We start from the raw sequence: 57,671 nt of genomic DNA on the forward strand, positions 1-57,671 counted from the left end.
AATACCTAACAGATTGTTAAATTTGGCAATAATTCACACGCCAATACATTCTTACTGAGCCAAGTGCATAGGCATGTTATTTATTGTGTTTATTTATTGTGATTAATACTGCTTAGCAAAGCAAATTGATCACTCATTGTGCCATGGCCCTAGGTTGCGTCAACGGTGTATTTCAATATCGCTTGTTATCATTTGACGAAGCGCCCCGTGAGTTGAACTGGAGATTATGTAGCATAACTAATCTCTGTTAGGGGTTAACCACAGTGACTATTTACCCTCCTGTAGTGCTTGGGGCTTGTATTTATGAACAAAATCACCACACTGAGCGTGTTAACTTATTTTGCAGTAACAGGAACGTCAGATGATAAAACAAAAAATAGTATTAATCACAGGTGCATCTAGTGGTATCGGTGAAGCCACAGCCAAAACGTTAGTCAAAAGCGGTCACAAGGTGATACTGACTGCCCGCAGACAAGAGAAATTGGATAACTTGGTGGCCATGCTAGGGGAAGATAATGCCCTAGCCATTGCCGCCGATGCGACCCAATTTGATGCATTAGAAAAGGTCGTGACAGCTGGCATCAACAAGTTTGGCAGACTGGATGTGGCCTTCGCTAACGCAGGCACCGGGGTAACCACTTCGGGTACCGAACAGGGGGATCCAGATGAGTGGTCAAAACTTATCGATATCAACATCAAAGCCTTGTTATGGACGGCCAAGTTAACCCTGGCCCACTTACGTGAAACCAAGGGGCATTTTATTTTAACCAGCTCAGTGGCTGGGCGTACGTCACATAAAGGGTCGATTTACGGTGCCAGTAAATGGTTTGCTTATGGCTTTGGCCAGAACTTGGCCGAAGAAATGGCCCAATGGGGCGGACGCTGCACTACCATTGCTCCTGGTATGGTCAACACCCCATTTTTTGATGAGCCTAAACCCGATAAATTAGACCCGGTTGATGTAGCCGAAGCGGTACTTTTTGCTATTGAAGCAGAGCAGCGCTGCAGTGTACGTGAAATATTTTTAATGCCAACACATTAATATCGCGGCTATCACGCGCCCTGATCGAAGCGAACAGGTGTTCACTATCGGCTCAGCAAAAGACACGTTAGTGGCCATATAACCAGACCACAATAAGATGTGGCTGCAGATACAGGGCTCAATACTGTGCCCTGTTGCCCAATCGATCAGCCTAGACGCTACTCATTATTAGCCCAAGGTAACAGTTTGTGAGCCAAGGTGTTGGCTACACCTAATCTGATCGCGGCTTTATGGCGCATTATATACAAGGCTTGGTAACACAATGGCACTAAATACAAGCTAGTGACCGTTGAAAAGGTGAGACCACCAATAATGGCAATGGCCATTGGAGAATAAGGAGGCCCACCACCCCCTATTTGGGTGTCTCCTAAGGCTAATGGAACCAACCCCAGTACCGTGGTCGCGACGGTCATTAATACCGGACGTAATCGGGTTATGCACACACTTATAATCGTGTTGCTGAGCTTATCTAAATCGGGTGTCATTTGGTTGATTTGGTCTACCAGAACAATACCGTTATTGACCACTATGCCCATTAAGATGAGTATGCCAATCATTGACATCACCGACATGGGTGTACCGGTTAACCAAAGCGCCCAAAATACGCCAGTAATGGAGAACATGATTGAGGTAATAATAGCCGTCGGTAACACTAGCGACTCAAATAATGCCGCCATGACGATATAGATCATCGCAATAGCCAAAATCATATTCACAGCCATGATTGACTGGTCTTCATCTTGACGTTCAAAGCCACCGCGTAATGAGTAGCCGTAGCCATTAGGAAAATTCACCAAGTCCATCACTTGGGTAATTTCTTTTTGTGCTTCTTCGGTGGTGAGATCTTCAAGATTTGCGCCAATAGATAAAGCCGTTTGGCGGTTAAAATGACGAATAGTATCAAATCGAGGCACCACGGTTGCTTTGGCTAAGCTGTCTAGGGTATAGACTCGGTCACCTTGACGAATAATCGGTAACTGCTTAAGTTTTTCTAACGAATTTTGCCAGCTTTTATCATAGGCCAATTCGATGCGCAGTTCGCCGCTAGGATCATGACGAAATGACCGTAGCTGTGAGCCTCGCAATGCAATGGCAATATTTGTAGCGATATCGCTTAAGGTTAAATCAAGACGAGCGGCCATTTCTCGGTCAATGACCACTACTACTTCTTGTTGGGCACTATTCACTTCAGAACGCACATCCACTAAGCCTTCAATGTTGTCGAGTAATGGCACCACTTGTTCACTCAAAAGAATAAGTTCTGATGTTGAGCGTCCGGTTAAGGTTACGCGAATGCCGCTATTTTCATTACCCCAGCCAAATTGTGGCGTGGCAATCGAAAACTTAGGAAATCCTCCGCGGATCATTTTCTTTAACTCGCCCATGTCAATGGGAATGTCTTTTTGCAATAAAATGGTCGATTGTGCATCTTGTGGGGCGTAGTAACTGTAAACAGTATCAATGTAAAATGCGTCTTTGTTGCTGTATAAATACGCTTCCATGCTGTTAATCATCGCCTCGGTGACCGCTAAATTATGCCGACCTTCTAACTGATAATTAATGTATAAACGGTCATTACCTTCACCATCACCTTGATCTTGTTGCACCATACTTAACGGCAATGCAGTTGAAGCTAATATCACCAAAGCGATAACCCCAGAACGTTTTGGTCGGGTTAAAATCCACCTTAGGCTTCGCTCATAAAAACGCCCTAAGCGATTATTATCATTAGCGCTCTTCACTTCAAAATGAAAGTGATTGAGCATAAGTGGGATAAGAGTTTTGGCAACCAATAATGATGCCGCGAGCGAGATACAAATGGCCACAGCAACATGTTCTAAAAAGATGGTCAGCTGTACTTTAACGCCAAAAATATTCGGTAAAAACACAATCGCTGTGGTTAATGTACCGGCTAAAACCGCCAACGAGACTTTTTCCACGCCGGTTAACACGGCTCGTTGGTTAGCTTTTCTCTGACAGGTGTCGTCAATGTGTGCGGCTTGTTTTTCTTGTAGCACGCTTTCGGTGACCACTACCGCATTGTCAATTAACATGCCGATCGCCAATAATAACCCCATCATCGACAGAATATTCAAGCTGTAGCCTAAAAAGTACATACCCGCCAATGTCATACACAATGAAATTGGCACCGATGAAATAACCACTAAGGTCATTTTAAGGTTACGTAAAAACAGATACAGCACGCCAAATGACAATACCGCGCCCATTAATCCGGACAGCAGTAAGTCTTTCAGTGACGACTTAACGCCATAGGCTTGGTCTTCCATGATAAACAGCTTGATACCATTAAATTGCTGATCTTGCTTAACTTGCTCGATGACTTTGAGGACACGATCTGACACCTCAACTAAATTGGCGCCTGACTCTTTAAAGACATCAATACCCACGGCATATTTTTGATCTAAATGTCGGCCTTCTCTTTTTTCAGGTAGGGCATAGTTCACCTTCGCAATATCTTGCAAACGGATACCCGGCACAATAACCAGATTGTTAATATCATCAATACTGGTAAATTCGCCTTTGGGCGAGACTTGGTACACTCGAGCGTTTTCTCTGAGTGTACCAGCACTGATGACGAAGTTTTCCGCCAGTAAACGGGTGCGTAAATCGACACTGTTGAGGCTTGATGCCGCTAATTTATCGGCATCAAGTCGGATTTCAATCTGCTTTTGTTCAACTCCGTAAAGGGTGACTTTGGATACACCGTCAACCCGCTCAAGTGGCTTACGAAGTTGTTTTTCAAGCAAATCAAATGCATTAGAGAGCTCGCGATCACTTGAAATACGGATTGTCAGCACCGGCATGTCGGCGGTTGAGAATTGTTGGATCATGACGCGTTCAACATCTTTTGGTAATAAATGTCTTACCGAGTCTATTTTTTCACGTGCCTCAAGGCTTTTCATGGCCACTTCTTCACCCCATTTCATATTGAGCTGAATAAAAGCGCCGTCTTGGGTTGAATCAGAGCGCACTTCTTCAATACCGCTCATGGTGGCAAGTGATTCTTCCAGTACCTTGGTGATATCGCGTTCAACTTCTGCTGGGCTGGAGCCTTTGTAAGGCACTTGCACCACGATTTGCGGAATATCAATGCCCGGAAACATTTCCAGTGGCAACATCCGACTGGCCGCCATACCAAACAGCATAATAGCTAAGAAAAACATACAGGTGGTCACAGGGCGCTTTATCGCCAGTTGAGTGATACTCATGCTAGCGTCTCCGCAGTATTAAGCTCAAGGTCATTTTGGGTATATTGTTTACGGTCAAACAACGCATATAAGGTAGGGATCACCAATAATGTGAGTAAAGTAGACATGCTTAAGCCGAAAATTACTGTAATGGCCATCGGTGCGCGAACCTCACTGCCGTCGCCAATACCTATTGCCATCGGCAATAAACCTAAGGTGGTGGTGAGCGTGGTCATCATGATAGGGCGCAAGCGAGATTGCGCAGCTTCATTAATGGCGCTCAACTTATCCTTGCCTTCTCGGCGTAATTGATTGATACGGTCGACCAATACAATCGCATTATTGACCACAATACCTGCCAACATAATTAGGCCAATGAACACCACCACACTTAAATGGGTGCCGGTAATAAATAAGCCAATAATGCTACCTGCAACGGCCATCGGCACTGCAATCAAAATTAATAGCGGGTGTAGCAAGGATTCAAACTGGCTTGCCATCACTAAGTACACTAAGAAAATGGCCAAAACGAGGGCTATTTTCAACGATTCAAAAGATTGTTCCATTTCTTCATTTTGGCCGCCGAACCTGGCTTGAATTGAGCTAGGGAATTGCTGTTTAGCCAGTATCTGCTGGGCTTGGAGCACGGCTTCGCTTAAATCACCGTAGGCCAAGTTAGATGACACGATGGCAACGCGTTGTTGACTGATACGATTAATTGCTGAAGGACCAATTTGTAAGTCAATGGTGGCGATGGCACTTAATGGAATAGGCTGCGCGCTATTTGGGTTAATGATTAACGATTCAATGTCGCTGATTTGATCGCGTTCACTTAATTCACTACGGACTAATATATCAACTTTACGATCGCGCACCGTGAACTGGCTGGCAATAGTGCCGCCTACTCGTTGAGCAATACGGTTAGCGACAGTCGGTGCATCCATGCCTAACGCGGCTAGGCGGGCATGATCAAAGCGAATGCTGATCTCTGGCTGGCCATCACGAAGAGTGGTATTGATGTCACTAAAGCGGTCTGATTCTGACAAGGCATTAACCAGTCGGTCCGCGCTTTGTTTAAGTTGAACCAAATCATAGCCCGACAACTCAATTTCAAGTGGGGTTTTAAAGCTGAATAATTCAGGATGTTCAATCTGAGCCTCTAGCTCAGGGATATTTCTTGCGGTATTGCGCAGTACCTGACTAACCGTATTAAAGGCTAAAGGATCCGCTAACACCACTTGTAATCGGCCCCAGTTTTCACCGCCTCTGGCGGTGTCCGATGTCATTAAGCCACCGCTACCCGCTTGACTATAGGCGTGTTTAACATCGTCACGGTCTTTAATCGCTAGGGCTAACTGTTGTAATACGGCATCGGTTTCACTGACTTCAGTACCAGGAGGCAGTAAAATTTCAACATAAAATTCGCCTTGATTCATCGGTGGAATTAATTCTACACCTAACTTAGGCAGCAAACTGCTTGAAGCCAAGGTCATCACTAAAGCGATCACTAGGGTTAACACTTGGTGCCGCAGGGCATGGCGAAGTACGCGGTAATAGAACGATTCCACTATACGATATAGGACGTTAAATCCAGCACAAATGGGTTTTAGCAGCAAGCCAAACACGCTACTAACGAAACGGCTTATAACAATAGTTGCGGTTAACAAACCAGCGGGTAAATAGCTAAACAGTAACTTAAAAGGAAACAGCAACACTGCCAATAAGTAATAGGCTATTAATCCTTTACGGGTGGTCGGTTTAGGCATCGCGGTCACTTCAACCGGTTGTGGCAAGCTGGTAAAACCTTGACGTGAAGCCAACATAGGAATGGCGGTTAAGGCAACAAATAATGAGGCGAGTAGGGCAAAGGTGACGGTGAGCGCTTGATCGGCAAATAAGGCGCCTGCTATCCCGTCGACAAACACTAATGGCACAAATACCGCAAGTGTTGTCAGGGTTGAAGCAAAAATGGCGCCAGAGACTTCTTTACAGCCGGTGACGGCAGCCTCAGTTTTACTCATGCCTTGAGATTTATAACGGTCAATGTTCTCTAATACCACGATGGCATTGTCCACCAATAAACCAATGGCTAACGCAATACCGCCTAGGGACATGATGTTTAAGCTGATATCGGCAAAATACATCATATTAAAAGTGGCGATAACCGAAAAGGGGATCGAAATAGAAATTATGAGGGTGGCAATAATATCACGTAAAAACAGGTAAATAACCAGCATGGCCAGCAAGCTGCCAAATAATGCGGCTGAGGTAACTTCATTTACTGCACTTTCAATAAATTCAGATTGGTCATAAATAATTTCTAATTGATTACTTTCATCCGTTTGGTTCATTTTGTCGAGTTCGGTTCGAAGCTTGTTCGCCACTGCAACGGTATTGGCATCACCTTCTTTATAAATAGCGAGTTCAATCGATTCAACTTCGCCAATACGGGTAATATCACTGCGTTCTTTATAGGCATCGCTGATCACCGCAATATCAGACAATCTAACTAAGGTTTGGCCATTTCGATAGACAATGACTTGACCTAATTCCTCTAATGAATTGAATTGATTTAAGGTTCTGACCAAATATTCTTTATCGCCCTGGATCACTTTACCCGCAGAAAGGTTAATGTTTTCTTCGTTAATTCGGCGTTTAATGTGGTCAGCATTAAGATTGAGCTGGCTTAATCTTTGTTGATTTAATTCAATGTGAACTTCTTGCTCTAACCCTCCAGAGAGCCTCACTGCGGCAACACCAGACAAGGCTTCTAAGCGGCGTTTTAACTCTTCATCTGCAAAGGTACGCATTTGCTTTAACTGCTCCGCATCTGCATTGGGCACTGAAAATGCTAAGCGCATGATGGGATCAAGATTGGGGTTAAAACGCAATAGTAATGGTTTGTTTATGTCTAATGGCAGCTCAATGGTGTCGATTTTTTCGCGTACTTCAAGGCTTGCCATGTCCATATTGGTGCCCCACTCAAACTCGAGCACCACATCAGACATGCCTGAACGAGAAATTGAGCTAATTTTGCGTAAGCCTTTAACCACACCAACGGCTTCTTCAAGCGGTTTTGACACCAGCTGTTCAATTTCAACGGGGGCGGCACCGTCATAGGCAGTGCGTATGGTCACGCTGGGATAGCTTAAATCGGGTAATAGTTTTACCGCGAGGCGAGAAAACCCCACCATACCAAACAGCATCACAGCTAACATGAACATCCACACCGTGACGGGACGGTTAACAGAAGTATTGATTATCGACATTATCCAGCTCCGTTATCGAATAGCAGCGAAGCTAAGTGGGGTAATAATCTCTACCAATGATTGATCTTTAAGATTTTGCTGGCCGCGGATGACTATTTGTTCGCCAGCTTCAACACCAAATAAAATTTCAACAGTGTTATTTTCACGAAAGCCCAAACTGACTTCGCGTCGCTGTGCTTTAGTGTCTTTTATCACATATAACGCTTGAGTATTGTCTTGGTTGATTAATGCGTTATAAGGTACTGTAAGCACATCTAGGTGAGTGTCGTATTTCAGTTCAACACGAGTAAACATACCTGCTTTTAATTTTGCATCTTGATTTGGCACGGCTAATGTCACTTTAAAGGTGCCGCTTTGAGCATCTACAATGGGACTAATACGCAGTACTTTTGCGTCGATAATATCGGATTTAGTACCCTGATGTTGTTGAATAATACTGGCTTGTTGACCCACTCGTAAACTGGCAAGTTGTTGTTCTGGTAAGTGCAATATGCCGTGAAGTTGGTCTTGATTGACAACATAAAATAGCTCTTGGAACTCTTTGGCCATATTGCCCGTTTTAACATAACGCTCGGCAATAACGCCATTAATGGGCGAGGTGATTTGGCTTTCTTTGACTTGCAACTCGGCTAAGTCGCGCTGTGCTTTCGCCGCTTGTAGATTGAACTCGAGCTTGGCCATTTGATCTTGGCTAATAAACTCTTTGTTGTTCATTTTGTTTAAACGATTTAATTCTTGCTGAATAATTTGCACTTCGGCTTCAGAGCGATTGAAATCATAACGTTGACGCTTGGCATCAATGACCGCAAGTATTTGTCCTTTGGTAACCCGATCGCCTTCTTCAACGTTAATCTTTTCGATGATCCCAGCAATGCGGCTCATCACATGGGACTCTTCAGGTGCTTCAAGTGTAGCGGTGGTGCTGTAGAAAGAGGATACATTGCCTGTGGTGACTAAAGCGGTTTCAACCGGAATCGCAAATTTTTCATCTTCTTTTGCTTGTTCTGCTTCGCCGCTGCAACCACTCAATACTGCAATACAAAGTAAAGGAATTGCCATTTTCTTCATGCTGATGAACCTATCCATGGGGTACCTGCTAGTGTTAAAATTTGTGAATAAAGCTAAATTATAAAAATTAACTTAAGACGTAATTGTTAGAGTCTTACCTGTGTTTGTGTTTACGTCACGTTAACTTTTGTAACTAATGTTAATTTCTGGTTATAAAGCATGAAGTGTGCCATTATTTAAAGTTGTTATATAACAGAACCTTACTTAACCACTGAGTCAGAGGTGGACTTTTTAACCATCATTTGTAGTCAAAATCTGTATAAAGTAGTGTGATTGGCTAAATTGAACATCAGAGGCTAATACAGAGAGTCCTTATGGGTTGTGTTCAACTTTTTGTGACACTTCTTTAAAATAAACAATAAGAAATGACTTATGACGACGTCTACATTTGATATCAATGCAGCCATTCAAGTATTACAGAGGGATTGCTGAGTTTTTAGTAATATCGATAGGGATATGCACTTGTATTGGTGGTGAGCCCTTTGTTTAGCCCTTTGTTTAGCCCTTTGTTTAGCCATTTGTTTAGTGCTAGCTAGGTAAGACAGACTATTCTGCCTTACCGTCCCCGAACACACCTTTTAATCGTTTCACAAGCAGGGTGCGCTGGTATTGGTGTCGAGTTGTTTATTTAGGCCATTGTTTAGTCCTAGCTAGGTAGAGAAAAGTTATTCTTTCTGCTTTGGCTGCTTTGGCTTGATGGCTTTTTCTGTTTTACCGTCACCCATCACCCCTTTTAATAGTTCCATAGGCAAAGGAAATAGTATGGTCGAATTCTTTTCTCCGGCAATGTCTGTCAGAGTTTGTAGGTAACGCAGTAAGATCGCATTAGGTTCAATCGCTAAAGTCTTAGCGGCTTCGACCAATTTGGCAGACGCCTCCATCTCGCCAGACGCATGAATGACCTTGGCACGTCTGGTGCGCTCAGCTTCGGCCTGGCGCGCTATGGCTCGCACCATAGTTTCATTGAGATCTACGTGCTTTATTTCAACATTGGAGACTTTTATACCCCAGCCATCGGTGCGAGTATCTAAAATACTCTGAATGTCGGTGTTGAGCATGTCTCGGTTGGCGAGCATTTCATCGAGTTCATGTTGTCCAAGGACTGAACGCAGCGTCGTCTGAGCCAGTTGTGAGGTGGCTTGCAGGAAATCTTCCACATTAATAATGGCTTTTTGGGCATCAATAACCCGGAAATAGATCACCGCATTGACCTTAACCGAGACGTTGTCGCGACTGATCACATCCTGAGTGGGAACATCCATCACCACGGTGCGTAAATCGACCCGTACCATCTGTTGGATAAAGGGTATTACTATGATAAGTCCTGGGCCTTTGACCTTATAAAAGCGTCCTAGCATGAAAATCACGCCACGCTGATATTCTAGCAAAATTTTGAAAGTACTAAATAACACTACCAAGATGAGAAACATCAAGGCAACAAAAAAAAGGTTGCTATTATAGGCTAGATTTTCCATCTGTGTTTTCCTCTGTTTTAGGTTCAATGCTAGGCTCTGTGTCGCTTAGGGCTTTGATTATTAAGGTGAGATCATCTCTTGCTATTACCTGTACTTTCTGTGAGTCCTTTGTGGGGGTATCGCAGATTGCCGCCCAAGTTTCCCCTTCTAGTAGGACAAACCCTGTACGCTCGAAACCCGCAATAACGTGAGCTTGTGCTCCTAACATGGCGTCATCGCCGCTTACCGGTTTTTGATGTCGACTCTTCCACAGGGTCGACAGCACCCAGAGGCTAAATAGCGTAATAGTGACAGTGACCGCAGCGATAAGAGGTAAGGAAATAGTGAATTCACTCTCCGTATCCAGTAAGAATATGGAGCCAAGAGCGAACGCCAAAGCGCCGCCTAGGCCGAAGACCCCAAAGCTTGGCACCATGGACTCAGCAATTAATAATACTATCCCCAAAATCATCAGCCCCAGTCCTGCATAGTTGATAGGCAGGAGCTGAAATGCGTACAGAGCAACCAGTAAGGCAATCCCACCCGCCACTCCCGCGATGCCTATGCCTGGGTTAAAAAATTCCAGTATCAGGCCATAAATACCTATTAACATCAAAATATAGGCAATGTTAGGGTTAGTAATAGTGGCAATAAACTTGTTACGCCAATCTCTTTGATGTTCAACCAGAGTGGCTTGGTCTAGGTTCAGTGTTAAGGTCTGCCCTTCTTGCTTTAAAGGCCAGCCATTGAGTTTTGCCAGCAGACTTGGCGCATCTTTGGCTATAAGGTCTATCACCTGACTGTCTAGTGCCTCTTCTGAGGTTAGGGTGGCAGCGTCCTTGACCGCGAGTTCAGCCCAGGCTTGATTTCGCCCCCTTAACTGAGCTAATGAGCGTATATAGGCGATGGCATCGTTTAGTATTTTTCGCTCCATCGCGCTGCCATCATTTGGCTGAACTTCTGAGTTATCATCTGGTTTAGCTGGGGCCTGAGGCATGCCCATTTGCACTGGGGTTGCTGCCCCTAAGGTGGTAGCCGGCGCCATAGCCGCAATATGGCAGGCATAGAGTAAATAGGTGCCTGCACTCATGGCTCTGGCACCCGTTGGCGCAACGAGGCAAGCGATGGGAATGGTTGAAGCCAATATTGCCTGATTGATATCCCTAAGACTTGAAACCAAACCGCCAGGGGTGTCCAAAATTATCATTATCAGGGGAGGGCGCTGACGTTCAGGCCGTTGATTAGCAGCAGTGATTTCTTTGACTAAATATTCACTCACAGCAGGACCCATAGCGCCTTCAAACCTTAGAATCGGCACGTTTTGATTGCTGGCATCGGGAGATGAGGCCGTCTCATTTTGACCATAACAGAAGGTTGAAATAGTAAACAAACCGCAACAAATGATTAAGCGCACGTAGAGTGAGATCATTCTAGCTCCTTAATTTGAGTATTGGTTATATTTTAGCCTAATTATATGATCTGGAAAGGAAGGACCAATATGTTCTTTGAAATAGTGCCATTACACTCGCTCTGACAACAAACTTATTCTGCAATTAAATTATTTTTTAACGGTATTAACTTATTGTTATTATTACTTTTATTTGTATTTTTAGTGATACTTTGAGTTTATATCATGGGCCAAAGTGGGTTTGGTTTTTATTATAGAGGGCTTTAAACTAGTGCTACAGATATTAACGCCAAATAAAACTGGGTCAGCATAGCGCTGCAGTCGATTAGCTTGGAACTCATATTGGGTTAAGCTGAGTAAAAAAGTGCAAGACAGGCTACTTGCAGAGTATATGACTCAAGAAGGCATAAACATAGGTACCGGCGGTTAGCGACCAGTGGGTACTGAAAAAAAACCAATAAAAAAGGCGCCGAGGCGCCTTTTTGATCTGACAACTAAAGTCAGCTAATTAACGCTTATCAACACTCACAAATTCACGCGCAGACTCACCAGTGTATAACTGACGTGGACGGCTGATTTTGTGTCCTGGTTGATCTAACATTTCTTTCCAATGTGAAATCCAACCAACAGTACGTGACAATGCGAACAGCACTGTAAACATACTATTAGGAATACCAATGGCTTTCATGATGATACCAGAGTAGAAATCGACGTTCGGGTATAGCTTCTTAGAGATGAAGTATTCATCTTCAAGGGCAATACGCTCAAGTTCCATGGCTACGTCTAATAATGGGTCAACCACTTTCAGTTCTTTAAGGACGTCATGACAGGTATCTCGCATCACTTTAGCACGTGGGTCAAAGTTCTTATAAACACGATGACCAAAGCCCATTAGACGGAATGGATCGTTCTTGTCTTTTGCTCTCTCGATAAATTCAGGAATGCGGTCAACAGAACCGATTTCTTCTAACATGTCTAAACAAGCTTCGTTAGCACCACCATGAGCGGGGCCCCACAACGAAGCAATACCCGCCGCAATACATGCAAATGGGTTAGCACCTGAAGAACCGGCTAAACGAACGGTCGATGTAGATGCATTTTGCTCATGATCAGCATGCAGTACAAAAATACGGTCCATTGCTTGTTCAACCACAGGGTTGACTTTGTATGCTTCACAAGGCGTAGCAAACATCATCGACAGGAAGTTACCTGCATAACTTAAATCGTTTCGTGGATAAACAAAAGGTTGCCCCATTGAGTACTTGTAGCACATTGCTGCAATTGTCGGCATTTTCGACACTAAGCGATAAGCAGCAATTTCACGATGCTTTGGATTGTTCACATCAAGAGAATCTTGATAAAAAGCAGATAATGCACCTGTTACACCACAAAGCATTGCCATTGGGTGCGCGTCACGGCGGAAGCCTCTGAAAAAGAATGCAATTTGCTCATGCACCATGGTGTGATTTTTCACAGTGGAGACAAATTGTTCATAATCAGCTTTGGACGGTAATTCACCATATAAAAGCAAGTAGCATAAATCTAAGTAGTTCGATTCTGTAGCAAGTTGCTCAATTGGATACCCACGGTGTAACAAGATACCTTGCTCACCATCGATATACGTAATTGCAGACTCACAAGACGCAGTCGCTAAAAAGCCTGGATCGAAGGTGAAATACCCCTTTGTCCCAAGTGTACTGATGTCGATAACGTCAAAACCTTCAGTACCTTTCTTGATAGGTAGGTCGATTGAATCGTTTCCTGGTAACTCTAATTTGGCTATATTATCAGCCATACCCCGTTCTCCTTACTTCATTTTTCTATATGAGTGCGGCATGTTAAGCGGTCATTACTCTACAGCGGATCGGGATCACAGATCAATTTAAATAAGCGTTTAAATTTGTTAGACCATAGTATATATGCGCTGAAAACCGCTCTGTGCTTGGATTAGATTAAAAAAACATTAAAAAAACTTATTTTGCATAATGTGATGTTTGTATTTGACAATCCCCACGAGTATACTTGCCTGCGTCCCTAAGGGCGACGGGCATCACAGTTTAGGAATGATTAATTTACTAACTTAATAGTGGTTTCTCAATTGATTAGATGTTTGAGAGTAGTCTGTTTTTTGTTTAAAAAATGTTCCATCTTTTGCGAACATTAATGGTTAAGCAAAAAATAGAGACATAACAAAAATAATGCTCAATGGAGCGGAGTGAGCAGAACGTGAAAAAGCAAAGACCTGTCCATCTAGACCTGCAGACGATTCGCTTTCCTGCAACTGCGATCGCGTCAATCCTACACCGTATTTCCGGTGTCATCATGCTATTTGCTATTGGTATCCTTCTTTGGTTGTTAAATTCGACTTTAACATCAGCAGATGGTTTCGCTAGCGTACAATCCTTGTTCGATAGTTTCGTGATGAAGTTCATCATTTGGGGCATTCTAACCGCGTTGAGTTATCACTTATTAGGTGGCATTCGTCACTTGGTCATGGATACCGGCCGCTGGGAAGAATTAACTTCGGGTGTCGCATCAGCTAAGGCTACTTTTGGGTTAGCCGTAGTCTTTTCTATCATAGCGGGGATTTGGGTATGGTAACAAATGCAGCAAGTTTTGGACGCAGTGGTGTTCATGACTATATTCTATTACGCGCAAGTGCAGTGATCCTCGCTTGTTATACTATTTTTTTAGTTGGTTTTATCGCGTGTAGTGCCCCGTTAACTTTCGAAATTTGGAGTGGTTTATTTAGTTCACTTCCTATGAAAGTCTTTACCCTTATAACGCTGATTGCTTTACTTATCCATGCATGGATTGGTGTATGGCAAGTGTTGACGGATTACGTCAAACAGACTGCGTTACGTGGTGTATTACAGTTTACCTTTGTTATGATCGCATTGAGTTATTTAGCGTCAGGCATTGTAATAGTGTGGGGTGTTTAAGTGAGTATTCCAGTTCGCGAATTTGATGTGATCGTAATCGGCGCCGGTGGCGCAGGTATGCGAGCAGCATTACAGATTTCTAAAGAAGGTAAGAGCTGTGCGCTGTTATCTAAAGTATTCCCAACTCGTTCACATACCGTTTCTGCTCAAGGTGGAATCACAGTAGCATTAGGTAATGCTCATGAGGACCATTGGGAACAGCACATGTACGATACGGTTAAGGGTTCTGATTTTATCGGCGACCAAGAAGCCATTGAGTTTATGTGTCAAACGGGTCCTGAAGCGATTATCGAACTTGAGCAAATGGGTTTACCCTTCTCTCGTTTCGAAGACGGCACAATCTATCAGCGTCCTTTTGGTGGCCAATCAAGAAACTTTGGTGGCGAGCAAGCCGCTCGGACTGCAGCAGCCGCTGACCGAACGGGTCATGCACTGCTTCATTGTTTATACCAACAAAATGTTAAGCATAAAACTGACGTTTATTCTGAGTGGTATGCCTTAGATTTGGTTAAAAATAATGATGGTGTTGTGGTCGGTTGTACCGCGATTGAAATTGAAACCGGCAACATTGTTTATTTCAAAGCTAAAGCAACAATTTTAGCAACCGGTGGTGCAGGGCGTATTTATGCCTCAACCACTAATGCTCATATTAATACTGGTGACGGTGTGGGTATGGCTGCGCGTGCTGGCGTTCAATTACAAGACATGGAAATGTGGCAGTTCCACCCAACGGGTATCGCTGGCGCGGGTGTTTTGGTGACTGAAGGTTGTCGCGGTGAAGGCGGATACTTATTAAATAAAGATGGCGAACGTTTCATGGAACGTTATGCGCCAAACGCGAAAGATTTAGCCTCACGCGACGTGGTTGCACGTTCAATGATGACTGAAATTCGTGAAGGTCGTGGTTTAGACGGTCCTTTAGGCCCGCATTTGTTACTTAAGCTTGATCATTTAGGCAAAGAAACCCTTGAAGCGCGTCTTCCTGGAGTGTGTGAATTATCACGTACCTTTGCTCATATCGATCCTGCTGATGGTCCTATTCCTGTGTTACCAACGTGTCATTACATGATGGGCGGTTTACCGACTAAAGTGAGTGGTCAAGTTATTCGTCAGAATGACGATGGCACAGAGCAAGATGTATTAGGTTTATTTGCCGTAGGTGAGATTGCCTGTGTATCTGTTCACGGTGCAAACCGCTTAGGGGGTAACTCACTGCTTGATTTAGTGGTCTTCGGTCGTGCGGCAGGACAACATTTAGGCAAAGCATTAGACGACACTCCTGATCCAAAAGCGGCGACAGACGTAGAAATTGATGCATCACTTGCTCGTCTTAATCGTTGGGAAAGCAACAAAGACGGTGAAGACCCTGCGGTTATACGTAAAGATCTTCAATTGTGTATGCAGTTAAATTTCTCTGTTTTCCGCAGTGGTGAAGCCATGGCTGAAGGTTTAGAACAGCTGCAAGCAATTCAAAAGCGTCTTGAAAATGCCAAGTTATCTGACAATTCAACAGAATTTAATACTCAACGTATTGAGTGCTTAGAATTAGATAACTTAATGGCAACAGCGCTGTCAACTGCTTATGCGGCTAACTTCCGTACTGAAAGTCGTGGTGCGCATTCTCGTGAAGATTATTTAGATCGTGATGATGACAACTGGTTATGTCATAGCTTGTATGACCCAATGACTCAAGCTATGAGTAAACGTGATGTCAACATGACACCTCAATTACGTGAAGCGTTTCCACCGGTAAAACGTACCTATTAGGCAGGAGTTGCAAAGATGAAATTAACATTTGCATTGTATCGTTATAATCCTGATGTAGATAACAAGCCTTACATGAAGGATTACACCTTAGACGTGCCTGAGGGCACTGATATGATGGTGTTAGATGCGTTAATTAAACTGAAAGAACAAGACTCAACGCTTGCGTTCCGTCGTTCATGCCGTGAAGGTGTGTGTGGTTCTGACGGTGTTAACATGAATGGTAAAAATGGATTAGCGTGTATCACGCCATTATCGACCTTTAAAGGGAAGAAAATTGAAATCCGTCCTTTACCAGGCATGCCAGTAGTGCGAGATTTGGTCGTTGACCTGACTCAGTTCTACAAGCAATACGAAAAAATTAAGCCTTATCTGATCAATGATGAAAAGGCGCCGGCTCGTGAACATTTACAATCACCTGAAGAGCGTGCTCATTTAGATGGTTTATATGAATGTATTTTGTGTGCATGTTGTTCAACCTCGTGTCCATCTTTCTGGTGGAACCCGGATAAATTTATCGGCCCAGCCGGTTTATTGCATGCCTATCGTTTCTTGATTGACAGCCGCGACACTGCCACTGAGGAGCGTTTATCTGAACTAGATGATGCTTACAGTGTGTTCCGTTGCCATGGCATTATGAACTGTGTTGATGTTTGTCCTAAAGGATTAAACCCAACTAAAGCGATTGGTCATATCAAGTCAATGTTACTTAAGCGAGCTGTTTAATGCATGAAGAAGAGCAAAATAGTCTGACTTATTAGCTCTGTTAAGAGCCATCTTCAAAATTGAGGATGGCTCTTTTGTGTATTTATGCAATACCTCCTGTCATTATCTTGCTAAGATAATTTCAGTCTACGTGTGATGTAACTTACGTTACTCACTGTTATGTTTATGGCTAGTACGTGTATCAAGTTTGAAAGGAATAACAATGCACCAAGGCATCATGAAAGCCTGGCTCGAGTCGTCATATTTAAGTGGTTCGAACTCGACCTACGTAGAAGAGATGTATGAAACCTATCAAGAAGATCCGCAATCAGTGTCTGCTGATTGGCAGCTTGTTTTTGATAATCTCCCTCCGGTTAACGGTGCCTCAATAGAAGTACCCGAAACAGCCCATTCTAAAGTTCGTGACTATTTTCGGAGTTTAGCTCTACAAGGTCGTCTAAAAAACGCTACCAGCGTCAGCGATCCTGAGTTAGATGCGAAGCAAGTTAAAGTGCTGCAACTGATCAATGCCCATCGTTTCCGTGGCCATCAAAATGCCAATTTAGATCCATTAGGATTGTGGAAACGCGAGCAAGTACAAGAGTTAGATCCTGCTTACCACGGCTTAACCGTTGAAGACATGCAGCGTCAGTTTAATACGGGGTCATTCGCCTTGGGCGGTGAGACCATGAAGCTTGCTGATATTATTCATGCATTAAAGAGCACTTATTGTGGCTCGATTGGTGCTGAATACATGCATATCACTGATACCGATGAAAAGCGTTGGATCCAGCAACGTCTTGAACCCACATTAGGCAAAGCCCAGTACGATAACGATATTAAAAAACGTATTCTTGAAGGGTTAAATGCGGCAGAAGGTATCGAAAAATACCTTGGGGCTAAATTCCCTGGCGCTAAGCGTTTCTCTTTAGAAGGCGGTGATGCACTGGTTCCGATGATGCGTGAAATCATTTACCGTGCGGGTGAAGCGGGTACCAAAGAAATCGTTGTCGGTATGGCTCACCGTGGTCGCCTAAACGTGCTCGTTAATGTGTTAGGTAAGCGTCCTGCTGAACTGTTTGACGAGTTTGCAGGTAAGCATGGCGACACTCACGGTTCCGGTGACGTAAAATATCACCAAGGTTTTTCATCAGATTTTGAAACACCCGGCGGCAATGTCCATTTAGCCTTAGCTTTTAACCCATCTCATTTAGAAATTGTTAACCCAGTGGTGATTGGTTCTGTGCGCGCGCGCCAAGATCGCCGTGGCTGTAAAGACGGTTTACAGGTGATGCCCATCACCATTCATGGTGATGCTGCTATTACCGGGCAAGGGATTGTTCAAGAGACATTTAATATGTCTCAAACACGTGGTTTCAGAGTCGGTGGCTGCATTCGTATTGTCATCAATAACCAAGTTGGTTTTACGACATCTAACCACGCTGATACACGTTCAACCGAATACTGTACTGACATCGCTAAGATGGTTCAGGCGCCCATTTTTCACGTCAACTCTGATGATCCTGAAGCCGTTGCGTTTATCTCTCAACTTGCAGTGGATTATCGTAATGAGTTTAAACGTGATGTGGTTATTGATTTAGTGTGTTATCGCCGTCATGGCCATAACGAAGCGGATGAGCCTAGTGCTACACAGCCGCTCATGTACGCTAAAATCAAAAAGCACCCAACGCCACGTAAAATCTATGCAGATAAGTTAATCGCTGAAAACAGTATTCCAGCCGATGAAGTGACGGGGTTAATTAATCATTACCGTGATGCATTAGATGCCGGTGATTGTGTAGTGAAAGAATGGCGTCCAATGACGTTGAACACAGTTGACTGGACGCCTTATCTTAATCGTGAATGGGATGAAGATTACGCGGCTGCTATGTCGATGGAACGTCTACAAAACTTAGCTAATAAGTTAGTCGATATTCCTGAAAACCATACCCTTCAATCTCGTGTTGCCAAAATTTACGCCGATCGTACCGCGATGGCCAAAGGTGATAAATTACTCGATTGGGGGTTTGCTGAAACCTTAGCGTATGCCTCGATTCTTGAAGATAACAAGCGTGTGCGCATTACCGGTCAAGACACTGGTCGCGGCACATTCTTCCATCGTCATGCTATTTTACATAGCCAGAAAGACGGCACCACCTATTTACCTTTGCGTAATGTGGCTGATGAACAAGCGCCAATCGACATTATTGACTCGGTATTATCTGAAGCATCAGTGGTGGCATTTGAATACGGCTACGCGACTACTGAACCGGGTGGATTAAACATCTGGGAAGCGCAGTTTGGCGATTTCGTCAACTGTGCCCAAGTGGTGATCGATCAATTCTTATCATCTGGAGAGCAAAAGTGGGGCCGTTTATGCGGTCTGACGTTGCTGTTACCTCATGGATATGAAGGTCAAGGTCCAGAGCACTCGAGTGCCCGTTTAGAGCGTTTCTTGCAATTATGTGCTAACCACAACATGCAAGTGTGTGTGCCATCAACACCGGCGCAGGTTTATCACATGTTGCGTCGTCAGGTTGTGCGCCCAATGCGTCGTCCGTTAGTGGTTATGTCGCCTAAATCTTTACTGCGTCATCCATTAGCTGTCTCTAGCTTAGAAGAGCTTGCACAAGGCACTTTCCAAAATATTATTGGTGAGATTGATACCTTAGACGCCAGCCAAGTGGACCGCGTTGTATTTTGCAGCGGCAAAGTCTATTTCGAGTTACTTGAAAAACGTCGCAAAGAGAATGTGAACAATGTTGCCCTCATTCGTGTTGAGCAGTTGTATCCGTTTCCTGATGTGGAATTACGTGCGGCATTAGCTACATACCAACATGTTACTGATTTTGTTTGGTGTCAGGAAGAGCCACAAAACCAAGGTGCATGGTACTGTAGTCAGCATCATTTCTGGGCTAATATTCCTGCAGGCGCTCAATTAACTTATGCCGGTCGTGAAGCTTCTGCTGCGCCAGCATGTGGTTATCCAGGGTTGCACATACATCAGCAAGAATCATTAGTAAATAGCGCATTAAAACTGTCGTAATAGATAATTTATATAAGGGAAGTTTTCCATGAGTATCGAAATTAAGGTACCCGTATTACCAGAATCTGTTGCTGATGCAACTATTGCTACTTGGCATGTTAAACCTGGTGAGCAGGTGACTCGCGATCAAAACTTAGTCGATATCGAGACTGACAAAGTTGTGTTAGAAGTGGTTGCGCCAGAAGATGGTTCAATCTCTGAATTGTTATTTCAAGAAGGTGACACTGTTTTAGGTGAACAAGTGATTGCTAACTTTGTCGCTGGTGTGGTGTCAGGTCAAGAAGTGACTAAAGCTGAAGCATCAGCGCCTGTTGCCGCCGCAACTACCGCAACTGCTGCTGAGGAGTCTAATGATGCATTAAGCCCATCGGTTCGTCGTGTTATTGCTGAGCATAATCTTGATGCCAGTAAAATTAAAGGTTCTGGTGTGGGTGGACGTGTGACTAAGGACGATGTTGATGCATTCCTTAAGTCAGCACCGGCTAAAGCTGCGCCTGTTGCCCCGGTAGCACCGGTAGCACCACTAGAAGGTCGTAGTGAGAAGCGTGTTCCTATGTCACGTCTTCGCAAAACCATCGCGAAACGTCTTTTAGAAGCAAAAAATTCAACGGCAATGTTAACCACGTTTAACGAAGTTAACATGAAGCCAATCATGGATATTCGTAAACAGTACCAAGAAATCTTCGAAAAGCGCCATGGTATTCGTTTAGGCTTTATGTCTTTCTATATCAAAGCCGTAACTGAAGCATTAAAACGTTTCCCTGAAGTTAACGCGTCTATGGACGGTGATGACATTGTGTATCACAACTATTTTGATATCAGCATTGCAGTATCGACACCTCGTGGTCTGGTGACACCAGTATTACGTGATACCGATACCATGAACCTAGCTGAAATTGAGAAAGCGGTACGTGAGTTAGCGATTAAAGGCCGTGACGGTAAGTTGTCTGTTGCCGACATGACGGGCGGTAACTTCACAGTGACTAACGGTGGCGTTTTTGGTTCATTAATGTCGACGCCTATTTTGAACCTGCCACAAAGCGCAATCTTGGGCATGCATGCCATTAAAGATCGCCCAATGGCAGTCAATGGTCAGGTTGAAATCCTGCCTATGATGTACCTAGCACTCTCTTACGATCATCGTATTGTTGATGGCCGTGAGTCAGTTGGCTTCTTAGTCGCGATTAAAGACTTCTTAGAAGATCCAACTCGTCTGCTACTTGATCTATAAGTCAGTAGATAAACCCTCGTCGCTGGCTCATATTGAGCCAGTTGGATTTGATTTGAAGTATATGGATAGATCATCATGAATTTGCATGAGTATCAGGCAAAATCTTTATTTGCCGAATATGGTTTACCAGTCTCTGAAGGCTTTGCTTGTGATACTGCTCAAGAAGCAGTAGAAGCAGCAGGACACATTGGCGGAAATTTATGGGTTGTTAAGTGTCAAGTACACGCTGGCGGCCGTGGTAAAGCAGGTGGCGTTAAAGTTACCAGCAGTAAAGACGAAATCAGAGCATTCGCAGAAAACTGGTTAGGCAAGAACTTAGTTACTTACCAGACTGACGCTAAAGGTCAGCCAGTGGCTAAAATTCTCGTTGAAAGCTGCACTGACATTGCCAATGAATTGTACTTAGGTGCAGTTGTTGACCGAAGCAGCCGTCGCGTTGTGTTTATGGCGTCGACTGAAGGTGGTGTTGAAATTGAAAAAGTGGCTGAAGAAACGCCAGAACTTATTCATAAAGCTATCATTGATCCGCTAACCGGTCCTCAAGCTTATCAAGCTCGTGATCTTGGTTTCAAGTTAGGGTTAAACCCAACGCAAATGAAGCAGTTTACTAAGATCTTCATGGGTCTAGCAAACATGTTTAACGACTATGATTTCGCGTTATTAGAAATCAATCCACTTGTGATCACCTCTGAAGGTAACCTTCATTGTTTAGATGGCAAAATTGGTATCGACGGTAATGCATTATTCCGTCAACCAAAAGTCAAAGCAATGCACGATCCATCACAAGATGATGCACGTGAAGCGCACGCGGCTAAATTTGAATTAAACTATGTTGCTTTAGACGGTAACGTAGGTTGTATGGTTAACGGTGCCGGCCTAGCGATGGGTACAATGGACATCGTAAACTTACATGGCGGCAAGCCAGCTAACTTCTTAGACGTTGGCGGTGGAGCAACCAAAGAACGTGTTGCTGAAGCCTTTAAGATCATTCTTTCTGACAGCAATGTTAAAGCGGTATTAGTTAACATTTTCGGTGGTATCGTGCGTTGCGATATGATCGCTGAAGGTATTATCGGTGCGGTCAAAGAAGTTGGCGTTAAAGTGCCAGTGGTTGTTCGTCTTGAAGGTACTAACGCCCAATTAGGTCGTGAAGTATTAGCTAAGTCTGGTCTTGATATCATCGCGGCAACAAGTCTAACTGACGCGGCTGAGCAAGTTGTTAAAGCTGCGGAGGGCAAATAATGTCTGTTTTAATTAACAAAGATACCAAGGTGATCTGTCAAGGTTTCACTGGTGGTCAGGGTACTTTCCACTCTGAGCAAGCAATTGACTATGGCACACAAATGGTTGGCGGTGTTTCTCCTGGGAAAGGTGGTCAAACTCACCTAGGTCTTCCAGTATTTAATACTGTTAAAGATGCAGTCGCTCAAACAGGTGCAACGGCAACGGTTATCTATGTGCCGGCACCATTTTGTAAAGACGCTATCCTTGAAGCCATCGATGCTGGTATTGAGCTAATCGTTTGTATCACTGAAGGCATCCCTACACTTGATATGCTGCAAGTGAAAGTGAAGCTAGAAGAAACTGGCGTTCGCATGATCGGTCCTAACTGCCCAGGTGTTATCACTCCGGGTGAATGTAAGATTGGTATTATGCCTGGTCACATTCACAAGCCTGGTAAAGTCGGTATTGTTTCTCGCTCTGGTACATTAACGTACGAAGCGGTTAAGCAGACAACTGATGAAGGTTTCGGCCAATCGACTTGTGTCGGTATTGGTGGTGACCCTATTCCTGGTACTAACTTCATCGACGTATTGGAAATGTTCCAAAACGATCCACAGACAGAAGCGATTGTGATGATCGGTGAAATCGGTGGCACGGCTGAAGAAGAAGCGGCTGAATACATCAAAGCACACGTCACTAAGCCTGTTGTGTCTTACATTGCTGGTGTCACTGCACCAGAAGGTAAGCGTATGGGCCATGCTGGCGCAATAATCGCTGGCGGTAAAGGTACTGCTGCTGATAAGTTTGCGGCTTTAGAGGCTGCTGGTGTAACGACTGTTCGCTCTTTAGCTGACATCGGTAAAGCACTACGAACTAAAACAGGCTGGTAATATTTTATCTTCCTGAAAAAAGGCGCTTAGGCGCCTTTTTTGTTGCTTTTTTAACCTTGAATGATCGGTTATCTTGTTAATTCTATCTGGTTGTTAGCTGAATTTATAAGCATGCTTAATCTTAATTCTGGTTAAGAGATGGGATGAATGGCTAAAAGGCAGAATACCTCCACATATTCCAACTCAAACTTGCCATTTGTTTGCTAACAAGATGAATTTACCTGTTAATGGCTGCGTCAATAGCGAGTCTATTGCAACTCAATACAAGGAAGTTAGCTGCACAAAGAACTGTTTGATAACCGTTTATTATCCCGGGCTGAGGTTATTTATGACCATTGTTAGTATTATTTTTCCATTGATTTTTATGGTGGCTCTAGGTTATGTGTTAACGCGTGCGGGTTTTTTTAATAGAGAACACATTGCGGGGATTAGCAAATTCACTTTTTATGTCAGTATTCCGGCGTTTTTATTCATCAATATGCTGGCAGCACCGTTAGCACAAAGTATTGATCCATTTGCGTTGTTGGCTTTTTATTTACCCGTACTGTTGGTGTTTGCCATAGGCTATCGCATTAATCGCCACTTTAGCCCTGTAGCACTGCAAGGACGTGACGCCAGTGCGGTATTTGCATTAGGTGCCAGTTATTCCAATACTGTGTTGGTCGGCTTGCCGATTATTACCGCAGCATTAGGTGAAGCTATGATAGGGCAGGTATTTATGATCATTACTTTTCATAGCGCCACCTTGTTCGCGCTGACTTTTATCTTAGCTGCACGAGCACAATGCCAAGGATTTTCATGGCGACGATTCGCTCGTTCCATGGCACTGAATCCGGTGGTGATGAGTATTGGGCTAGGCATTCTAGCGAATGCCTTAAATCTTAACTTGGGGGAGCAGCTTAATGATGGCTTGGCATTATTAGCCAAACCTGCATTAGCATGTGCATTATTTGTTTTAGGCGCTAATTTAAGTTTCTATCGCATAGGTGAACATTGGCGCTTGGCGTTAATCGCAAGCAGTTTGAAAATTATTTTGTTGCCAGCGTTAGTGTATATAATGACGCATTTTGTGTTTCAGCTAGCGGTTCAGAACACCGCGATGTTGGTGTTATTGAGTGCCTCTCCGCTTGGCGTGAACGCTTATCTGATAGCTACAGAACTTAAGCAGCATGAATCAACCTTAGGTAGCACGGTGGTATTATCGACCTTGTTATCAGTGCTTAGTTTTAGTTTATGGCTAGCATTGTTGCTTTAACTTAATTTTGGAAGCTTATGATAAATGTTAACCAATAAAAAACCAGCAAATTTGCTGGTTTCTTTGCTGCCTATATATTGACTATTCGTCAGCGTGATCACATGTATCATTGGTGCAATGACCATATAGATACAAGCTATGGTGAGTCAGCTTGATATTATGACGCATGGCGATTTCGTCTTGACGACGTTCAATTACGTCGTCAGAAAACTCAATAACTTTATCACATGTTAAACATACCAAATGGTCATGGTGTTGTTGAGTTGACATTTCAAACACCGCTTTACCACTTTCAAAATGATGACGATTTAGAATGCCTGCATCATCGAACTGGTTTAATACTCTGTATACAGTAGCAAGGCCAATTTCCTCACCTATTTCGAGTAACTTTTTATATAAGTCTTCTGCACTGATGTGCTGATTTTCTGGTTCTTGCATCAGTTCTAGAATTTTAACTCGCGGCAGAGTTATTTTTAATCCGGCTTTTTTGAGCGCTTGATTTCCATCTGTCATTGCTAATCTCTTGATTGCAGAACCAATCGGTTCATCGGTGGATAATCTAATCATTATATGTCTTGAGTTTAAAAACATAAACCTCTTAAGGTGCTTTATCAACCTATATCGAGATTATTTAGTAAAACACCCACTTAAGTTGATTTTATTTGTTAAGGATCTCTCAATAAGCTTACTTATACTAAGGGATTATTGTGTCTATTTTGCTATCCGCTATTATTATGGCATCAACAAAATGAATTTTATGTGAATTTTTAGACCGTCGAATGACAACATTTTGTAACGTGAGAGCGTATTTTTGATATGGTTATTAAACGTTAATGACATTCTATGTTACACCATCACAATAAAGGACAAACAATGTACCGGCAAATTGTCGTGCTGACCGGCGCAGGTATTTCAGCTGAGTCGGGTATGAGCACATTTAGAGATCAACATGGCTTGTGGGAACAGCATCATATTGAAGATGTTGCCACCCCAGAAGGCTATGCCAGAGATATAGAGTTAGTCGAGCGGTTTTATAATACCCGTAGGCAGCAATTAAACAGTGGCGAGGTTGCGCCTAATGCTGCACATTTGGCATTAGTAAAACTTGAAGCAGAATTTACGGGTGAGCTGTTGGTGATCACCCAAAATGTTGATGATTTACATGAGCGAGCTGGGTCCAAACGATTACTGCATATGCACGGTGAATTAGCAAAAGGCCGTTGTCCACAATCATTACAAACATTTGTATTACGTGAGCCTTTTGGTGTGGACAACTGTTGCACTTGTTGTATTCCTGCTAAACGTTTACGGCCACATATTGTATGGTTTGGGGAAATGCCTTTTGGTATGGATAGAATTCACGATGCGTTAGACCACTGTGATTTATTTATTGCTATTGGCACCTCTGGTACGGTTTATCCGGCGGCAGGCTTTGTCGACAGTGCCAACCATCATGGTGCTCAAACCGCGGAAGTTAATCTAGATCCAGCAGATCGTCATAGCCAGTTTCAATATCACTTTACCGGTAAAGCGGGTGAGATTTTACCCCAGCTAGTTGAAGATATTTTAGCGGGTAAAGTGATTGGCAGTGAGTGACGTGTTGGTTGATTCGATTGCTGGAGATGCCATCCAAACCAAGTTAGTGATTATTATGCGGGGCCTACCAGGCAGTGGTAAGTCATATTGGGTTGAACAATTTATTGTTTCTCAAGGCGTTGAACAGGCGATTCATATCCATCAGTATGGCCTGTTCTCAACAGATAGCTATTTTTATCAGCAAGGGAAATATCGCTTTATTCCGCAAAAATTAGCGCAATATCATCAGGCTAATTTAACGGCATTTATTCAGGCGCTAGCGCGTAATGAGCCTATGGTTATTTGTGATAATACCAATATCGCGAAGTGGGAGTTTATGGCTTACGAGGCAGCAGCAAAAGCGTTAGGCTATCAAGTTAAAGTGGTATTGGTGGGAGAACCAGTTGACGAACAACATCAACAACTTTGTGCGCAACGAAACCAACATCAAGTGTCATTAGTGCATATTAAAAAAATGGCCAAATTGTTTGAACAATAGTGGTTTGAACGAGAGTTGTTTGAACGAGAGTTGTTGGGGCTAGGTTGTGAGGCCACAAAAATAAAAAGGCGCATAACGCGCTTTTTTATAGGTTTAAACAGACCGTTTTGCTACCGAGGCAGTGGTTAAATCAATCCTATAGATTGCAAAGCTGGCTAAAACGTCAGCGGTTTTCGGTCACTTCGCCATTTAGCCTTGTTGATTATTACTAACAAACTTGTCAGCAACATCGCTGTCTTGGGTTTCAAAACGAATGCCTAATGTAATAGTTGCATTGTCGATAGTGTTAAAATCCCAGTTATAATTAGCTGATGGGTCAACCATAGCATCATATCCGCCAATCGCATCTGATTGTGATTGCTTAGTCATATAATGTGATCATGCATTAAGTTTGGTATTTGGTAGTTCAAGCACTATGTGGTCAGAACGGGTACCAGAAAATCCTCCTAAAAAAAACGCACAGTGCTATTTGATGCCACGACAAATGATATTGTTGCTAAGTCACGTTCTTGTAAGACAGGTCACCTTGCTCTTTTTGTACCTATTAGCTTGTATCGCCTTCAACATAACGTCCTCCGGCCTTGAACTGCGCTCGTGTTATTTGAGCATTAGAGATAACTTGAGCTCTTGGGTCATCGTGTACCAAGGTTAAAAACCATTACATGCTTGCCACAACAACGCAAATAGGTTGGTTTAAGGACTCGATAGTGTTCTTGTGTTCGATTTCAACCGCGTCACGTAAGTTATCTTCAGCTTCAACGAAGGCTTATTTATTCGCATTGTCGCAGGTAGGATGTGCTTTAGTGCTTGATTTTTCATGAATCATGGTCAATTTTTCTTCAATTTGGCGTTTGACTAAGTCAATGCCTAATTCAAAATATTTACTGCTTTGTTTTTATCCGATATTCCAAAATGGATTGCAGAATTGTGATCCAGCCACGCCCATTAATTAGAGTGTTTGCACTATATCACGTTATATAATCGTGACGTTCTTATACTCGAACACTAGTCAGCTATGGCGAACAATACGTCAGACGGATAATTACAATAGGCTGACAAAGGGCAGAAGGGATTGTCTTCTGGGGTTAAATGACAAATTTAAGAGTAATGTATATGTTAAATAAGAAAGTATTAGCGGTAGTGATTTCTGCTGCACTTGGACTAACCGCTTGTAATGGTGATGACGAGATTGTTTACGTTGATAAACCGATAGATAGTGCTATTTCGTCTACGGTTGCTGAAGGTAAGACGTTATCAAATACACCCGATATCATCGTAAAAAGTGCAATTCAAGATGTTAATGAAGTGACGATTACCATCGCTGCGACATCCGATTTACACGGGCGTCTCTTTGGTTATGACTATGCTATCGATGGTGAAGACAAAGATGCAGGCCTAACTCGTATAGCCACTCTACTTAAAGAAGAAAAAGCCAAAACCAACAACATGATCTTGATTGATATCGGTGATACCGTTCAAGGTAACTCTGCACAGCTATTCAATGATCATCCAACCCATCCGGTTGTTTCAACACTTAACGCCTTAGATTATGATTTATGGGTTCCTGGCAACCACGAATTCAACTTTGAAAGAGAGTTTATTGATCGTAACCTTGCTCACTTCAACGGTGCCGTGGTATCAAGCAACATCAAGTGGGAAGAGAGCAGCACTAATTACATCCGCTCTTTTCAAGTATTTGAAGTCGACGGCGCTAAAGTGGCTATTGTAGGTCTAACACCTTCAAATATACCCAACTGGGAAGCTTCAGCTCCGGATCACTTCAAAGGTCTAAAGTTTGATGAAGAATTAGTATCAACCCAAGCGGCTGTTGATACATTAATAGCAAAGCATCACCCTGATGTTATTGTTGGTGCTTTCCATCTAGGCAGAACTTCTGGTGGCGGCACTGGCGTTTACAAAATTGCTGCTGCAATGGCAGATCAATTCGATGTTATTATCGCAGGCCACGAGCACGCAACCTATATTGAAAGCATCACTAAAAGTGAGGTTGGGGCCGATATTGTTACTCAAGATATTTCGGCAGAAGGAAAACACTCAGCGGAAGATAAAACCCTTGCGGGTGTTTATGATGAATCTAATCGCACAAACAGCGTTAAGATTATCGAACCCGGTAAATGGGGCTCTGCGTTAGCCAAAGCTGATATCAAACTTAAAAAGAACGCTGCTGGCAAGTGGGAGATGGTGGATACCACACTCGCGAATATTTCTACATATAATATTGAGCAAGATACCGATATAAGTGCTCAGTATCAATATGTCGATGATATGGCTAAAACTGACGCGCAGGAAGTGATTGGTAAAGTCGTCGGTGTGTTTACCCCTGGTGGCGGCGCTGATGAAGCGGTTCATGAGGATATCAATAACGAGGTAGGCAGACTCTATACCACTATCCATACAGCCAAAGTACAAGATACCCCGCTAATGGATTTCATCAACGCGATTCAGTTACAAGAATCAGGCGCTGATATTTCGGCAGCATCGCTATTCTCTGATGGTTCAAACCTTATTGACGATCAAGATTACGCTAAGAAAGATTCTACCCGTTTGTACAAGTACGATAACACTTTAATAGGTGTCAATATTACTGGTGAAAATCTAAAACGCTATATGGAATGGTCATACAGCTATTTCAACCCATACAAGGATGGTGACATTACGGTCTCATTCCGTAAGGGCGCGAAGTCATATAACTATGATCAGTTCGATGGCAAGATTAACTTCGTGGTCGATCTCACTGGCGATGTACTCACCATGGACGAGAATTATAAGGTCACCAATGAAGGTAGCCGCATTGATATTTCTGAAATCAATGGTGAGCCATTTGATCCTAATGCAACTTATAAATTAGCACTTAACAGTTACCGTTACGGTTCTCAAGTGAAGAAATATGGTTGGGTGTCTGACACTGGAGAAGATAAATTCTACGACTCTGTCAACGAAACTACTTACGCCATTCGTGACATGCTAACTGGATTCGTGCTAACCAATAAGGCGGTTAATGCTGGTGATTACATTAACAACAACTGGGAGTTTAAGCAGTACCAAGCCAATGGTGCCATTACACTCGCTCGTACTGATAAAGGCGCTGGTCAAGCACTTTGGACTCAGCTTGTGAACAAGGAGATCTGTGTCAAGATTGATCCAGAAAACCCTAAATATCCAGGGATTCTTCACTCAGTAAACTTCAACGATGCTTCTAGCTACTTTGCTAATCCTAACAAGGATAATGCAGATCAAGATAAAGTATATGAAGGTTGTGTAGAAGCTCCATAATCTAAAAATGCCATTTATAAAGGCCCGGCAACGGGTCTTTATCCGCTCTAGCTCCAAATAACATTCGTTTCAGAAGTTGCAGAAATATATTAACGTTTAGCAATAAGCTTTAAAGAACGCCCTTGTTAACAAAGCCTATTGCTAAATTTGAATGTAATTGAATTGATATTAACCATACTCACTTTATTGAGGCTTTTTAATGAAAGACTGCCTATGTTAAAAGACTACCGCTTTGCCATCCTAATCACCTTCATCTCAACTATGATATTTTATTTTTCCCCCAGCTTGAGTGAAAACTTTAAAGCAAAATCATCATTGCAACAGAGTTTTGTTGAAGCCAGAGTGACCGATGTTGTGAGCAACGAACTGGCACCCGATCTCAGGGTGCCTTCGATATTAACGGGTAAACAAGTCTTTAATGCGGAAATATTAGAAGGCCCAGAAACCGGTAAGATAGTCGAAATTCAAAATCCTCTTAGCCGCCAACACAACGTGCTGGTTGAGCAAGGTGATGTCTTTATCATGATGGTCCGTATTACCGGACGAGAGAAAGTCTACTGGGCTTACAACCACAAGCGCTCAACGGCCATCTATTGGATGGGATTTTCCTTTGTACTGCTACTACTCTCCTTTGGTAAAAAAGAGGGACTTCACTCAATCGTGTCACTTTACTTCACCGCGGCGCTTATTATAGGGGTGCTTATACCCAGCATCTTCGCAGGATTTAATCCGGTGCCTATCACCATTATTTTGATGGGTATCAAAATCGTGGTTAATTTTATCTTAGTTTCAGGATATAACCGCAAGAGTTTTTGCGCTATGGGTGGCACCTTGTTGGGGGTTATTGCAGCAGGCATCATGGCGCAAGTCTTCGGGGAATTTGCCCACCTGTCAGGTATATACCTAGATAAAGGCGAGGATGTTATCTATATATCCAATCAAGTACTGCAGGTGCGCTGGTTAATGTTCGTCGCCATTATGATATCGGCATTAGGTGCGGTTATGGACGTCGCCATCTCCATTGCCTCTGCTTACAACGAGCTTAGGATTACCGACCCAAAACTCTCACCAACTCAGTTGATGCGGGCCAGTATGAATATTGGTAGAGATATCATGGGCACCATGACGAATACGTTAATCTTGGCTTTTGCAGGCAGTTCTCTCACCACGATTATGATGGTTTGGGGTTTAGACATGCCTCTGACTCAGTTTATCAATACCCCGGTTATCGCATTGGCAATTATCCATGCGCTCGCGGGCAGCGTCGGTATTGTACTGACTATTCCACTCACCGCATGGTTAGCTAGGTATATGCTAAGCCCATCAAGTGTCATGCCAAAAGAGGCAGTCGCAACAGCCACTGATTCAACTGCAGCCGACGTCATCACTAACGCCATTAATCTTGAGCCATCCACGGCACTTAACCCTGCGAATAAAAACTAATGCTTACTGCATTGAAATGCTTGTGACTCATACCCGCAGATCTTTGGAGATTTCTTTATTGTCGAACTCGTTGTCATTATTCGATATATTTGTGTTTTAGTGATGGTTGATCATGGCGAGTGTATATATGGTCAGAATTAATAGGATTGTTAGAGTCATAAAATTATTATTAAGCTATTTATCTTGAGTCAAATTAATCCAACAAAGACCGAGTTGAGCTATAACTTATTTGTTCTGGTTATTTGTTCTGGTTATTTGTCATTAATGATAGCGGCTTTAGATTAATAAAAACCGCTATCATTTTTATAGGTAAATACTGAGCATTTTAGTAACCGATGGCGGCAGAACCTGAACGTCTTGGATCTGACGCCCCAAAAAGACCTTGTTCTGTCATCATTATTGATTGGGTACTGCCCATCGCATTTCCTACTTTGACTTTGTGACCTTTTGCTTCAAGTAATGAAATGGTATCGCGATTTAATGTATGTTCTACCCAAATAAAGTCGGGTAGCCATTGATGATGCATACGCGCAGCGGCTGTCGCTTCCGCAATATTCAATTTATGATCGATGACGTTCATGATCATTTGTAGGGTAATATTAATAATGCGCGAACCACCTGGGCTGCCGGTGACAATATATGGCTTACCATCTTTCATCACAATCGTTGGGCTCATTGAACTAAGAGGACGTTTATTGCCTTCTACTGCATTAGCTTCACCACCAATTAACCCATAACCATTAGGTGTACCAGGTTTAGCCGAAAAGTCATCCATTTCATTGTTTAATAACATACCCGTACCTTTAGCGACTAGGCCTGAGCCATAACTAAAGTTAAGGGTATAAGTATTAGCAACCGCATTGCCCCATTTATCGATAATCGAAAAGTGAGTGGTTTGATCGCTCTCATATGGAGCCAGTTTTCCGGGTTTAATTTCGCTGCTGGGTGTGGTTTTATTAATGGATATTTTACTGGCTATATTTTTAGCGTATTCAGGGCTTATCAATTGTTTCATGGGGACTGAGACAAAATCTGGGTCGCCTAAATACTCACTACGATCAGCATAGGCATATTTCATGGTTTCGGCCATAAGATGCAAAGTATCTGCGCTATTGTGGCCTAATTTATCAATGGGGAATTGCTCGAGTACTTTGAGCATTTCGATAATATGAATGCCGCCTGAAGAAGGTGGTGGCATAGAGACCACTTCATAACCACGGTAATGACCTCGTACAGGCTCACGTTCAACGACTTTATAGTTAGCAAGATCCGTAAGACTCATCATGCCGCCGGCATTGGTAACCGCAGTAACAATTTTTTCCGCGGTTTCGCCTTGATAAAATCCTTTACTGCCTTTTTCTGCGATTAACGATAATGAATGGGCTAATTCTGGTTGTTTAAAGATCTCATTGACTTGGTAATTACTGCCGTCAGCATGGTAGAAAATTTCTGCTGAACTTGGCCATTGGGTGATCCGTGACTTAAGGCCACTAAGAGAGTTTGATAAATCAGAGGTTACCGAAATACCGTCAATGGCTAACTTTATGGCAGGGGCAATAACCTGTTTCATGCTCATGGTGCCATATTGCGTTAACGCAAGTTCCATCCCCATCACAGTGCCAGGAACACCAACGGCTAAACCATGTTCACGACTGAGTTTATCGACGGCATTGCCTTGCTCATCAAGGAAGATATCTTTATAGGCTTTTGCCGGTGCGGTTTCACGGTAATCGATGGCAATGGTTTTATTTTGCTCCGCTATATGCACCAGCATAAAACCGCCACCACCAATATTACCCGCACGAGGTAATGTCACTGCAAGCGCGTATGCCACTGCCACAGCAGCATCAACGGCATTACCTCCTTGTTTCAAAATATCAACGCCAATTTGACTTGCTAATGCTTCTTGGCTTGAAACCATGCCATGCTTAGCATAGATTGGCTGAGCCGTTGCCATTTCACTAAAAATTGACGTTTCGTTTGCTTGGCTGTCAGCAATATGAAGCGCAGGATAACAAAGTGTCACTGTTAATGCGATGCTCAAAAAAAGCGGCGTTAATTTAGGGCGTCGAGTCACGATCAATCCTTGGTGTGTATTGAGAAGATACTGTGATAGAACATGCCACATGAGAGCAATAATTGGTATGAGTTTTTAGGCCTAGAGCATTATTAATAATAGGGACAGTGTGGGTGAAAAAAACACAAGCACGAGTTTATAAATATAAGTTTATTAACAATATTAGTGATATAGACAGTAAAGTATGGCATGACTTTTTTGGCGTGGAACATCCTTTTACACGTTATGAATATTTATCTGCACTCGAAATGAGCCGATGTGTTAGCGCCGAAACGGGCTGGACACCTATGCACCTTATAGTGATGGATGCGGATAATGTTGTGGCATTGATGCCGCTCTATCTTAAAACTCATTCTTGGGGCGAGTATGTGTTTGATTGGGCTTGGGCTGAAGCGTATGAGCGCCATAATATAGACTATTATCCAAAACTGGTGAGCAGCATTCCATTTACACCCACAACGGGTCAGCGTATAGGCTTCAATTCCGAGCTTTCAACCCTCGAGCAGCAACAGCTTATTGGCCATATTCAAACTTACTTGTCGCAAGCGGTAATTAAACACAATTGGTCATCTTGGCATTGTTTATTCACCACGCCCGTTCAACAGCAACAGTTGACACAAGCCGGGGTAATGGAACGGGTTGGTTGCCAGTTTCATTGGCACAACCAAGGTTACGTTGATTTTACGGACTTTCTTGGCACATTAACCTCTCGTAAACGTAAAAACATCCTCAAAGAGCGAACCTTAGCAAGACAACAGCTAGCGTTTCGCTTTGTTGATGGCGACAAGGCCACTAGTGAACAGTGGCAGGGTTTTGTTCGCTGTTATCAAAATACTTACTTAAAGCGTTCTGGTCACACAGGTTATTTATCGCTAGCTTTCTTTGAACAGATAGCGGCAACGATGGGAGCGTCAATACGGTTATTAATGATTGAAAATATTGAAGGACAATTAGTCGCATCGGCACTGTACTTTGTTTCGGGTACGCATTTATTTGGCCGCTATTGGGGAGCATTAACAGAATGTGATGGGGTGCATTTTGAAGCCTGTTACTACCAAGGAATAGAGTACGCCATCGCCAACAAATTAGCGGTATTTGATGCAGGTGCCCAAGGTGAACATAAGGTGGCTCGAGGATTTTTCCCGGTCAAAACCACCTCAAGCCATTTTATTGCCCATGAAGGCTTTAATGAGGCAATTGGCCATTTTTGTGAGCAAGAGCAATCACACATTGATATTTATATGCAACAAATGTGCGAACAACTGCCGTATAAGACTAATGATAAATGATAAATGGAGTCGTTCAGTATGGGTTAGCCTAGTGCTAACCAGATCCCAACAAGTACCATTAAGCTTCCCGCGATACGGTTCATTAAGCGAATGTTATCTCCCCGGCTTAGAAATAGTCGTAAGCTTTTACCGCCACTAGCATAAGCTAGCATAGAGACGCTTTCGGTTATCATAATAATACCGAGTAATACCGCCAGTTGTGGTCCTACGGCATTATCGACATTGATAAATGGCGGTAATAACGAAATCATAAACGCCCAACCTTTGGGGTTGGCAATCGCGGTAATAAATCCTTGGCTGATTAAACTGATGCGACTGGCTTTCACTTCAAGGCCAGTGATGATGGCCATTTTGCCTTTAGCGCGCCACATATTAATGCCAATGTAGCCAAGGTAAGCGCCACCCACCCATTTAAGAATATCGAACACCTGTGGGTAATTTAGCATGATGCTAGCAACCCCAAGTACTGCTGCAATGGCGACCAACGCCACGCCCACTAATTCACCTAACATCATCCATAAGGTTCTGCGTACACCAATACTCATGCCGAGTGTCATGGCTAACGTCATGCACATACCCGGAGTGATAGACACAAAAAAGAACGTTGGAATAAACACAACGAGTACGGCGTAATCTGGCATTAGAAAGGTCTTTGATTAGAATGTAGATGGCAGAGTGTAAAGGCCTAAAATGATAAAAACCAGCATTTTGCTGGTTTTTATGTTTCACTTCGTGTCTATAAAATTACAGCACGCCGCGCTTGATTTGATCGCGTTCAATGGATTCAAATAACGCTTTAAAATTACCTTCACCAAAGCCGAGGTTATTTTTACGCTGAATGATTTCAATGAAGATTGGCCCAAATAAGTTTTTGGTGAAAATTTGTAATAAATACCCATCTTCATCACCATCAACCAAAATCTGATGGTGCTTGATACGATCGTGATCTTCTGTCACCTGTGGCAACTTCTCAAAAATGGTGTCGTAATATTCAGGAATAATATCCAGTGTTTGGATTGAGGTATCTTCCATTGCATCTAATGAGGCGACAATATCACGACTTCTGAACGCCAGATGTTGAACGCCAGGGCCATTGTATTCACCCAAATATTCATCAATTTGATTTTTGTTATTGCCTTTACCTTCGTTAATTGGAATGCAGAAGCTGCCATCTGGAGAACGAAGCGCATAAGACACAAGCGATGTTTGCGCACCACTAATATCAAAATAACGTACCTCGGTAAAACCAAAAATATCTTTATAAAAGTTAGCCCACTTTTCCATGGTGCCTTTGTAGACATTGTTGGTCAAATGGTCGACCTCCATAAAGCCTTTCTCAGGCGTGATGACAGGTTGCTCTAAATCGACAAAGTCAGTTTGATAAATATTGTTTTGTTCACCAAAGGTGTCGATAAAGTAAATTAAGCTGTCACCAATACCGTAAATGGCCGAGTATGGCATGTCTTTATTGGCATCATCTGCGGGTTTTGCACCACGAGCTACCGCTTCTGTAAAGGCAAAGTTAGCATCTTCAACGCGCCAACCCATGGAACAAATTGCCGGACCATGAGATTTTGCAAATTGAGCAGAAAAGCCTGCACGGCCTTTATTCAATAAAAAGTTAATGTCGTTTTGTTTATAGTAAACAATGTCATTATCTTTGGCTTTTTTTAGCATTGAAAAACCAAAATCAATAAATACTTGGTGCATATATTCAGTATCTGGACTGGCAAATTCGGTGAATTCAATGCCTAACAGGCCCAGTGGGTTTAGTTCGCTTGCCATTTTGTCTTCCTCTATTTTATGTCAACACGTCATCACTCTTAGGTGACTTGGGGTAGAGATAAATGTGATCTTAGTTTTCTAACCAAGAGCGGTTGTAATCATCACTCATGCAATTTTTAACATGAGAGGTTAAATTTAGTGGGGCGAAGGTATCGACCATCACCGCATATTCGTAGGTGTCTTTTTTGCCGATAGAGGCTTCTGTGCGACCAGGTTGAGGCCCATGTGGCACCCCTTTTTGGTGTAAGGTCATGTAACCCGCTTCAATACCGGTGCGGCTCATAAAATCGCCGTCGACGTAATACAAGACTTCATCGCTGTCGATGTTGTTATGGTAATAAGGTGCAGGAATCGATTTAGGGTGAAAGTCATAAGGACGTGGCACAAAATTACAAATAACAAAGTTATGTGCGCTGAAGACTAAATGTTCTGACGGAGGCAAATGAATTTTACCTACTTTAGGGGCATATTCGCTAATGTTGAATGCCCATGGATACACACACCCATCCCAGCCGACTAAGTCAAATGGATGCCATTGCAGTGTCATTTCTTGGTAGCGCTCACCGAATTTACACATTAACGGAAACTCACCTTTTTCAACCACTGCATCAGTCAAGGTTGGCGTACGAATGTCTCGTTCACAATAAGGAGCAGACTCCAACATTTGGCCATATTCGTTTCTAAAATGCTTTGGCACTTCCACCATGGACGATGATTCGATAACAAATAAACGCACATTTTGATAATTGTTAAATTTCAGCTGGTAAGTTGTCCCGCGAGGAATAATTAGGTAATCCCATTTTTGGGTGTTAATCACCCCATATTCACTGAGTAGTTGTCCTTCACCCTCGTGAATAAACACCACTTCGTCAGCATAGGCATTGCGATAAAACGCATTGGTGTCTTCAGTGACTTTAGCGGTATACATCGCCACGTCATTATTGAAAAAGATTTTATTACGGGCGCTGAAAAAGTTGCCTTGGCAGTCGGCTTGGCGCGAGTCTATTTTGTAATTTTGGATCAGTGGGTCTTGCCATTGTTCACCATGAGTTAACGAGTAAGGTTGAACGTCTATCGCTTTGGTTGGCATATTGTGATGGTATTTATTCGAATAAATATTCGAAAAGCCATGAGTCGAAAATAATTCTTCACGATACAGCTCACCGTTGTCTTTTTCGAAGGCAATATGGCGTTTGGTCGGGATCTGACCTTGCTTAACATAGAATGGCATGTGGTTGTCCTATGGTGGATCTACTGTAAGTGTCGTGATGTTTGTAATACGATTGGTATTGATTGTTGTTATGGCCTAATCGCATTGGGTAAATCAATTTGTGATCTAACTAACAATTTAGTGGTAAAGATCAACAAAAAAAAGAATAATAAAAAGCTTAACTCAATCTATTTATTAGATTGTTATGTTAACTTTACATTAGTGTACGAATAACGAGACAGTGGAAATCTTATGCGAATAGATATTGATGCCTTTAATGTACTGCAAGTGCTTGTTGAAGAAGGTAGTTTTTCGAAAGCTTCTGAGCGATTACATAAAGCGCAATCGGCGGTGAGCTATCAAGTTAAAAAATTAGAGCAACATCTTGGGGTCACATTATTTAACCGCGATAATTATCGCGCCGAATTAACCCCCGAAGGCAAGGTTATTCTGGCTGAAGGGCAACGATTACTGCAGCATTTAGCCAATATTGAACATCTGGCCAGTCGTTTTAGTCAGGGGTGGGAGCCTAAGCTTGAGTTAGTGATAGACGGTGCTTTACCGATGGAACCGATCATGACCGCGCTTAAGCGCATGTCAGAACACAATATACCCACTAAAGTGCAGCTTAATATGGAGTTTTTAGGCGGCGTACAGTATCGTTTTGAGCGCGACCAAGCAGACTTAATGTTGGTCAAGGATTATCGTACTGGCCCCTCGTATCATCCTAAACCGTTACCTGCGATTACCAGCGTGCTAGTGGCGTCATCACAACATCCATTAAGTCAGTTAAAAGGCATTAGTTTGCCCGAGTTACAACAACATGTTGAGTTAACCATTGAAGATTCATCTCCTGGTAAACGTGACCGCGATGAAATGCAGTTTGGCGGCGATAAAGTCTTTTATTTGTCAGGTTTTATCATGAAAAAAAATGCCTTACTAAAAGGTCTGGGTTTTGGTTGGATGCCGGATTTTTTAATTGCTGAAGAATTACATCAAGGGCAACTGATCGAGATTGATTTTATTGGTGGTAACCGCTTTAGTTTTACACCGCAATTAGTGTCCACACTTGAACGTCCGCTGGGGCGAGCAGGGCAACTATTTACCGAGCTTATTCTGCAAGAATTTGCTCGATATCAACAGCGACAACAATCAGGGTTAAGTGGAGCCGGATTAGGGTAAACATTGGCATAATTCTATTAACTAACATAGAGATAATACAAAGTGGATCCAGTATGTTGATATATTGTTATGTTAAATCGCTGATCATTTTGTTACCTTAAATAATACGTATCGAGCAATGCCTTATCGATGTTGGGCGATTGCAAACATTAAATAAATTTTTAGGGAATGAAAATAAGCATGAAAAGTCATGAAGTAGATTATGAAATTATTGGTTCTAGCATGCAGCTGGTTGAAGTTGAATTAGACCCAAATGAGTCTGTGATTGCTGAAGCGGGTGCCATGACCTATGTCGAAGAAGATATTGGTTTTGAAGCCAAGATGGGTGATGGCTCTGAGCCAGAATCTGGGTTTTTTGGTAAATTACTTGGTGCGGGGAAACGGGTCATTTCCGGTGAAGGTATTTTTATGACCCACTTTACCAATGAAGGCCAGCAGAAACGTAAAGTGGCTTTTGCGGCGCCGTTTCCGGGCACCATTTTGGCGATAGACTTAGCTCAACATCAAGGCGAGCTTATCTGTCAAAAGGACAGTTTTTTAGCGGCAGCCTTAGGCACGCAAGTGAGCATGAAATTTAATAAGCGCTTAGGAACCGGTTTTTTTGGTGGTGAAGGATTTATCCTACAAAGCCTTAAAGGTGATGGCATGGCGTTTGTGCATGCGGGTGGGACACTGATAAAAAAAGAATTGTATGGTGAGACCTTGCGGGTCGATACGGGTTGTTTAGTTGGATTTACTCCCAGGATTGATTATGACATTCAGCGTGCGGGCTCTTTAAAGTCGATGGTGTTTGGCGGTGAAGGCTTGTTTCTTGCCACTTTAAAAGGTCATGGGACTGTGTGGTTACAAAGCTTACCGTTTTCTCGTATGGCTGACAGAATTATTGCTCATGCGCCTTCAAATGGCGGTAAAGATCAAGGTGAAGGTTCAGTACTCGGTGGAATAGGGCGGATGATTAACTAATCGGGATATTAGCATTGAGTGCTCAGACGATTATAAGTCATCGCGCCGATTTAGTCTGAGCTGTCCTTAAAGGGATTGAATAATTTTTGTGTGCCCAAAATGCGTCAATGGCAATTAAAGGTTGTCGATGCTATTAGGCAAATAAAAACCGATAGCATTAGGCTATCGGTAATTAAGAATAGCGGCTGTTCACATGTCATTAATAAGTGGGTTTAGCGATAATAGTTTGCCCGATAGGGGTTAAACTTAACAAGGCCAACTTAATGTGTTGTATCGCAAAAGGGATCCCAATAATGGTGATAAAACAGGCTAATGCATGCACTAAATGACCAATAGCGAGCCAAATCCCAAAACATAAAAACCATAGCACATTACCCACTAAGCCTAGTGTGCCAGTACCAATATCTTCTTGGCCAGAAATGTGTTTGCGGTTAACAGTTTCTTGTCCAAATGGCCAAAAAGCTAATTCGCCAATAACAAAACAGGCTCTGCCAAAAGGGATGCCAATGATACTGATAAAGCACAGTACCCCCACAAGCCACCAAGCAAGGCCCATCACAAAACCACCCATTAAAAACCAAGCAATATTAAAGATTAAGCGTAAAAGTGACATTTTCATTCCTATCAAGAGTCAATATTAATTACTATATAGCGATAACTAGCGATAATCATGCCATTATTATAAGCTTATGATTCTAATTGTTTAAATGTTATTTTCGACATTGAGTGTCTGTTAGGCCTGACAATTAATACAAATGAATCGATGAGAATTATCATTTTTTAGTTAAAATACCCATATTACAGTTGATTGAGATAAGACATGTTTTCGATAAGCCCAGTAGAGTCGATGAACTTTGACGGCCACACCCTCTACATTAAGCGGGATGATTTACTGCATACTGATTTCAGTGGCAATAAAGCACGTAAGTTTTATCATTTTTTGCATCATGATTATTCATATGTGACCCGCCTAGTCGGGGCCGGTTCTGCACAAGCTAACTCTTTGTATTCATTATCTGTGCTGGCTAAGCAGCAGGGCTGGCAATTTGACTATTACGTTAGCCATATCAGCAATTTTTTACTACAACACCCCCAAGGCAATTACGCTGCCGCGATTCAAAATGGGGCTAATATTATTAATGTTGCTGAGTTGCCATATGCCGATAACATAGCCGGCATGCATTTAGATGATGTTGTGCAATACATTCTGTTATCAACCCCGACTTACGCCGATAAACAACATCTACTGTGTATTCCTGAAGGTGGGCGCTGTGAATACGCAGAAACGGGTATTGCGCAGCTTGCTAGTGAAATTATTGAGTGGGCTCAGATTAGACAACAAATTAAGTTCATGGTTTTTTTACCTTCTGGTACCGGCACCACGGCAGCTTATTTAAATAAGCAACTAATACAACAGCTCGCTCAACTGCAATTAACACCAGTACTTACTATTGAGGTATTAACCTGCAGCACGGTTGGCGGTGATGATTACTTACGCCAGCAATTTTCACAATTAATTGATGAAGTTTATTATCCTCACATTGTTAGTGATGGGCATAAATATCATTTTGGAAAATTATCGCGGCGTTGTTTTGATATGTGGCAAACCGTATGTCAGTCTGGAATTGAATTTGAGTTGTTGTATGACCCTGTCGGATTTTTAGTATTACAACATTATTTGAAGACTAATACGTTGACTAATACTGATATTTTATATGTACATCAAGGTGGGATATTAGGAAATAAAACGATGTTGCCAAGGTATCTACGAAAGTTTTCAAATTCGATTAACGCTTCATGACAACGAAAACGTAGTCACGCTCACATTTTCGTCAGATTTACGACGATTAAGAAAATTAACTCATTGATAAAATGGGTTTTGTGTGAGTTTCGTTAGGTTTTTTGTTCTTATTCGACTGAGGTTTGAACTGGAGTAGTCGTAAAGGAGTAATTCATTTTGCTCTGTTTTAATAAACATCGGTAATTGAGAGGAGAATACCGAGAAATGAGTTTATTAAATACCAGAGCAAATGATTAACGCTTAGCGTTAGGGGGATTACTTATTTGCAGAGATTAACCATTTCATGAAGTTCATTGCTTCAATGCGCTTTGAAAAGGTCTTTTTGTTTTTACCTAAGCTGTCGGTAAAAGCAATTGAGTTTTTGTTTGACGAAATAGAATTAACCGGGAAGCTAACTGAGATTTCGTGTCCATTCATGTTGTATGACATTGGTCACACTCCTTTTTATATATTCACCATTAGGTGAGACAATTGTTCAATAAAATATCCTTGGCATTTTTTAGTGTTGCGAAAGATTAATGTTTCGAGATTTAACTTACCCTATCTTTTACTCACTAATCAAGTGTTGTTATGTCAATAGTTGATTAAGGTCTACTTTGTGTCAGCAACATTGATGTTGTGACATAACCTTAAGGCACTTGATACAAATGGCACTTAATTTTGTAAGTTGAACATAGTTTTATGACAGCAAGATTACGTGGATAGAAATTATCGTATCAACATAGATCAATTGAAAATCAAAAACGATGAACATAAGCTTGTCTTGGGTTTATTTACGAAGTGAAGTTGAGCAGACTTACAGGTAGGTAACCAAAATTAACAAGAAAACTAAATCTGCATGGATAATATACCGAGTGTTTGCATATGGCAATAGTCTTTTTCAAATTTTAATCAAATTAAAGCTCATTTCGATTAAAAAATAAGCAATGGGCCAGCTGAGCGGTTGTTTATACTTAAAATAGCCTGTGATGCGGGCATTTTGTAAAAATAGATGATGAGCATGCTCACTACTTATGCTCTACCTTACGGTGTTAACAACGTAAGCCCAGCTATGCACTAATCATGTTTAAACCACCCTAGCTTAACTTTGTTTACTGAAACAAATTAAGCTAAGGAACTTCAAAACGGGATAATAAACGTTTATTAAACAGCACCTACGACTCTAACTGCGTAGCATTGGCCCAGAACTTCAGCAATTGATGATTCAATATACCTTGCTAGCAAAACAAAGGCTAAGTTCACTGTTAATAACCTGAAGATAGACTGAATTTATCCGTTTATCCCATTTGATATTACGATTTTAAATTAATAAACCAATGATTAATAAAGTAAATCGCCAATTGGATTTAATAACTTACTTATGCCTTTAGTAAAATATAAAGGGGCATCAACAATGGTATAACACAAACAGCCTTCAAGTGTTTTAGGAGAATGTTGATGTTCTTTGTCGAGCAACATAAAATCACCAGGTTTATAAGTGTTGTAACAGTCGCTGAACTCTCCTGCGAGTAGTAAGGTCAGTTCTGCACCTTTATGAGTATGCTCAGGGATCTCACCATTAGCAGCGATGTGTAACAAGCTTGCTCTTGCTTGCGGCTCACCGGTATCGAGTCGTAAACGACTGACTTTGCCAATACCTTGCCAAGAAGCGTTAATTTTTTTACGAAAAACTCTTGGCAGTGGGTAATGATGACCTTTAATGCTGACACTGTTATTTTCAATGCTATTGTCGGTATTAGGTTGCGCAGCTTCTAAGGTATCTAAGGTTGAATTCAAAAACTGGGCAAGCAATGCATCTAGCTGATTATTATCAGTGCTATCAACCGATTGAGGTGCCGCAGTTGTATTAAATTGCTGGTCAGACAAGGTAATCGTCATTTGATCGAGTTGCTGTTGGCAATGTTGGCAAAATTCGGCGTGAGCAGAGATTGCCATCGACATAGACAGTGGAAGTTCGCCTTTAGCATGGAGAGACAGTAAATGTGGGTCTGGGTGGTAATTAATCATAGTGTTTCTCCATAAAACTTTTTAATTTTTCCAATCCTAGTCGAAGCCGAGATTTAACGGTGCCGATTGGAATATTAAGTTTGTCTGCTAACTCTTGCTGAGTAAGCTCTTGCATATAGATGCCTTGGACTACTTGACGCTGCAGAGGAGGTAATTCTTCCACGTGCTGTAATAATGTTGCCGATAACAAAAAATCTTCATCATTATGTTCAGCGTCATCGGATTCAAATAAAGGCCAAATATCATCACCGAATGAATCTTCACGGTTATGTTGTACTTTACGAAGCATATCAAAACATTGATTGCGCATAATGGTAAACACCCAAGTACTTACCGCTGCTTTATCAACGTTGTAAAGATGAGCTTTGGTCCACACTCTAGTCATGGTTTCTTGTACTAAGTCCATGGCTAAGCCTTGTGTGCTTAAACGTTGAACCCCAAAAGAATTAATTTTTGGGGAAAAATGTGAAAAAAGCTTAGCAAAAGAGGTTTTGCATCGATTGTTAGCTACTTTCATCATTAATGCAGCGAGTTCATCTGCTATTGGATTGGGTTCGTCTTTTTTCATAGCACCATTTCGATTAATTAAGGGTCTTTGTACAAGAGACCTCTTATCATAACCAATTTGTACGCTTTGTGATTGAACATTTTCCATTATTTTCACTCGCATCCAATAAATAAGTCATTAAGCTTAAGCATTTACTTTATCTATGCCTTAGCTCGTTCAAACTGAACAAACCATAATTCAAAAATTATACGCTGCGTAGTAGAGTTCAGATCACTCGTTGAGATTATTTTATAATATCGAGTAGGAATGATTTAGCTAATCTATGGTCATGACTATTAATACACTGATATTTTTCTTTTGAACTCAGAGGGATAATTTCAAGCCAACGTTGACATACCCAAGCGATATCATTAAATTTTTCTTCCGAATAATGAGCAAGATGCTGAGGATATTCCTGCAAAATCTGCTTCAAAGTACTACTGAGCAGCTTATCTTTTTTACGATCTATCTGATGAATGTGTGGTTGTGCATTTTGTTGTTCAATAATATCGCTCGGCCAAGAATCAATTAAGCTCACATCTGCTCGCTTTAAACCGTCATCATCAACGCTGATTTGGTTAATTGTAAATGTTTTTTGCCCTTGAATACTGATACCCAGTAAGCCGTCTTCAAGCATTTCGAAGTCGATTATCTTGGTCAATGTACCGATAGGTAAGATGGATTTGTTATCATCAGCCAACATGCATAAGCCAAAACCTAAACCACTTTTAAGGGATTCGGAGACTAAGCGTTTATATCTCGGTTCAAAAATGCGCAATTGGGTATACCCCTGCGGTAATAAGCAAATAGTTAATGGGAAAATAGGGATTATCATAGCTGCCTCCATATGAAACTTAGTCGGTAATTTGATCTGTCATACGCTTCTATATGGGTTAACGATCATCTTTCTCTGGGGTATGATCAACCCAAATCAGATTATTGGGATCAATCGTTAAAGCGGATAACTTCATCATAAAGCGTTGTTTAATAATGGCATCAATGCTGGGTGTTCTTGATAAAATCCACGCATACTTGTCATTAGGGCCAATGACGAGGGCATCTGTGTAACGACCATTTTGGGCTTGAACGATGTCGTGGATTTGGTATGCACCATAGAATGGTCCGAAAAAAGAGACTGTTAGCAATCCTTGATTAGCGCCATTAATGAAATATGCTTTGCCTGTTGCCTGATCCCAGCGTTGCTTATCTTGTTTATATCCTCGATTAATAACCACAAGCTTGTCACCTTGCGGGTTATACTGCGCGGTCACATTTGACATGTTGCGCTCAAATGAGTGATCAAGGCGGGCAATTTCATACCAAGTTCCTATGTATTGCTCAATTTCAAAAGGTTTGACGACATCAACTGGTTTGTCAATCAGTGTACATGCTGATAAACCCAGTAAAGAAATACTGATGCTAAAAGTGCTTATTATTTTGGAAAATAATGTCATGTTGAAGCCTTAACTGAATGGTTAATACAATGGGAATTTATTGACCCAGAAAATAGAGTACGTATTGAGGTTGGTTATTGATCTTGTTTAATAAATTTTTTCATTTTCGGTCACATAAATCTAGGTCTAACAACGATTATTGGTATTTTTTAAGTATAATTATTATTAATATTTGAAGTTGTATATTTAGGTGGAAGTCGTTCATGAAAAAAGTGCTTGATACGGTTGATCAACGAACTAAGTTAGTGGGCGAAAATCGTTTAGAATTATTGTTATTTCGCATTAGTTCAAGTCAATTATTTGCTATTAATGTATTTAAAGTCAAAGAGGTAGTTAACTTACCTCCGTTAAATACAGTGCCTGGTAGCAATCCTAATATTTATGGTGTGGCTAACATCAGAGGGATCTCGATCCCGGTGATTAATTTACGTGAAGCGATTGGTTTTTCACCCATGCCGGTAACCGAAGATAGCAAATTGATTATTACTGAATATAACCGCAGTGTGCAGGGCTTTTTAGTGGGTAATGTCGAGAACATTATTAATATGACGTGGAGTGATATTATGCCGCCACCCAAAACCGCTGGCGGGGATAACTACTTAACGGCGATAACAAGAATTGAAGATCAAGGGCAAGTGCGTTTGGTGTCTATTATTGATGTTGAAAAAGTGTTGGCTGAGATCATCGATTACGATGTGAAATTAACCGATGGGGTGCTCGACGAAACGTTAGCGACGCAAATGCTTGGCCGTAAGGTATTCATCGTTGATGACTCATCTACTGCACGTAAGCAAGTAAGAGATACATTAAGTCAGCTAGGCCTTGAGATTGTTGAGGCGTCAGATGGACTTCAAGCGTTGCAATTACTGCAATCGTGGGCGGATGAAGGTCGTGATGTTGCAAATGAATTATTAATGATGATTACCGATGCAGAAATGCCAGAAATGGATGGCTATAAGTTGACCTTCGAAGTTCGTAATGATCCCAGAATGACATCGTTATTTATTACACTCAATACTTCTCTGAGTGGCAGTTTTAATCAAGCTATGGTGGAAAAAGTCGGCTGTAATGAATTTATCTCTAAATTTCAACCCGATTTATTAGTGCGCGTGGTCCAAGATCGTTTGCGTACTATTATTGGCTAGATATTAACGAGAGACTGGCTAGTCGTTAGGTCGTTTATTGGTCCATATCTTCGATTAACTCATCAAGAATAAGACGTTGATGTCTGGGGGTAACACCAATATTAAGTCGAGCGATTTTAACCGCATGACCAAATTGGGCTTTACCAAGCAGGGTAATGAGCTGCTGTAAAAAGCCACTGTCTAAAGACAAGGTTTGGCTATAGTGGCTAATGGCTTTGGTTAATGAGGTAAATACAATATCGTCAAACTCAAAACCGGTTTGATATTGACTACTATTACCGGCGATTTCCCCCTCGAGTAATACACCGTCAAGACTTAATGGCCAACCCCGAGCATTAATACGACCTTGGGCGATTTGATACATCATCCAAGCACTTTTCTTAAAGCCACCAAAAATCATACAATCAAATTCAGATTCTTTGAGTTCTTGCTCTGTCCAGTTAATGCCAATGGCTAAGTCTTTGCGATATAGGTGCATTAAATTATCTTTTACCGCATCACGACAATCCCAAATAGAGGTCAGCAGATTTTTCTTGGCTAACATATGGCATTCTTTGCAAGCGGGAATGGCTAGAGAGGGATGGGGAGTATGAGTCATTCTATAGTAATCAAAGGTATGGTTACTTGGCTCGTAGCAAAACCAACAAGTGTGTCGTTTGTCAAAAGGAACATCAATCAGAGTAGGCATGGGCACAGTATTATCAATAGGCTGTTCAATGACTCACAGCCTAGGTAGTAAGATTAAATTAACGTCGATTATTCTTGTTCAAAATCAACTAATTCTTTAGCCAGTACGATGGGGTCGATTTCTAGGCATTCTTGCTCTGCTTCCCAGTCAACACCAATTAATACGCCATCATCATTTAAGTCACTTACCCAGTATTCTAAAAATTCAGCTAGAGTGATGGTCACTGCATTGTAGTCAGCCCATTCGTCAGTGCAGTGACTTTTTGCCGCAGTTTCACTTGACCAAAGTGGCATAACATCAGTTTCTTCAAATTCTGATGAGTCACATACAACCCAACCCTCACCGGTTTCATCTTGTAAGCCCCATAAGACTTGATGTTGTTTTACGCTTTCGATAAAGCCTGTTAATGCTGCTGTCTGTTCTGTCATGATAAATCGCTTAAATGAGTGAGAATTAAAGTCATTATACGGACTCAATGAATAAGGAAAAGGCTTAATTAATGAAAATTTTATTATGTGAATTCTCGGTGGATATTTAGAGAGTAAATTCACTTCTTATCTGTTCACTTAACTGGAATGTTGCGCAACACTGGCCAATAGCATGACTGACGGTATCGTTGCTGCATTTCTTATCTTCAGGCAACGTTATGTCACATCATACTCGGCTAAATAGCATACTGAAGCCTGTCTTTGGGGCGAGACTCAGGTATTCAAGTTGTTTAATATCTTAATTTATAATTGTGTCAACATGATACCGCGAACTGAAAAGCTTGAGTGGCACTGAGTGAACATATAATGATTGCTATTGTTATGACCCGTTTTTTTGTTTGTTAATTAAATTTTGCATAAATAAACAGGCTTTAATGATGACAGCTCTTGTTTCCTGATGGGCAATCAGTCACGATATTCATTATTCATTTTGTGCTAATTAAGTGTTGTTTCATGACGAAAAAAAGCCGGGTTCCTGTGTTTGTTGCTTCAATCATTTTATCTTGTACTGTGCTCAGTGCCTGTACGGCTTCGGCAACACCAAAGGTCAGTAATACGGTTGAGCCTGCTGATGACTTTGCCCAATGTGTGGTCAGATTACAGCAAAAAGCCAAGGATGCTGGAATTTCACAAGATATAATTGATACCACTGTGGCTCAGTTAACGTATGTGCCACGAGTGATTGAATTAGACAATCAACAACCAGAATTCACCACGACATTTGGTGATTATTTTGATAAGCGTGTGACCCCTTGGCGAGTTGAGCAAGGTCGAAAATTAATGGCTAAACATCAACCTTTATTAAACACGCTAACAACAAAGTATGGGGTTCCAGGCCAATATATTATGGCCTTTTGGGGGCTTGAAACCAATTTTGGCAGTTACAAAGGCAGCATGTCAGTGCTCGACTCACTGGCAACCTTGGCGTGCGACCCTCGTCGAAGTGATTATTTTACCGGTGAGTTACTACAAGCGCTTAAGCTAAAACAGCAATATCACTTTGATGATAAGAAAATGGTCGGTTCATGGGCAGGTGCGATGGGGCACACTCAATTTATGCCGACCAACTACCGAAAATATGCGGTAGATGGCGATGGCGATGGTATTGCTGATCTGTGGAATAGTACCGATGATGCACTGACGTCAGCGGCAAACTTTTTACAACATCTAGGTTGGAAAGCCGATGAACGATGGGGGCGCGAAGTGTTGTTGCCTGATGATTATCTGTTTTCTTATTTAGGCGGCAAACATGTCTTACCACTCGTTAAATGGCATGAGCTTAATATTACCCAAGCGAATGGTCAGCCGTTATCTACACCAGACATGCAAGCGGCATTATATTTACCGGCAGGACATACAGGGCCAGCCTTCTTAGGTTATGACAACTTTAACGTGATTATGCGTTGGAATCGTTCTGAGTTTTATGCCATTGCGGTGGGCCATTTAGCCGACCGCATTAATGGCGCGTTACCATTAACACGCGCTGTGCCTAAACAAGCAAGATTAAGCCGAGACACGGTAAAAAAATTACAGCAAAAGCTGAATGATGCTGGATTTGATGTCGGTGAGCCAGATGGTATTTTAGGCCGAAATTCAGTGTTAGGTTTGCAAGCCTTTCAACAGAAAAAAGGGCTTGTTGCTGATGGTTTCCCTGACATACAAACATTTACCGCCTTGGGTATTAAACGATAGTGACGAGGTTATTGGCCACTTTTTTGTGGATGCATTAGCACGCTTTTGCTAAGCTTCGGCAAATTTTAGATTTAAGGAACGATAATGAGCATTAAAGACGATATGGTCGTGCAGTTTAATTACTCGCTACGTGATGAAAAAGGCGATGTGATTGAATCAAACGAAGGTCTTGAACCGATTTCATATTTACATGGTCATGACAACATGATGCCAGGTATCGAAGATGCTATTAATGGTAAACAAATTGGCGAGAAGTTCACCATTACGCCTCCTGCTGCCGATACCTATGGTGAACGCCAAGCTGATGCTGAACAACGCGTATCGGTGAAACATCTTGTTGGTGCAAAAGTATGGAAACCTGGCATGGCTGCTGTTGTTAATACTGACGAGGGCAAACGTCAAGTGACCATCATCAAAGTGGGTAAATTTATGGCAACGGTAGATGTGAATCATCCTCTATCAGGACGTGAATTAACCTTCGACATTGAAATTGTCGGTGCTCGTGACGCGTCAGATGAAGAAATTGCTCATGGCCATGCCCATGGTGCAGGTGGTCATCATCACTAATGAGTTTAATTTACTGTTAATGCTAAATTTAGGCGTAAATTAATTGGTGTATAAATCCCAAGTGAAGACTTGGGATTTTTGTTTTTACAGTGAGTTATTATGGTTATTGATTTTTCTTTGGGTAAAATTATTGTTACTGTGCATGAAATTCAGTGCCGGTTTCATGATAGTCAATTGGTGCTCGCTGCATCAGTAGATGATATTAGTTGTTTCCATCAAGGGTTAGTGATTGTAGCCGATGCAGGGACGGTAAGGTGGAGTCTCAAACTCGATAATCCGTCGCAATTAGAGGCGTTACTTAATCACACCGGGATCCACGCGCAATAACGCATCAACATACGCCAATATCAAGCTTGCTGTTTGTATAGCTAACAAGGCGTATTGACGAGTCAATAGCGAGTCTATTGCACGTCAATACAAGGTAGAAAAGGCACAAAGCACTTTTTTATAAGCGTTTATTAGCCTATATGAGGTTAATTAGATTAGTTAAGTTGTCAGATCCGCACGGTTATGTGGTCGTAAATAGTCAATATCTGGTCCAATAGGGACGATTTGAGTTGGATTAATATGTTGATGACTGAAGTAATAATGCTGTTTTATATGGGTCATATTGACCGTTGCGGCAATGCCGGGTTGTTGATATAAATCACGTAAGTAAGCAGAAATATTTGGCATGCTTTCAATGGTATTGCGGTTGGTTTTGAAATGACCGACATAAACGTTGTCAAACCGGATTAATGTGGTGAACAGGCGCCAATCAGCTTCGGTTATGTGCTCACCCAACAAATAGCGTGTTCCTGTTAAGCGTGTTTCAATGGTATCCAATGCCGAAAATAATGCACTGAACGCTTCTTCATAAGCCGCTTGTGAAGTCGCAAAACCGCTACGATACACCCCATTATTTATCTTATCGTAAATGAAGTTATTGAGTTCATCTATCTGCTGTTGCAATGCTTGGGGATAATAATCGAGGTCATTCCCCGTGAGATGATTGAAGGCACTGTTAAACATTCTGATGATTTCAGATGATTCATTACTGACAATGGTGTTGGTTTTTTTGTCCCACAGCAACGGCACCGTGACTCGACCATTATATTGAGGTTTGGCAAACTGATACAGCTGGTACAAAAAATCCTTTTGATACAAAGGATCCGCTTGTGCCCCGGTAATATGTCGGCCAATACGGGATCCATTTGCATTGGCAAATTCCCAGCCATTTTCTCGCATATGGGGTTCAACGACAGTGACATCAATAAGCGCTTGTAATTGCTTTAACTGCCTAAAAATTAGGGTTCGATGTGCCCAAGGGCAGGCAAGTGATACGTACAGATGGTAGCGATTTGCTTCTGCCTTAAAGCCAGCATCTCCTGATGGGCCGGCTTGGCCATTAGCCGTCACCCAATGACGTAATTGAGCATTTTTTCGAACAAAATCACCGTTATTTTCTTCGGTAGCGTACCATTGGTCTACCCAATGGCCATTTTGTAATAAGCCCATTTTAGCTCACCTATTCAAGATATTTTCACTTATGATATAACAACTAAAATCGAATAAAAGATTAAAAAATTGGACTTTTTGTTCGATTAAATGCTGTGGATAGCATTGTAGCGGTATTATTTGTGATGATTAAGCGTGAATAATTCGATGTTAAAAATCAATTAACGTAAGATAGCCAGCAATATTGTTACTGTATTGAAAGGATTAATAAATATGCCTGCTCAGTTAGATAAAATCGTAGTTGAACCGCAATTACCCGCGACGTCTTGTGTTATTTGGTTACATGGATTAGGTGATTCTGGTGCCGGTTTTGCCCCCGTGGTGCCAGTGTTAGGTCTAAATAGTCAGCATAGTATTCGGTTTATTTTCCCCCATGCACCAGAACAAGCGGTGACGATTAATGGCGGTTTTGTGATGCGCTCATGGTACGACATTAAAAGCATGGACTTGCATGAACGCGCCGATATACAAGGCGTTATGGCGTCAGAGCAAGCTATCCGGCAGTTAATAGTTGATCAAATTAACAATGGTATATCTGCCGATAAAATCGTCTTAGCCGGTTTTAGCCAAGGTGGGGTAATGAGTTTGTTTACCGGTCTGCGTTTTGAGCAAAAACTAGCGGGCATTATGGCGTTATCTTGCTACTTACCTGGCGGAGAGAAACTACCTGAGCAATTATCAGCGGCTAACCAAAACACGCCTATTTGGCATAACCACGGTGAGCAAGATGATGTAGTACCCTTATTTGCAGGCAAAATGGCTAATGATGCCTTAAATGCTGCGGGTTACAGCACTTCGTGGAAAACTTACCCAATGCCGCACAGCGTGCTGCCTAATCAACTGGCAGATATAGGTCAATGGTTGCAGCAAGTTTTACGTTAATGTGATCTTAAGCATTTATTTTAAGGTGTTTGTTGTTTTACTTAAAAGACAATCAACCGTTTCTTCTTTTTGAGTAATTATCTACACTAATTTAAAGGCTTAGTTGTTTAAATGCAGCTAAGTCTTTTTTTTTAACGGTTAAAATATCAGTCTGAACATGACACTGTTCTATTTTTGGGACGAAATATGTTGTAACTAATTGTTAATATTGTATAAATTGTCACACTTCGTCATGAAAATGTCACATAACCTTGGCAATGTTTGCTACTATCATGTTGATGAAATTTAGAGTCTGTTGATCTTTCGAGATAAATTTAACGGTTGCTTGTGGTTAATTAAGATAAGCCCATGTTGATGCAGTGTCTTTACTCTGTCTTAACACGGTCTATTGCTGTCGCAGTAAACCACAAATACTGCCCGTTGGGTTCGGCTAAAAATGTTTTACTCTTTGTTGCAAGGTACTGGCTTAGAATGATTAAGCGTTACATCTTGAATCGCAATTAACATTCTTTTATCACGAGCCAATATTTGACCTCGAAAGAAAAACACACTTTCATCAGGTATAAAATAATAAATTATTCAAATTATTCAAATTATGGGGTCTTAAATGAACAAAACAATGTTTAAAGGTTTGCTGGCAACCGCGGTTATTGTTGCATTAACAGGTTGTAACAGTGACGACGATAACACCGCCGTCATTCCGACGACGTGTGCCGAAGCGGGTGCAGATTGTACATTATTTACAGTATTACATACCAATGACAACCATGGCCGCTTCTGGGAAAGCAAGTATGGTGAGTATGGAATGGCGGCACGTAAAACGCTAATTGACCAAATTCGTGCTGAAGTTAGTTCAAACGGCGGCGAAATGCTTTTATTATCTGGCGGCGATATTAACACTGGCGTACCAGAATCGGATTTACTAGATGCACGTCCTGACTTTATTGGTATGAACCTTATCGAGTACGACGCAATGGCTGTGGGTAACCATGAGTTTGATAACCCACTAAGTGTATTGGATATGCAGCGTGAGCTAGCTAACTTCCCAATGCTTGCTGCTAACATCTACAAAACTGAAATTGATAATGATGACAAAGAAACACTAGTTCGTTACTTTGAACCATACAAAATCTTTGAAATCAATGGTCTTAAGATTGCTGTAATCGGTTTAACGACTGAAGATACTGCGACGATTGGTAACCCAGAGTTTGTTAAAGAGCTTACATTCACTAAGCCAGCTGATGAAATTAAGAAAGTGATTGCAGAAATTAAAGCCGCAGGTACTGCAGATTTAATTTTTGCAACTACCCATATGGGCCATTATGCTGATTCACAAAGTGGCTCTAATGCACCCGGTGATGTTGCTCTTGCTCGTGCTGTAACCAAAGGAGACCTAGCTGCTGTCATTGGTGGTCATTCACAGAACCCTGTGTGTATGAGTGCAGATTACCAAACCTATGATGATGCATTTAAGCCAGGTGCAGATTGCCGTCCAGATATGCAAAATGGTACTTATATCATGCAAGCCCACGAGTGGGGCAAGTATGTTGGTCGTGCTGATTTTGAATATTTCGGTGGTGAGCTTCACTTAGCCGATTACAAGCTAGTACCAGTTAACCTCAAAGCGAAAGATGCTGATGGTGTTCGTCAGTTTATAGCTGAAAAAATTACTCCAGATGCGATAGTTCGTGAAATTCTGCGTCCGTATCAAGAAGAGGGTGGAGAAAAACTAAGCGAAGTTATTGGTACTACCGATGGCAAGCTAGAAGGTGACCGTAGTATTGTTCGTAATCAACAGACCAACTTAGGTCATTTGATTGCAGAAGCTCACCGTACAAAAGTGATGGCTGATGTTGCTGTTATGAACTCAGGTGGTGTGCGAGCTTCTATCGAGACAGGTGACATTTCTTATAAAGATGTGCTTACAGTACAGCCATTTGCTAATACTATTACAAAGATCACTATGACTGGAACGCAATTAACTGAGTATCTTAATACCGTAGCGACAGTTAATGTTGGTAGTAAAGGTTCTGGTGGATATCCTCAAATAGTCGGCTTAAAAATGAACGTTGATTGTTCCGCTAAGAAAGTAACAATCAGTGAAGTTAAAGGTAATACATATTCTGCTACTGCAGAATACAGTTTAACCGTTCCTAGTTTCAATGCTGCTGGTGGTGATGGTTATCCTAAGATCTCTCCAGTTATGACTGGTTATGTTGATGCTGAAGTTCTTTATACTTTCATTAAAGCTAAGAAAGATATCTTAGTCTCTGAATTTGCACCAATTGCTGGTAATATTCAGTTCATTAACAGTGAAAGCGTTTTAGCTTGTAAAGATACAACTCAATAAATCCTGTTTTACGTTATTGAAAAAAGCAGCCTTAGGGCTGCTTTTTTATTGTCTTGAAAATATGCTAAGTTTCACACTTGAAACATGCTCGGCGAATTACGTCTTGCTTAGATAACTCGCTAGGGTAAGAGGCGATGGAGGTCGCCGTGATGGCAGGGTAATTGCTTTTAAAGAGTGTTCTATGTAATCGAACGGAGTTAAGCCATTGGCTTTAGCCGTTTCTTAGATGCGTATAAATTAACGCTCGCCTCAGTACCAAGGGTAGTTAAACAGAAAGTTTTTATGCCTATCACAAACGGTTTGACTGCACGTTTAGCATCATTGCCGATATTAAGTCGGCTGTCTTCTATGTAACAGATGAGTGTTGACCTGACGTGGTCTAATTGATCCGACTACCCCAGTTAAGACATAATTAGCTTAACTGGGGATTCAAATGATAAAACGTAAAACTGCGCTGGCTACTTTTTATATACTCATTTTGTAGCGTTAACGCTTGTCATAAACTGTTAAGTGATTTTATTTCCAACCAATATGAGTCGTCAATGTGTGACTCTGTCCTGGGGCTAATAACACGCAATCTTCTAGTACATTAGCCGCTTCTAAACACACCATGGTTAAGTAATCATCGGGATTAAAACGAGATAAACGCACCGACTTATCAATCCAGGGATTCCATAACACGGCAGATTGGCTGTTTTCACGGCTGACCACAATAGTACCATTTTGTGTCTGTAACTCCTGAACATGACCTAACTTGGTATAAACTCTGTCGGTTTCTTGGTCAAATTGAACCATATCGTCATCTTGTTTAAACGGTCCTTCACCAAATTCAATGTATTGTGAACTGCCAAAACCACTTGCTTTAAGTTGGTGAATATCTTCAATGGGAAAATAACTGTGTAATGCTTGAGTAAGCTGTACGTCATAGTGTTCATTATTGGTATTGACCAAACTGACCGATAAGGTTTCGCCTAAGGTGAACAATACCTTTATTTGGCTATCGTGGGGCCAATACTGCTTATCTATTTCACCTGCAGGTAGGGTAAACATTAAATCAACTAATTGATCGCGCATCTTAACGGATTCGAGCGACCAAATTTTATTCCGTGCAAATCCATGTTGCGGAAATCCTAGGGTGTCGCTGATGCCAAACCATGGCCAGCAAATCGGGATCCCCCCCCTTATACCATTACCTGGTTGGTAATCGTCGGCGTTTGATACCCATAATAATGGCTGTTTACCCGCGGGAGTAAATTGATCGATTTGAGCCCCTTGCATAAAAATACGTGCTTGGCAAAGTGCAGTATCGACAGCGACATAATCTAGACCATTGGGATGTCTTTTAGTGGTAACCGAACCCATAAAGAGTGTCCTTGTGTATTGTTGCTCAGAGTAGATAGCTTACAAGGCTTTTTGTCAGTAAGTCACAAATCGTTTTGAATAATGGTGTTGATTACTTGACTACTTGACTAAGATGAAGCTGGTTACTTTATAAAATGTAACATGCGGTTATTAGCGGGCATAGCGATGTCTTCTTGAAGTGTTAACCCTTGTTGAAGCGCTAGTTGGCCGATCCATTCAATGTCGCGGATGCCACTGTGAGGATTATTTTGTTGCAGCAGTAAATTAAATTGTCGATTACTGTCACTGGTAAATTGGCCTTGGTAATTAAACGGACCATATATGACCAGTGAGCCTGAATGAGTCAATACACTGCCGATACCGCCAAAAAACGCTTCAACCATCGTTTGACTCATAATATGCAGGGTATTAGCACTGAATATCGCATCAAGGTGTGGTGTGAATTGTGGCCATGGTTGTGTTACATCTAAAGTGATGGCGGGTTGTAAGTTTGGGGAGGCTTGCAAATTGAGCCGCGTTTGCAGAGTTGGAAGATACTGTTGTTGATCGCTTGGTTGCCAGCGAAGATGGGCAAGGTTTTTTGCAAAATAGACGCTGTGCTGGCCCGTGCCGCTGCCAATTTCGAGTATATGGTGCCTATTGGCAAACCATTTTGCCAATAGGGTTAAGATAGGCTGCTTATTATTGTCACAAGCTTGTGAAAAAGGCAGTTGTTGTAGCGATAATGATTGAGGCATTACAATATATCAATTCTATCCATGGCTAATTGTTGCAATGCTATCACCGCTTGAGTGCGATTGCGAACACCCAGTTTACGAAATATAGCAGTCGCATGTGCTTTGATTGTGGCCTCTGACACCCCAAAATCATAGGCAATTTGTTTGTTGAGTAATCCTTCAGCAAACATCTGTAACACCCGATATTGTTGTGGAGTTAAATCAGACAATCGGTTGGCCATTTTGTCAGTCGGATCATCAGAAACGGGGATAATTTGAGTGCCTTTGGGTAACCAGATATCACCATATAACACTGCATTTAACGCTTCAGTCAATGACTCCATCGAAGCCGACTTAGGGATAAATCCACTACTGCCATAATGTACTGATCGGCTTATGGTATTGATGTCTTCATGGGCAGAGATCACCACCACGGGGATATCAGGATAATGCGTTCTAAGGTGGATAATTGTTGAGTAACCGTGTGAACCCGGCATTTGTAGGTCAAGTAAGATTAAGTCAAATGGCTTCTCTTTTTCATCAAGAACCCTTTGTAATGCTTCGGCACTATCAGCCTCAAACCATTGCGTTTGTTCAAATGTATTACTCAATGCTAGCCTTAAGGCATTACGGAATAATGGATGGTCATCT

Annotated in this window: 48 protein-coding genes (1 of these 48 running past the window's edge); 24 read left to right on the forward strand and 24 right to left on the reverse strand. The window is 42.0% G+C overall.

Features of this window, described 5'->3' with window-relative positions; translation table 11 throughout:
- Positions 1-361 precede the first annotated feature (361 nt).
- Positions 362-1,042 carry an SDR family oxidoreductase gene (locus AAEZ00_RS12745; RefSeq protein ID WP_124013873.1) on the forward strand — a complete coding sequence of 227 codons (681 nt, stop codon included), beginning with the start codon at positions 362-364 and terminating at the stop codon, positions 1,040-1,042.
- A 158-nt stretch (positions 1,043-1,200) separates the two neighbouring features.
- Here AAEZ00_RS12745 and AAEZ00_RS12750 read toward each other — a convergent pair whose 3' ends face one another.
- From AAEZ00_RS12750 to AAEZ00_RS12775, 6 genes are all read right to left on the reverse strand, one after another.
- Positions 1,201-4,272, reverse strand: coding sequence for an efflux RND transporter permease subunit (locus AAEZ00_RS12750; RefSeq protein ID WP_124013872.1), 3,072 nt, complete (start codon positions 4,270-4,272; stop codon positions 1,201-1,203).
- A complete protein-coding gene (locus AAEZ00_RS12755; RefSeq protein ID WP_351088706.1) occupies positions 4,269-7,520 on the reverse strand; it encodes an efflux RND transporter permease subunit in 3,252 nt (1,083 codons plus the stop codon). The genes AAEZ00_RS12750 and AAEZ00_RS12755 overlap by 4 nt, the downstream gene beginning before the upstream one ends.
- Before the next feature lie 12 nt (positions 7,521-7,532).
- On the reverse strand, positions 7,533-8,606 hold the full coding sequence (locus AAEZ00_RS12760) for an efflux RND transporter periplasmic adaptor subunit (protein WP_124013870.1): 1,074 nt from the start codon (positions 8,604-8,606) through the stop codon (positions 7,533-7,535).
- A 647-nt stretch (positions 8,607-9,253) separates the two neighbouring features.
- Complete coding sequence (locus tag AAEZ00_RS12765; RefSeq protein WP_351088707.1) at positions 9,254-10,063, reverse strand: slipin family protein; 810 nt, start codon at positions 10,061-10,063, stop codon at positions 9,254-9,256.
- Complete coding sequence (locus tag AAEZ00_RS12770; protein WP_351088708.1) at positions 10,044-11,471, reverse strand: NfeD family protein; 1,428 nt, start codon at positions 11,469-11,471, stop codon at positions 10,044-10,046. Before AAEZ00_RS12770 ends, AAEZ00_RS12765 begins: the two co-directional genes overlap by 20 nt.
- 487 nt (positions 11,472-11,958) lie before the next feature.
- Positions 11,959-13,245, reverse strand: coding sequence for a citrate synthase (locus AAEZ00_RS12775; RefSeq protein ID WP_101030813.1), 1,287 nt, complete (start codon positions 13,243-13,245; stop codon positions 11,959-11,961).
- A gap of 410 nt (positions 13,246-13,655) precedes the next feature.
- Between AAEZ00_RS12775 and sdhC the strand changes: the two genes are divergently transcribed.
- The 9 genes from sdhC to AAEZ00_RS12820 all read left to right on the forward strand — a co-directional run bounded on the left by sdhC (position 13,656) and on the right by AAEZ00_RS12820 (position 24,507).
- Complete coding sequence (gene sdhC / locus AAEZ00_RS12780) at positions 13,656-14,051, forward strand: succinate dehydrogenase cytochrome b556 subunit (protein ID WP_101030815.1); 396 nt, start codon at positions 13,656-13,658, stop codon at positions 14,049-14,051.
- Positions 14,045-14,392: a succinate dehydrogenase, hydrophobic membrane anchor protein gene (gene sdhD, locus AAEZ00_RS12785; protein WP_101030817.1), complete on the forward strand. Its 348-nt coding sequence runs from the start codon at positions 14,045-14,047 to the stop codon at positions 14,390-14,392. The genes sdhC and sdhD overlap by 7 nt, the downstream gene beginning before the upstream one ends.
- Positions 14,393-16,159, forward strand: coding sequence for a succinate dehydrogenase flavoprotein subunit (gene sdhA, locus AAEZ00_RS12790; RefSeq protein WP_101030819.1), 1,767 nt, complete (start codon positions 14,393-14,395; stop codon positions 16,157-16,159). It begins immediately after the preceding gene.
- A gap of 15 nt (positions 16,160-16,174) precedes the next feature.
- On the forward strand, positions 16,175-16,882 hold the full coding sequence (locus AAEZ00_RS12795; protein WP_101030821.1) for a succinate dehydrogenase iron-sulfur subunit: 708 nt from the start codon (positions 16,175-16,177) through the stop codon (positions 16,880-16,882).
- Positions 16,883-17,084: 202 nt separating this feature from the next.
- Positions 17,085-19,907 (forward strand): 2-oxoglutarate dehydrogenase E1 component, encoded by a 2,823-nt coding sequence (gene sucA, locus AAEZ00_RS12800; protein WP_124013868.1) that lies wholly within the window; start codon positions 17,085-17,087, stop codon positions 19,905-19,907.
- Between the two features lie 28 nt (positions 19,908-19,935).
- Positions 19,936-21,138 (forward strand): 2-oxoglutarate dehydrogenase complex dihydrolipoyllysine-residue succinyltransferase, encoded by a 1,203-nt coding sequence (gene odhB, locus AAEZ00_RS12805; protein WP_351074426.1) that lies wholly within the window; start codon positions 19,936-19,938, stop codon positions 21,136-21,138.
- 75 nt (positions 21,139-21,213) lie between these two features.
- Complete coding sequence (gene sucC, locus AAEZ00_RS12810) at positions 21,214-22,380, forward strand: ADP-forming succinate--CoA ligase subunit beta (protein WP_101030827.1); 1,167 nt, start codon at positions 21,214-21,216, stop codon at positions 22,378-22,380.
- Positions 22,380-23,252, forward strand: a complete 873-nt coding sequence (gene sucD / locus AAEZ00_RS12815; RefSeq protein ID WP_101030829.1) for a succinate--CoA ligase subunit alpha — start codon at positions 22,380-22,382, stop codon at positions 23,250-23,252. Before sucC ends, sucD begins: the two co-directional genes overlap by 1 nt.
- Before the next feature lie 328 nt (positions 23,253-23,580).
- Positions 23,581-24,507, forward strand: a complete 927-nt coding sequence (locus AAEZ00_RS12820; protein ID WP_351088709.1) for an AEC family transporter — start codon at positions 23,581-23,583, stop codon at positions 24,505-24,507.
- A gap of 81 nt (positions 24,508-24,588) precedes the next feature.
- Here AAEZ00_RS12820 and fur read toward each other — a convergent pair whose 3' ends face one another.
- A complete protein-coding gene (fur, locus tag AAEZ00_RS12825) occupies positions 24,589-25,020 on the reverse strand; it encodes a ferric iron uptake transcriptional regulator (protein WP_101034645.1) in 432 nt (143 codons plus the stop codon).
- A gap of 360 nt (positions 25,021-25,380) precedes the next feature.
- On the opposite strand from fur, the gene cobB reads away from it, so the two are divergent.
- Positions 25,381-26,103 carry a Sir2 family NAD+-dependent deacetylase gene (gene cobB, locus AAEZ00_RS12830; protein ID WP_124013865.1) on the forward strand — a complete coding sequence of 241 codons (723 nt, stop codon included), beginning with the start codon at positions 25,381-25,383 and terminating at the stop codon, positions 26,101-26,103.
- A gap of 31 nt (positions 26,104-26,134) precedes the next feature.
- On the forward strand, positions 26,135-26,581 hold the full coding sequence (locus AAEZ00_RS12835; RefSeq protein ID WP_351088731.1) for an AAA family ATPase: 447 nt from the start codon (positions 26,135-26,137) through the stop codon (positions 26,579-26,581).
- A gap of 189 nt (positions 26,582-26,770) precedes the next feature.
- On the opposite strand, the gene AAEZ00_RS12840 is transcribed toward AAEZ00_RS12835, so the two are convergent.
- Positions 26,771-26,950 carry a hypothetical protein gene (locus tag AAEZ00_RS12840; protein ID WP_351088710.1) on the reverse strand — a complete coding sequence of 60 codons (180 nt, stop codon included), beginning with the start codon at positions 26,948-26,950 and terminating at the stop codon, positions 26,771-26,773.
- 744 nt (positions 26,951-27,694) lie between these two features.
- Here AAEZ00_RS12840 and AAEZ00_RS12845 point away from each other — a divergent pair.
- Entirely contained in the window at positions 27,695-29,875 is a 2,181-nt protein-coding gene (locus tag AAEZ00_RS12845; protein WP_351088711.1) for a bifunctional metallophosphatase/5'-nucleotidase, read from the forward strand.
- A gap of 213 nt (positions 29,876-30,088) precedes the next feature.
- Positions 30,089-31,318 (forward strand): YibE/F family protein, encoded by a 1,230-nt coding sequence (locus AAEZ00_RS12850; RefSeq protein ID WP_351088712.1) that lies wholly within the window; start codon positions 30,089-30,091, stop codon positions 31,316-31,318.
- Positions 31,319-31,643: 325 nt separating this feature from the next.
- Here the strand turns inward: AAEZ00_RS12850 and ggt are convergent, their stop codons facing one another.
- On the reverse strand, positions 31,644-33,362 hold the full coding sequence (ggt, locus tag AAEZ00_RS12855) for a gamma-glutamyltransferase (RefSeq protein ID WP_502959328.1): 1,719 nt from the start codon (positions 33,360-33,362) through the stop codon (positions 31,644-31,646).
- Positions 33,363-33,508: 146 nt separating this feature from the next.
- Between ggt and AAEZ00_RS12860 the strand changes: the two genes are divergently transcribed.
- A complete protein-coding gene (locus AAEZ00_RS12860; RefSeq protein ID WP_351088713.1) occupies positions 33,509-34,684 on the forward strand; it encodes a GNAT family N-acetyltransferase in 1,176 nt (391 codons plus the stop codon).
- 23 nt (positions 34,685-34,707) lie between these two features.
- Here AAEZ00_RS12860 and AAEZ00_RS12865 read toward each other — a convergent pair whose 3' ends face one another.
- From AAEZ00_RS12865 to AAEZ00_RS12875, 3 genes are all read right to left on the reverse strand, one after another.
- A complete protein-coding gene (locus tag AAEZ00_RS12865; protein WP_351088714.1) occupies positions 34,708-35,325 on the reverse strand; it encodes a LysE family translocator in 618 nt (205 codons plus the stop codon).
- A 103-nt stretch (positions 35,326-35,428) separates the two neighbouring features.
- Positions 35,429-36,469, reverse strand: a complete 1,041-nt coding sequence (gene hppD, locus AAEZ00_RS12870) for a 4-hydroxyphenylpyruvate dioxygenase (RefSeq protein ID WP_351088715.1) — start codon at positions 36,467-36,469, stop codon at positions 35,429-35,431.
- A 70-nt stretch (positions 36,470-36,539) separates the two neighbouring features.
- Complete coding sequence (locus tag AAEZ00_RS12875; protein ID WP_351088716.1) at positions 36,540-37,700, reverse strand: homogentisate 1,2-dioxygenase; 1,161 nt, start codon at positions 37,698-37,700, stop codon at positions 36,540-36,542.
- A 231-nt stretch (positions 37,701-37,931) separates the two neighbouring features.
- Here AAEZ00_RS12875 and AAEZ00_RS12880 point away from each other — a divergent pair, with 231 nt between their 5' ends.
- Together AAEZ00_RS12880 and AAEZ00_RS12885 are read left to right on the forward strand one after the other, a co-directional pair.
- Entirely contained in the window at positions 37,932-38,861 is a 930-nt protein-coding gene (locus tag AAEZ00_RS12880) for a LysR family transcriptional regulator (protein WP_351088717.1), read from the forward strand.
- Positions 38,862-39,035: 174 nt separating this feature from the next.
- Positions 39,036-39,824, forward strand: a complete 789-nt coding sequence (locus tag AAEZ00_RS12885; RefSeq protein WP_502959329.1) for a TIGR00266 family protein — start codon at positions 39,036-39,038, stop codon at positions 39,822-39,824.
- A gap of 199 nt (positions 39,825-40,023) precedes the next feature.
- Here the strand turns inward: AAEZ00_RS12885 and AAEZ00_RS12890 are convergent, their stop codons facing one another.
- Positions 40,024-40,437 carry a YccF domain-containing protein gene (locus tag AAEZ00_RS12890; RefSeq protein WP_101030855.1) on the reverse strand — a complete coding sequence of 138 codons (414 nt, stop codon included), beginning with the start codon at positions 40,435-40,437 and terminating at the stop codon, positions 40,024-40,026.
- Positions 40,438-40,644: 207 nt separating this feature from the next.
- On the opposite strand from AAEZ00_RS12890, the gene AAEZ00_RS12895 reads away from it, so the two are divergent.
- Complete coding sequence (locus AAEZ00_RS12895) at positions 40,645-41,625, forward strand: 1-aminocyclopropane-1-carboxylate deaminase/D-cysteine desulfhydrase (protein WP_351088719.1); 981 nt, start codon at positions 40,645-40,647, stop codon at positions 41,623-41,625.
- Between the two features lie 255 nt (positions 41,626-41,880).
- Here the strand turns inward: AAEZ00_RS12895 and AAEZ00_RS12900 are convergent, their stop codons facing one another.
- From AAEZ00_RS12900 to AAEZ00_RS12920, 5 genes are all read right to left on the reverse strand, one after another.
- Positions 41,881-42,054, reverse strand: coding sequence for a hypothetical protein (locus AAEZ00_RS12900; protein ID WP_164839471.1), 174 nt, complete (start codon positions 42,052-42,054; stop codon positions 41,881-41,883).
- 891 nt (positions 42,055-42,945) lie between these two features.
- A complete protein-coding gene (locus AAEZ00_RS12905) occupies positions 42,946-43,632 on the reverse strand; it encodes a ChrR family anti-sigma-E factor (RefSeq protein WP_351088720.1) in 687 nt (228 codons plus the stop codon).
- Positions 43,625-44,287, reverse strand: a complete 663-nt coding sequence (locus AAEZ00_RS12910; RefSeq protein ID WP_351088721.1) for a sigma-70 family RNA polymerase sigma factor — start codon at positions 44,285-44,287, stop codon at positions 43,625-43,627. Before AAEZ00_RS12910 ends, AAEZ00_RS12905 begins: the two co-directional genes overlap by 8 nt.
- 136 nt (positions 44,288-44,423) lie before the next feature.
- Complete coding sequence (locus AAEZ00_RS12915) at positions 44,424-45,014, reverse strand: LON peptidase substrate-binding domain-containing protein (protein WP_101030863.1); 591 nt, start codon at positions 45,012-45,014, stop codon at positions 44,424-44,426.
- Positions 45,015-45,072: 58 nt separating this feature from the next.
- Positions 45,073-45,633, reverse strand: a complete 561-nt coding sequence (locus AAEZ00_RS12920) for a lipocalin family protein (RefSeq protein WP_351088722.1) — start codon at positions 45,631-45,633, stop codon at positions 45,073-45,075.
- 203 nt (positions 45,634-45,836) lie between these two features.
- Between AAEZ00_RS12920 and AAEZ00_RS12925 the strand changes: the two genes are divergently transcribed.
- A complete protein-coding gene (locus tag AAEZ00_RS12925) occupies positions 45,837-46,778 on the forward strand; it encodes a chemotaxis protein CheV (RefSeq protein ID WP_351088723.1) in 942 nt (313 codons plus the stop codon).
- Between the two features lie 34 nt (positions 46,779-46,812).
- Here the strand turns inward: AAEZ00_RS12925 and AAEZ00_RS12930 are convergent, their stop codons facing one another.
- On the reverse strand, positions 46,813-47,466 hold the full coding sequence (locus AAEZ00_RS12930) for a hypothetical protein (protein ID WP_351088733.1): 654 nt from the start codon (positions 47,464-47,466) through the stop codon (positions 46,813-46,815).
- Between the two features lie 68 nt (positions 47,467-47,534).
- Positions 47,535-47,894, reverse strand: a complete 360-nt coding sequence (locus AAEZ00_RS12935) for a DUF2750 domain-containing protein (protein WP_101030869.1) — start codon at positions 47,892-47,894, stop codon at positions 47,535-47,537.
- Positions 47,895-48,407: 513 nt separating this feature from the next.
- Between AAEZ00_RS12935 and AAEZ00_RS12940 the strand changes: the two genes are divergently transcribed.
- From AAEZ00_RS12940 to AAEZ00_RS12950, 3 genes are all read left to right on the forward strand, one after another.
- A complete protein-coding gene (locus tag AAEZ00_RS12940) occupies positions 48,408-49,646 on the forward strand; it encodes a lytic murein transglycosylase (RefSeq protein ID WP_351088724.1) in 1,239 nt (412 codons plus the stop codon).
- A gap of 84 nt (positions 49,647-49,730) precedes the next feature.
- A complete protein-coding gene (locus tag AAEZ00_RS12945) occupies positions 49,731-50,213 on the forward strand; it encodes an FKBP-type peptidyl-prolyl cis-trans isomerase (RefSeq protein WP_124013852.1) in 483 nt (160 codons plus the stop codon).
- Positions 50,214-50,312: 99 nt separating this feature from the next.
- Complete coding sequence (locus tag AAEZ00_RS12950; RefSeq protein ID WP_101030875.1) at positions 50,313-50,540, forward strand: DUF3389 domain-containing protein; 228 nt, start codon at positions 50,313-50,315, stop codon at positions 50,538-50,540.
- Positions 50,541-50,699: 159 nt separating this feature from the next.
- Here the strand turns inward: AAEZ00_RS12950 and AAEZ00_RS12955 are convergent, their stop codons facing one another.
- Positions 50,700-51,710 (reverse strand): glutathione S-transferase family protein, encoded by a 1,011-nt coding sequence (locus AAEZ00_RS12955; RefSeq protein ID WP_351088725.1) that lies wholly within the window; start codon positions 51,708-51,710, stop codon positions 50,700-50,702.
- Positions 51,711-51,923: 213 nt separating this feature from the next.
- Between AAEZ00_RS12955 and AAEZ00_RS12960 the strand changes: the two genes are divergently transcribed.
- Both AAEZ00_RS12960 and ushA read left to right on the forward strand, forming a co-directional pair.
- Entirely contained in the window at positions 51,924-52,592 is a 669-nt protein-coding gene (locus AAEZ00_RS12960) for an alpha/beta hydrolase (protein ID WP_124013849.1), read from the forward strand.
- Positions 52,593-53,199: 607 nt separating this feature from the next.
- Positions 53,200-54,942: a bifunctional UDP-sugar hydrolase/5'-nucleotidase UshA gene (ushA, locus tag AAEZ00_RS12965; RefSeq protein ID WP_351088726.1), complete on the forward strand. Its 1,743-nt coding sequence runs from the start codon at positions 53,200-53,202 to the stop codon at positions 54,940-54,942.
- Positions 54,943-55,458: 516 nt separating this feature from the next.
- Here the strand turns inward: ushA and AAEZ00_RS12970 are convergent.
- The 3 genes from AAEZ00_RS12970 to AAEZ00_RS12980 all read right to left on the reverse strand — a co-directional run.
- The gene (locus AAEZ00_RS12970) at positions 55,459-56,304 is read right to left on the reverse strand and encodes a D-hexose-6-phosphate mutarotase (RefSeq protein WP_351088727.1); all 846 of its coding nucleotides are present in this window, start codon (positions 56,302-56,304) and stop codon (positions 55,459-55,461) included.
- A 122-nt stretch (positions 56,305-56,426) separates the two neighbouring features.
- Positions 56,427-57,041, reverse strand: coding sequence for a DUF938 domain-containing protein (locus AAEZ00_RS12975; RefSeq protein ID WP_101030888.1), 615 nt, complete (start codon positions 57,039-57,041; stop codon positions 56,427-56,429).
- Positions 57,041-57,671: the 3' portion of a response regulator transcription factor gene (locus AAEZ00_RS12980; RefSeq protein ID WP_351088734.1), read on the reverse strand. Its footprint extends 32 nt past the window's final position; the window shows 631 of its 663 coding nt (coding positions 33-663); its start codon lies off the right edge, out of view; it ends in the stop codon at positions 57,041-57,043. The genes AAEZ00_RS12975 and AAEZ00_RS12980 overlap by 1 nt, the downstream gene beginning before the upstream one ends.

The sequence above is a fragment of the Shewanella sp. S1-49-MNA-CIBAN-0167 genome (assembly GCF_040310145.1).
Taxonomy (GTDB): domain Bacteria; phylum Pseudomonadota; class Gammaproteobacteria; order Enterobacterales; family Shewanellaceae; genus Shewanella; species Shewanella psychromarinicola.

Excerpts from the sequence above, each read along its gene's own strand:
- hppD (WP_351088715.1), bottom strand. The coding sequence starts at position 36,469 with ATGGCAAGCGAACTAAACCCACTGGGCCTGTTAGGCATTGAATTCACC.
- AAEZ00_RS12910 (WP_351088721.1), bottom strand. The coding sequence starts at position 44,287 with ATGGAAAATGTTCAATCACAAAGCGTACAAATTGGTTATGATAAGAGG.
- AAEZ00_RS12920 (WP_351088722.1), bottom strand. The coding sequence starts at position 45,633 with ATGACATTATTTTCCAAAATAATAAGCACTTTTAGCATCAGTATTTCT.
- AAEZ00_RS12845 (WP_351088711.1), top strand. The coding sequence starts at position 27,695 with ATGTTAAATAAGAAAGTATTAGCGGTAGTGATTTCTGCTGCACTTGGA.
- AAEZ00_RS12820 (WP_351088709.1), top strand. The coding sequence starts at position 23,581 with ATGACCATTGTTAGTATTATTTTTCCATTGATTTTTATGGTGGCTCTA.
- AAEZ00_RS12905 (WP_351088720.1), bottom strand. The coding sequence starts at position 43,632 with ATGATTAATTACCACCCAGACCCACATTTACTGTCTCTCCATGCTAAA.
- sucC (WP_101030827.1), top strand. The coding sequence starts at position 21,214 with ATGAATTTGCATGAGTATCAGGCAAAATCTTTATTTGCCGAATATGGT.
- AAEZ00_RS12945 (WP_124013852.1), top strand. The coding sequence starts at position 49,731 with ATGAGCATTAAAGACGATATGGTCGTGCAGTTTAATTACTCGCTACGT.
- AAEZ00_RS12765 (WP_351088707.1), bottom strand. The coding sequence starts at position 10,063 with ATGGAAAATCTAGCCTATAATAGCAACCTTTTTTTTGTTGCCTTGATG.
- sucD (WP_101030829.1), top strand. The coding sequence starts at position 22,380 with ATGTCTGTTTTAATTAACAAAGATACCAAGGTGATCTGTCAAGGTTTC.
- AAEZ00_RS12760 (WP_124013870.1), bottom strand. The coding sequence starts at position 8,606 with ATGGATAGGTTCATCAGCATGAAGAAAATGGCAATTCCTTTACTTTGT.
- sucA (WP_124013868.1), top strand. The coding sequence starts at position 17,085 with ATGCACCAAGGCATCATGAAAGCCTGGCTCGAGTCGTCATATTTAAGT.
- fur (WP_101034645.1), bottom strand. The coding sequence starts at position 25,020 with ATGACAGATGGAAATCAAGCGCTCAAAAAAGCCGGATTAAAAATAACT.
- sdhD (WP_101030817.1), top strand. The coding sequence starts at position 14,045 with ATGGTAACAAATGCAGCAAGTTTTGGACGCAGTGGTGTTCATGACTAT.
- AAEZ00_RS12755 (WP_351088706.1), bottom strand. The coding sequence starts at position 7,520 with ATGTCGATAATCAATACTTCTGTTAACCGTCCCGTCACGGTGTGGATG.
- AAEZ00_RS12875 (WP_351088716.1), bottom strand. The coding sequence starts at position 37,700 with ATGCCATTCTATGTTAAGCAAGGTCAGATCCCGACCAAACGCCATATT.
- AAEZ00_RS12970 (WP_351088727.1), bottom strand. The coding sequence starts at position 56,304 with ATGGGTTCGGTTACCACTAAAAGACATCCCAATGGTCTAGATTATGTC.
- AAEZ00_RS12925 (WP_351088723.1), top strand. The coding sequence starts at position 45,837 with ATGAAAAAAGTGCTTGATACGGTTGATCAACGAACTAAGTTAGTGGGC.
- AAEZ00_RS12975 (WP_101030888.1), bottom strand. The coding sequence starts at position 57,041 with ATGCCTCAATCATTATCGCTACAACAACTGCCTTTTTCACAAGCTTGT.
- AAEZ00_RS12915 (WP_101030863.1), bottom strand. The coding sequence starts at position 45,014 with ATGATAATCCCTATTTTCCCATTAACTATTTGCTTATTACCGCAGGGG.
- AAEZ00_RS12935 (WP_101030869.1), bottom strand. The coding sequence starts at position 47,894 with ATGACAGAACAGACAGCAGCATTAACAGGCTTTATCGAAAGCGTAAAA.
- AAEZ00_RS12750 (WP_124013872.1), bottom strand. The coding sequence starts at position 4,272 with ATGAGTATCACTCAACTGGCGATAAAGCGCCCTGTGACCACCTGTATG.
- AAEZ00_RS12795 (WP_101030821.1), top strand. The coding sequence starts at position 16,175 with ATGAAATTAACATTTGCATTGTATCGTTATAATCCTGATGTAGATAAC.
- AAEZ00_RS12955 (WP_351088725.1), bottom strand. The coding sequence starts at position 51,710 with ATGGGCTTATTACAAAATGGCCATTGGGTAGACCAATGGTACGCTACC.
- AAEZ00_RS12865 (WP_351088714.1), bottom strand. The coding sequence starts at position 35,325 with ATGCCAGATTACGCCGTACTCGTTGTGTTTATTCCAACGTTCTTTTTT.
- AAEZ00_RS12895 (WP_351088719.1), top strand. The coding sequence starts at position 40,645 with ATGTTTTCGATAAGCCCAGTAGAGTCGATGAACTTTGACGGCCACACC.
- AAEZ00_RS12880 (WP_351088717.1), top strand. The coding sequence starts at position 37,932 with ATGCGAATAGATATTGATGCCTTTAATGTACTGCAAGTGCTTGTTGAA.
- AAEZ00_RS12950 (WP_101030875.1), top strand. The coding sequence starts at position 50,313 with ATGGTTATTGATTTTTCTTTGGGTAAAATTATTGTTACTGTGCATGAA.
- cobB (WP_124013865.1), top strand. The coding sequence starts at position 25,381 with ATGTACCGGCAAATTGTCGTGCTGACCGGCGCAGGTATTTCAGCTGAG.
- AAEZ00_RS12745 (WP_124013873.1), top strand. The coding sequence starts at position 362 with ATGATAAAACAAAAAATAGTATTAATCACAGGTGCATCTAGTGGTATC.
- odhB (WP_351074426.1), top strand. The coding sequence starts at position 19,936 with ATGAGTATCGAAATTAAGGTACCCGTATTACCAGAATCTGTTGCTGAT.
- AAEZ00_RS12775 (WP_101030813.1), bottom strand. The coding sequence starts at position 13,245 with ATGGCTGATAATATAGCCAAATTAGAGTTACCAGGAAACGATTCAATC.
- AAEZ00_RS12890 (WP_101030855.1), bottom strand. The coding sequence starts at position 40,437 with ATGTCACTTTTACGCTTAATCTTTAATATTGCTTGGTTTTTAATGGGT.
- AAEZ00_RS12900 (WP_164839471.1), bottom strand. The coding sequence starts at position 42,054 with ATGTCATACAACATGAATGGACACGAAATCTCAGTTAGCTTCCCGGTT.
- AAEZ00_RS12940 (WP_351088724.1), top strand. The coding sequence starts at position 48,408 with ATGACGAAAAAAAGCCGGGTTCCTGTGTTTGTTGCTTCAATCATTTTA.
- AAEZ00_RS12930 (WP_351088733.1), bottom strand. The coding sequence starts at position 47,466 with ATGCCTACTCTGATTGATGTTCCTTTTGACAAACGACACACTTGTTGG.
- ushA (WP_351088726.1), top strand. The coding sequence starts at position 53,200 with ATGAACAAAACAATGTTTAAAGGTTTGCTGGCAACCGCGGTTATTGTT.
- AAEZ00_RS12960 (WP_124013849.1), top strand. The coding sequence starts at position 51,924 with ATGCCTGCTCAGTTAGATAAAATCGTAGTTGAACCGCAATTACCCGCG.
- AAEZ00_RS12840 (WP_351088710.1), bottom strand. The coding sequence starts at position 26,950 with ATGACTAAGCAATCACAATCAGATGCGATTGGCGGATATGATGCTATG.
- AAEZ00_RS12850 (WP_351088712.1), top strand. The coding sequence starts at position 30,089 with ATGTTAAAAGACTACCGCTTTGCCATCCTAATCACCTTCATCTCAACT.
- AAEZ00_RS12770 (WP_351088708.1), bottom strand. The coding sequence starts at position 11,471 with ATGATCTCACTCTACGTGCGCTTAATCATTTGTTGCGGTTTGTTTACT.
- sdhC (WP_101030815.1), top strand. The coding sequence starts at position 13,656 with ATGGAGCGGAGTGAGCAGAACGTGAAAAAGCAAAGACCTGTCCATCTA.